Origin of the sequence: Nitrosomonas sp. (assembly GCF_022842015.1) — a bacterium.
In the GTDB taxonomy this organism is placed as follows: Bacteria; Pseudomonadota; Gammaproteobacteria; order Burkholderiales; family Nitrosomonadaceae; genus Nitrosomonas.
The window spans coordinates 1-47,820 of the sequence record NZ_JALHQJ010000013.1 but is presented as its reverse complement, the minus strand read 5'-3'; the positions used below and the strand labels follow the sequence as shown (position 1 = coordinate 47,820).

General features: G+C 46.1%; 47 protein-coding genes. 27 read left to right on the top strand and 20 right to left on the bottom strand.

The annotated features are described in order from the left end of the window. The 14 genes from Q0C11_RS03905 to hslU form a co-directional block, all read left to right on the top strand. The coding region (locus tag Q0C11_RS03905; protein WP_293005924.1) for a calcium-binding protein at nucleotides 1–1,044 on the top strand (1,044 nt) is incomplete at its 5' end. 141 nt (nucleotides 1,045–1,185) lie between these two features. After that, nucleotides 1,186–3,021, top strand: coding sequence for a multicopper oxidase family protein (locus tag Q0C11_RS03900; protein WP_293005922.1), 1,836 nt, complete (start codon nucleotides 1,186–1,188; stop codon nucleotides 3,019–3,021). A gap of 23 nt (nucleotides 3,022–3,044) precedes the next feature. Next, the gene (locus Q0C11_RS03895; protein WP_293005920.1) at nucleotides 3,045–3,731 is read left to right on the top strand and encodes an SCO family protein; all 687 of its coding nucleotides are present in this window, start codon (nucleotides 3,045–3,047) and stop codon (nucleotides 3,729–3,731) included. A gap of 482 nt (nucleotides 3,732–4,213) precedes the next feature. Continuing rightward, nucleotides 4,214–6,058 carry a multicopper oxidase family protein gene (locus tag Q0C11_RS03890; protein WP_293005918.1) on the top strand — a complete coding sequence of 615 codons (1,845 nt, stop codon included), beginning with the start codon at nucleotides 4,214–4,216 and terminating at the stop codon, nucleotides 6,056–6,058. 34 nt (nucleotides 6,059–6,092) lie between these two features. Further along, entirely contained in the window at nucleotides 6,093–6,602 is a 510-nt protein-coding gene (locus tag Q0C11_RS03885) for an SCO family protein (RefSeq protein WP_293005926.1), read from the top strand. A 754-nt stretch (nucleotides 6,603–7,356) separates the two neighbouring features. After that, nucleotides 7,357–9,198, top strand: coding sequence for a multicopper oxidase family protein (locus Q0C11_RS03880; RefSeq protein WP_293005916.1), 1,842 nt, complete (start codon nucleotides 7,357–7,359; stop codon nucleotides 9,196–9,198). Nucleotides 9,199–9,221: 23 nt separating this feature from the next. Then, nucleotides 9,222–9,923: an SCO family protein gene (locus tag Q0C11_RS03875; RefSeq protein ID WP_293005914.1), complete on the top strand. Its 702-nt coding sequence runs from the start codon at nucleotides 9,222–9,224 to the stop codon at nucleotides 9,921–9,923. 89 nt (nucleotides 9,924–10,012) lie between these two features. Further along, entirely contained in the window at nucleotides 10,013–11,383 is a 1,371-nt protein-coding gene (locus tag Q0C11_RS03870; protein ID WP_293005913.1) for a hypothetical protein, read from the top strand. 392 nt (nucleotides 11,384–11,775) lie between these two features. Next, a complete protein-coding gene (locus Q0C11_RS03865; RefSeq protein ID WP_293005912.1) occupies nucleotides 11,776–11,928 on the top strand; it encodes a hypothetical protein in 153 nt (50 codons plus the stop codon). Nucleotides 11,929–11,931: 3 nt separating this feature from the next. Next, complete coding sequence (gene dapF, locus Q0C11_RS03860) at nucleotides 11,932–12,759, top strand: diaminopimelate epimerase (protein ID WP_293005911.1); 828 nt, start codon at nucleotides 11,932–11,934, stop codon at nucleotides 12,757–12,759. 14 nt (nucleotides 12,760–12,773) lie between these two features. Beyond that, nucleotides 12,774–13,484 carry a DUF484 family protein gene (locus tag Q0C11_RS03855; RefSeq protein ID WP_293005909.1) on the top strand — a complete coding sequence of 237 codons (711 nt, stop codon included), beginning with the start codon at nucleotides 12,774–12,776 and terminating at the stop codon, nucleotides 13,482–13,484. Continuing rightward, complete coding sequence (xerC, locus tag Q0C11_RS03850) at nucleotides 13,468–14,361, top strand: tyrosine recombinase XerC (protein ID WP_293005907.1); 894 nt, start codon at nucleotides 13,468–13,470, stop codon at nucleotides 14,359–14,361. Before Q0C11_RS03855 ends, xerC begins: the two co-directional genes overlap by 17 nt. A gap of 137 nt (nucleotides 14,362–14,498) precedes the next feature. Beyond that, entirely contained in the window at nucleotides 14,499–15,020 is a 522-nt protein-coding gene (hslV, locus tag Q0C11_RS03845; RefSeq protein ID WP_293005905.1) for an ATP-dependent protease subunit HslV, read from the top strand. Nucleotides 15,021–15,077: 57 nt separating this feature from the next. Next, complete coding sequence (gene hslU / locus Q0C11_RS03840) at nucleotides 15,078–16,409, top strand: ATP-dependent protease ATPase subunit HslU (RefSeq protein WP_293005903.1); 1,332 nt, start codon at nucleotides 15,078–15,080, stop codon at nucleotides 16,407–16,409. Nucleotides 16,410–16,481: 72 nt separating this feature from the next. Here hslU and dapE read toward each other — a convergent pair whose 3' ends face one another. The 4 genes from dapE to Q0C11_RS03820 form a co-directional block, all read right to left on the bottom strand. Beyond that, nucleotides 16,482–17,684 carry a succinyl-diaminopimelate desuccinylase gene (gene dapE, locus Q0C11_RS03835; RefSeq protein WP_293005901.1) on the bottom strand — a complete coding sequence of 401 codons (1,203 nt, stop codon included), beginning with the start codon at nucleotides 17,682–17,684 and terminating at the stop codon, nucleotides 16,482–16,484. Nucleotides 17,685–17,862: 178 nt separating this feature from the next. Continuing rightward, entirely contained in the window at nucleotides 17,863–19,041 is a 1,179-nt protein-coding gene (locus tag Q0C11_RS03830; protein WP_293005899.1) for a MalY/PatB family protein, read from the bottom strand. Then, nucleotides 19,038–21,152 (bottom strand): 5-histidylcysteine sulfoxide synthase, encoded by a 2,115-nt coding sequence (ovoA, locus tag Q0C11_RS03825; protein WP_293005897.1) that lies wholly within the window; start codon nucleotides 21,150–21,152, stop codon nucleotides 19,038–19,040. Before ovoA ends, Q0C11_RS03830 begins: the two co-directional genes overlap by 4 nt. A 323-nt stretch (nucleotides 21,153–21,475) precedes the next feature. Then, nucleotides 21,476–22,423, bottom strand: coding sequence for a calcium-binding protein (locus Q0C11_RS03820; protein ID WP_293005896.1), 948 nt, complete (start codon nucleotides 22,421–22,423; stop codon nucleotides 21,476–21,478). Between the two features lie 403 nt (nucleotides 22,424–22,826). Here Q0C11_RS03820 and Q0C11_RS03815 point away from each other — a divergent pair, with 403 nt between their 5' ends. The 3 genes from Q0C11_RS03815 to lspA are packed head-to-tail and all read left to right on the top strand — an operon-like array spanning nucleotide 22,827 to nucleotide 27,138. Next, nucleotides 22,827–23,798, top strand: coding sequence for a bifunctional riboflavin kinase/FAD synthetase (locus Q0C11_RS03815; RefSeq protein ID WP_293005894.1), 972 nt, complete (start codon nucleotides 22,827–22,829; stop codon nucleotides 23,796–23,798). Between the two features lie 19 nt (nucleotides 23,799–23,817). Next, complete coding sequence (gene ileS, locus Q0C11_RS03810) at nucleotides 23,818–26,616, top strand: isoleucine--tRNA ligase (protein WP_293005892.1); 2,799 nt, start codon at nucleotides 23,818–23,820, stop codon at nucleotides 26,614–26,616. 30 nt (nucleotides 26,617–26,646) lie between these two features. Further along, nucleotides 26,647–27,138, top strand: coding sequence for a signal peptidase II (gene lspA, locus Q0C11_RS03805; protein WP_293005890.1), 492 nt, complete (start codon nucleotides 26,647–26,649; stop codon nucleotides 27,136–27,138). Nucleotides 27,139–27,141: 3 nt separating this feature from the next. Here lspA and Q0C11_RS03800 read toward each other — a convergent pair whose 3' ends face one another. Then, nucleotides 27,142–27,318, bottom strand: a complete 177-nt coding sequence (locus Q0C11_RS03800; protein WP_293005888.1) for a hypothetical protein — start codon at nucleotides 27,316–27,318, stop codon at nucleotides 27,142–27,144. 457 nt (nucleotides 27,319–27,775) lie between these two features. On the opposite strand from Q0C11_RS03800, the gene Q0C11_RS03795 reads away from it, so the two are divergent. The 3 genes from Q0C11_RS03795 (at nucleotide 27,776) to Q0C11_RS03785 (ending at nucleotide 29,044) form a co-directional block, all read left to right on the top strand. Further along, on the top strand, nucleotides 27,776–28,216 hold the full coding sequence (locus Q0C11_RS03795; protein ID WP_293005886.1) for a hypothetical protein: 441 nt from the start codon (nucleotides 27,776–27,778) through the stop codon (nucleotides 28,214–28,216). A 23-nt stretch (nucleotides 28,217–28,239) separates the two neighbouring features. After that, nucleotides 28,240–28,785 (top strand): YMGG-like glycine zipper-containing protein, encoded by a 546-nt coding sequence (locus tag Q0C11_RS03790; protein ID WP_293005885.1) that lies wholly within the window; start codon nucleotides 28,240–28,242, stop codon nucleotides 28,783–28,785. 73 nt (nucleotides 28,786–28,858) lie between these two features. Continuing rightward, a complete protein-coding gene (locus Q0C11_RS03785; RefSeq protein ID WP_293005883.1) occupies nucleotides 28,859–29,044 on the top strand; it encodes a DUF3330 domain-containing protein in 186 nt (61 codons plus the stop codon). A gap of 158 nt (nucleotides 29,045–29,202) precedes the next feature. On the opposite strand, the gene Q0C11_RS03780 is transcribed toward Q0C11_RS03785, so the two are convergent. From Q0C11_RS03780 to Q0C11_RS03770, 3 genes are all read right to left on the bottom strand, one after another. Then, the gene (locus Q0C11_RS03780; protein ID WP_293005881.1) at nucleotides 29,203–29,586 is read right to left on the bottom strand and encodes a VOC family protein; all 384 of its coding nucleotides are present in this window, start codon (nucleotides 29,584–29,586) and stop codon (nucleotides 29,203–29,205) included. 36 nt (nucleotides 29,587–29,622) lie between these two features. Then, nucleotides 29,623–31,104 (bottom strand): YdiU family protein, encoded by a 1,482-nt coding sequence (locus tag Q0C11_RS03775; protein WP_293005879.1) that lies wholly within the window; start codon nucleotides 31,102–31,104, stop codon nucleotides 29,623–29,625. A gap of 85 nt (nucleotides 31,105–31,189) precedes the next feature. Further along, on the bottom strand, nucleotides 31,190–32,485 hold the full coding sequence (locus Q0C11_RS03770) for an NAD(P)-binding domain-containing protein (protein WP_293005877.1): 1,296 nt from the start codon (nucleotides 32,483–32,485) through the stop codon (nucleotides 31,190–31,192). Between the two features lie 242 nt (nucleotides 32,486–32,727). On the opposite strand from Q0C11_RS03770, the gene Q0C11_RS03765 reads away from it, so the two are divergent. Then, complete coding sequence (locus Q0C11_RS03765; RefSeq protein WP_367273729.1) at nucleotides 32,728–33,519, top strand: NYN domain-containing protein; 792 nt, start codon at nucleotides 32,728–32,730, stop codon at nucleotides 33,517–33,519. 318 nt (nucleotides 33,520–33,837) lie between these two features. Here the strand turns inward: Q0C11_RS03765 and Q0C11_RS03760 are convergent, their stop codons facing one another. From Q0C11_RS03760 to Q0C11_RS03705, 12 genes are all read right to left on the bottom strand, one after another. Then, complete coding sequence (locus tag Q0C11_RS03760; RefSeq protein ID WP_293005873.1) at nucleotides 33,838–35,019, bottom strand: FAD-dependent oxidoreductase; 1,182 nt, start codon at nucleotides 35,017–35,019, stop codon at nucleotides 33,838–33,840. A gap of 977 nt (nucleotides 35,020–35,996) precedes the next feature. Continuing rightward, nucleotides 35,997–37,148, bottom strand: coding sequence for a DUF3596 domain-containing protein (locus Q0C11_RS03755; RefSeq protein WP_293005871.1), 1,152 nt, complete (start codon nucleotides 37,146–37,148; stop codon nucleotides 35,997–35,999). A gap of 302 nt (nucleotides 37,149–37,450) precedes the next feature. Then, nucleotides 37,451–37,639, bottom strand: a complete 189-nt coding sequence (locus Q0C11_RS03750; protein WP_293005870.1) for a hypothetical protein — start codon at nucleotides 37,637–37,639, stop codon at nucleotides 37,451–37,453. A gap of 295 nt (nucleotides 37,640–37,934) precedes the next feature. Beyond that, on the bottom strand, nucleotides 37,935–39,671 hold the full coding sequence (locus Q0C11_RS03745; RefSeq protein WP_293005868.1) for an AAA family ATPase: 1,737 nt from the start codon (nucleotides 39,669–39,671) through the stop codon (nucleotides 37,935–37,937). 1 nt (nucleotide 39,672) lies between these two features. Further along, nucleotides 39,673–40,365, bottom strand: coding sequence for a ribosome modulation factor (locus tag Q0C11_RS03740; protein ID WP_293005867.1), 693 nt, complete (start codon nucleotides 40,363–40,365; stop codon nucleotides 39,673–39,675). Nucleotides 40,366–40,410: 45 nt separating this feature from the next. Next, the gene (locus Q0C11_RS03735) at nucleotides 40,411–40,935 is read right to left on the bottom strand and encodes a hypothetical protein (RefSeq protein WP_293005866.1); all 525 of its coding nucleotides are present in this window, start codon (nucleotides 40,933–40,935) and stop codon (nucleotides 40,411–40,413) included. Then, complete coding sequence (locus Q0C11_RS03730) at nucleotides 40,928–41,122, bottom strand: hypothetical protein (protein WP_293005865.1); 195 nt, start codon at nucleotides 41,120–41,122, stop codon at nucleotides 40,928–40,930. The genes Q0C11_RS03735 and Q0C11_RS03730 overlap by 8 nt, the downstream gene beginning before the upstream one ends. A gap of 20 nt (nucleotides 41,123–41,142) precedes the next feature. Further along, the gene (locus Q0C11_RS03725) at nucleotides 41,143–42,132 is read right to left on the bottom strand and encodes a hypothetical protein (protein WP_293005863.1); all 990 of its coding nucleotides are present in this window, start codon (nucleotides 42,130–42,132) and stop codon (nucleotides 41,143–41,145) included. Nucleotides 42,133–42,134: 2 nt separating this feature from the next. After that, on the bottom strand, nucleotides 42,135–42,950 hold the full coding sequence (locus Q0C11_RS03720; protein ID WP_293005861.1) for a PD-(D/E)XK nuclease family protein: 816 nt from the start codon (nucleotides 42,948–42,950) through the stop codon (nucleotides 42,135–42,137). A 7-nt stretch (nucleotides 42,951–42,957) separates the two neighbouring features. Further along, entirely contained in the window at nucleotides 42,958–43,410 is a 453-nt protein-coding gene (locus tag Q0C11_RS03715) for a hypothetical protein (protein ID WP_293005859.1), read from the bottom strand. 136 nt (nucleotides 43,411–43,546) lie between these two features. After that, the gene (locus tag Q0C11_RS03710) at nucleotides 43,547–43,729 is read right to left on the bottom strand and encodes a hypothetical protein (RefSeq protein ID WP_293005857.1); all 183 of its coding nucleotides are present in this window, start codon (nucleotides 43,727–43,729) and stop codon (nucleotides 43,547–43,549) included. 377 nt (nucleotides 43,730–44,106) lie between these two features. Beyond that, nucleotides 44,107–44,553, bottom strand: a complete 447-nt coding sequence (locus tag Q0C11_RS03705; protein WP_293005855.1) for a hypothetical protein — start codon at nucleotides 44,551–44,553, stop codon at nucleotides 44,107–44,109. Between the two features lie 76 nt (nucleotides 44,554–44,629). Here Q0C11_RS03705 and Q0C11_RS03700 point away from each other — a divergent pair, with 76 nt between their 5' ends. From Q0C11_RS03700 to Q0C11_RS03680, 6 genes are all read left to right on the top strand, one after another. Beyond that, nucleotides 44,630–44,899 carry a helix-turn-helix domain-containing protein gene (locus Q0C11_RS03700; protein ID WP_293005853.1) on the top strand — a complete coding sequence of 90 codons (270 nt, stop codon included), beginning with the start codon at nucleotides 44,630–44,632 and terminating at the stop codon, nucleotides 44,897–44,899. A gap of 69 nt (nucleotides 44,900–44,968) precedes the next feature. Next, complete coding sequence (locus Q0C11_RS03695) at nucleotides 44,969–45,442, top strand: phage regulatory CII family protein (RefSeq protein WP_293005851.1); 474 nt, start codon at nucleotides 44,969–44,971, stop codon at nucleotides 45,440–45,442. A gap of 176 nt (nucleotides 45,443–45,618) precedes the next feature. Beyond that, nucleotides 45,619–45,978, top strand: a complete 360-nt coding sequence (locus tag Q0C11_RS14670; protein ID WP_367273728.1) for an HNH endonuclease — start codon at nucleotides 45,619–45,621, stop codon at nucleotides 45,976–45,978. Then, nucleotides 45,978–46,796: a YdaU family protein gene (locus Q0C11_RS03690; protein ID WP_293005849.1), complete on the top strand. Its 819-nt coding sequence runs from the start codon at nucleotides 45,978–45,980 to the stop codon at nucleotides 46,794–46,796. Before Q0C11_RS14670 ends, Q0C11_RS03690 begins: the two co-directional genes overlap by 1 nt. Continuing rightward, nucleotides 46,765–47,409 (top strand): hypothetical protein, encoded by a 645-nt coding sequence (locus Q0C11_RS03685; protein ID WP_293005847.1) that lies wholly within the window; start codon nucleotides 46,765–46,767, stop codon nucleotides 47,407–47,409. The genes Q0C11_RS03690 and Q0C11_RS03685 overlap by 32 nt, the downstream gene beginning before the upstream one ends. Before the next feature lie 2 nt (nucleotides 47,410–47,411). After that, the gene (locus tag Q0C11_RS03680) at nucleotides 47,412–47,651 is read left to right on the top strand and encodes a hypothetical protein (protein ID WP_293005845.1); all 240 of its coding nucleotides are present in this window, start codon (nucleotides 47,412–47,414) and stop codon (nucleotides 47,649–47,651) included. The last annotated feature ends 169 nt before the right edge of the window (nucleotides 47,652–47,820 follow it).

Genomic DNA, 47,820 nt, shown 5'->3' with positions numbered 1-47,820 from the left:
AGGGTTCGTAACGTCGAGCGGCTGCAGTTTGCGGACAGGGTTGCTATTGTCGGCACTAACGGCGACGATAATCTAGTGGGTACAGCGGGCAATGATGTTCTGTTGGCCTTGCCTGGCAATGACACGCTGAATGGCTTGGGCGGTGTGGATGTGTTAAATGGCGGCTCGGGTAACGATACCTATATCGTTGATACCACGACCGATACGATTACCGAACTTGCTGGCGGCGGTACTGATACGGTCGAAAGCTCGGTGACCTACACATTGGGTCTGAACCTGGAGAACCTGACGCTGACAGGAACTGCACCCAACGGCACGGGTAATACTCTGGACAACGTGTTAACCGGCAACGCCAGCAACAACATACTCACGGGCTTGGCAGGTAACGATACACTGATTTCAGGGGGTGGTACCGATACGCTCAGGGGTGGTTTGGATAACGACACCTATGTGATTGGTAGTCTGCCGGTCACGATTACCGAGTTAGCGAATCAAGGCATCGACACGGTCGAAAGCGCGGTGACATACACGCTTCTTGCCAATGTCGAGAATCTCACACTGACCGGGGGCAATGCGATCAATGGTACCGGCAATGGTTTGGCCAATATTATTATCGGTAACAGCGCCAACAACACGCTCAATGGCGGAGCCGGAATCGATACGCTCAATGGCGGTGATGGCAACGATACGCTGATTGGTGGTGCAGCGGTCGATATTTTAACCGGCGGAGCGGGTGCAGATACCTTTAGTTATCTGGCAGCAGTGGCCCATTCCAATCCTGCAAATAGAGACACCATCACCGACTTTGTGAGCGGGACCGATACGATAGACCTGAGTGCGATCGATGGTAATACAACCGCGGCGTTTCCAGGTAATCAAGCATTTATCTTTGTCGGAGCTAATGCTTTCAGCGGTAGGAGTCAGCTACGTTATGACCCGTTAACGGGTGTGCTGGAAGGTAACACGGCTGGAGATAGTGCTCCTGAATTCCAGATTCTGTTGGCGGGAACACCAACGCTTGTTGTGGGAGATCTGGTGTTGTAAACACCGGAAAAGGGGATGACATCCATCAACAGCTACTTTAGTTGATGGGTGTCAATAATTTTTTTTCAGGGCCTATACATAATCAAGATGCACGCAAAGTGCGACTTAATTTAGAAAATTAACTTTGGGGAGGGTATTTTTATGAAAAGCGGAGAATATGAATCTAATTTAGGCAACGTTACTGACTCGGACTCTCCACCGAATGAATCACGGCGTGCGTTTTTTAAAACGACAGGGGCCACGATTCTGGCCGCGCCAGCTATTCTAACCTCGCGCAAAAGCGTAGCGCAGGAGGTTATTCCGGATGAACCGCTGCCACCCAGCCCACCAACCACACCTTGGCTGAGGGAGTTGCCCGAAGCAATTGAACCGCTGGAGCAAACTGATCTGGCGAGTGGCGCCTTGTCTCCGCAGGGTACTCCTAATCTTACAAATGGAGAATGCGGGCGTGGAAATCATCAACGCTGGCATGATTTCTTTGGTCAGCATCAGCTGCAACCGGGGCAAGCGGATACCTACGTGTTACGGGTTAAACCGATAGAAGGCCATGAATTTCATCCGGATTATGCAAGACAACTGGTATGGCATTACGTAGGCGACGATGATACTTCAAATCCAACCATCCATGCACGTTATGGGCGCCCGGTCATTGTGCGTTTGTACAATGATTTACCGGCAGATCATAGTGGTTACGGCACGCCGGAGATCAGCCTGCATTTGCATAATTTGCATACACCTTCGGAGAGTGATGGTTTTCCAGGTGACTATTTCAGTAAAACAAAGGCCGGACCTACGATAAGTACCCCTGGAGATTTCTATGACCATTTTTACCCCAATGTGTATGCGGGGTTGGACGAATTTCCCAAAAGCCCGAGCAACCCAGTGGGCGGCGATAAGCGCGAAGCGTTAGGGACGCTGTGGTATCACGACCATTGCATGGATTTTACCGCGGCCAATGCTAACCGCGGGATGGCTGGTTTTTACCTGATCTACGATGAGCTGGATTCAGGCAATGAGCATGATCCTAATCCGAAAGCGTTGCGGTTGCCCAGCCATGAATATGATTATCCGTTGGCATTCCAGGATAAGCGCTTTGGTGCAGATACGATACAAGTGCACGATCAGTTTGATCCGGAAGGCACGTTGGGCGATAAGGTGACGGTCAATGGCTTGATCGAGCCGGTGCTGAGAGTGGCCAGCCGCAAGTATCGCCTGCGGCTGCTCAATGCCGGGCCTTCACGTTTTTATCAATTCCATTTAGTGACGGCTAACAATGTGCAGCAATCTTTCACCTATATCGCCAATGATGGCAATTTGCTGCCGAAGCCGCTGCTGAACTTGAAGAATATCCGCTTGAGTGTGGCCGAACGTGCGGATATCGTGGTGGATTTTTCTGCGTATCCAATTGGCACGGAGCTTTACCTGGTCAATCGCTGGGAACAAACCAGCTCGCGCGGGCCAAAAGGCGTCAAAGGACCCGGCATGCGGGTGCTCAAGATCATCGTTGATCGCGAGCCGGATGAGCCGGATGTCAGTCGAGTTCCGGCCACGCTGCGCCCGATTCGCAGACCGACCGCAGCAGAAATTGCGGCTGCTCCGGTGAGAACCTGGCGATTCGAGCGGAAAAATGGCATGTGGGCGATCAATGACAAATTCATGAACGTTCACTCAGCCGCTGCGAATATAGGACTGGGCAGTTCTGAGATTTGGGAATTGGATAATCCATCCGGTGGTTGGAGTCATCCGGTTCATATTCACTTCGAAGAAGGGCAGATCCTGAATCGTTACGTCAGTAATGCTGAAGTGCCGGTGCCGGGGTATGAAAAAGGCCGCAAGGATGTTTATCGGTTAGGCCCGAATGAGAAGGTAAGAATATTCATACGATTCCGGGATTTCCCAGGCAAGTATGTGATGCATTGCCACAATATGATCCATGAAGACCACGCCATGATGGTGCGTTGGGATATTCTGGGCTAAATGAAGAGAGAGAGGGCTATATCATGAAAAAAGAAAATGAACCGGTTAACTCGCGCAGAGAAATCCTGGCGGGCATGGGATTGGCGGCATTAGGTCTGGTCGGACTCAATTCAGTTTGGCAAAAACTGAGTTTTGATGACAACACATCCGCGCGCAATTCCAACATCAGCAAATACAAACCGGCGGGCGACGCCACGCCGTTTCCAAACGTCACGCTGTACACACATGATGGTGAAGCGGTGAAGTTTTATGACGACCTGATCCGCGATAAAGTGGTTGCGATCAACATGATGTATTCGCAATGTTCTGGCATTTGCCCGAAATCGACGGCGAATCTTCGGGAAGTGCGCAATATCCTGGGTGAACGTGCGGGGCGTGATGTTTTTATGTATTCGATCACGCTGGATCCTGAGCGCGATACGCCAAGGTTGCTCAAGCAATACGCTGAACGTTACGGCATTAAAGACGGTTGGAAATTTCTGACGGGCGCACCGGAAGATATCGAACTGGTTCGCTACCGGTTGGGTTTCTACGATCGCGAAGAGGACATTGATAATATCAAGGAAAATCATACCGGCATGGTGCGTATCGGTAACGCAGAACGTAACCGCTGGAGCATGGCGCCTACTTTGGCTGATCCAATGCAAATCATGGCAACCATTAACCATCTTGATCCCAAGGCGGTGCATACCGGTATGCACGCTGCCTAGAATCAGGGTGGCCGTTTCTATCAGCTAAACCTTTAGCAATCTCCCGGAAGATTCGGGAGATTGCTTGATTTTATTTACTGGATTGCTTCACTTCCTGCTTTCTTTTGAGTAGTTGCTTAATTCTCATTTGTCACAGTCATTACTGTAAACCCGCCTCTGAAATAGATTGAGTTTCCTTCATATAGGTTGTATGAAGGAAAAATCCTACATAAAGAGGGGCATAAACAGGATATAACTACTAAAAAATTGGTACAGCCTATCACTTACCATACGAAGTGTTTGGGAATACTATCTAATTATTTTAAGGACGGATCGCCTAAGATATCAGCGTGATCAGTTAAAGAATAAAGAAGGATGATATCCATCACATATATTGCTTTAGTTGATGGTTGCCAAATTAAATTTTTTAGAGCTATAACCTAATAAAAATGCACACAGTGCGAGCTTTAGAAAAATAATATGACCTAAGAGAGGGGAAAATTATGAAATCCAACGAACATGAATCGAGTCAGGGCAACGCCACTGATTCGGATTCTCCATCGAATGAATCACGGCGTGCGTTCTTTAAAACGACGGGTGCCACGATTCTGGCCGCACCGGCCATTTTAACCTCGCGCAAAAGTGCAGCGCAGGAGGTAATGCCTGATGAATCGTTACCACCCAGTCCGCCAACAAGACCCTGGTTGAGAGAATTGCCAGAAGCAATTGAACCGCTGGAGCAGACTGATCTGGCCAATCATGTTTATCCTCCGAATTGTGATCCCAATATCCAAAATGGAGAATGCGGACGCGACAGTCATCAGCGCTGGGAAGAATTTTTTGGGGTTCAGGACCGGCCAATTCAGCCCGGTCAAGCGGATACCTATGACTTACGTGCGACAGCGATAGAAGACCATGAATTTCATCCGGATTATGCCAAACAACTGGTATGGCATTACGTCGGCGAAGATGAGCATGATGTCAATCCAACCATCCATGCGCGCTATGGGCGTCCGGTCATTTTGCGTTTGCATAATGAGTTGCCCGCAAATCATAGCGGGTTCGGCACGCCGGAAATCAGCCTGCATTTGCATAATTTGCATACACCTTCGGAGAGTGACGGTTTTCCAGGTGATTATTTCAGTCCAACCAAAACAGGGCCAACACTGACTGCACTAGGGCACTGGAAGGACCATTTTTATCCCAATGTATATGCGGGGTACGATGAATTTCCCAAAAGCGCGAAGAACCCGGTAGGTGGCGATTACCGTGAAGCATTAGGAACCCTGTGGTATCACGATCATTGCTTGGATTTTACCGCAGCCAACGCAACTCGTGGTTTGGCAGGCTTTTACCTGCTCTACGATGAGCTGGATTCAGGCAACGAGCATGACCCAAATCCCAAGGCGCTGCGGCTGCCCAGTCATAAATATGATTATACGATGGCATTCCAGGATAAGCGTTTTGGTGCAGATACGATACAAATACACGATCAATTTGACCCGGAAGGCACGTTGGGCGATAAGGTGACCGTCAATGGCATTATCGAGCCGGTGCTGAAAGTAGCCAGCCGCAAGTATCGCCTGCGGTTACTCAATGCCGGACCCTCACGCTTCTATCAGTTCCATTTAGTGACGCCTAACAATGTGCAGCAGCCTTTCACCTACATCGCCAATGATGGCAATCTGCTGCCAAGGTCGTTGCTGAACCGGAAAAATGTCCGGTTGGGTGTGGCTGAACGTGCGGATATCGTGGTGGATTTTTCTGCGTATCCACTCGGCACGGAGCTTTACCTGGTCAATCGCGCGGAACAAAACAGCACGCGCGGACCCAAGGGCGTCAAAGGCCCAGGAATGCGGGTGCTCAAGATCATCGTTGATCGCGAGCCGGATGAACCGGATGTGAGCCAAGTTCCAACCAAATTGCGCCCGATTCGCAGACCGACCGCGGCAGAGCTTGCGGCTGCTCCGGTCAGATACTGGCGATTCGAGCGAAAGAATGGCATGTGGGCGATCAATGCCAAGTTCATGAACGTTCATTCTGCAGGCGCGAATATGGGGCTGGGTAGCTTTGAAATTTGGGAGTTAGATAATCGATCCGGTGGTTGGACTCATCCGGTTCATATTCACTTCGAAGAAGGGCTGATCCTGAAGCGTTATGTCAGTGATGTTGAAGTGCCGGTTCCGGGATATGAAAAAGGCCGCAAGGATGTTTATCGATTGGGGCATAATGAAAAAGTGAGATTATTCATGCGCTTCCGGGATTTCCCAGGCAAGTATGTGATGCATTGCCACAATATGATCCATGAAGACCACGCCATGATGGTGCGTTGGGATATTCTGGGCTAAATGAAGTGATTCGCGCAGAGAAATCCTGGTGGGCATGGGATTGGCGGCATTGGGTCTGGTTGGATTGAATTCAGTTTGGCAAAAGCTGAGTTTTGATGACAACACATCCACGCGCAATTCCAACATCAGCAAATACAAACCGGCGGGTGACGCCACGCCGTTTCCAAACGTCACGCTGTACACGCATGATGGTGAAGCGGTGAAGTTTTATGACGACCTGATCCGCGATAAAGTGGTTGCGATTAACATGATGTATTCGCAATGTTCTGGCATTTGCCCGAAATCGACGGCGAATCTTCGGGAAGTGCGCAATATCCTGGGTGAACGTGCGGGGCGTGATGTTTTTATGTATTCGATCACGCTGGATCCTGAGCGCGATACGCCAAGGTTGCTCAAGCAATACGCTGAACGTAACCGTTGGAGCATGGCGCCTACTTTGGCTGATCCAATGCAAATCATGGCAACCATTAACCATCTTGATTCCAGGCGGTGCATACCGGTATGCACGCTGTCTAGAATCAGGGTGGCCGTTTCTATCAGCTAAACCTTTAGCAATCTCCCGGAAGATTCGGGAGATTGCTTGATTTTATTTACTGGATTGCTTCACTTCCTGCTTTCTTTCTTTTGAGTAGTTGCTTAATTCTCATTTGTCACAGTCATTACTGTAAACCCGCCTCTGAAATAGATTGAATTTCCCTCATATAGGTTGTATGTCTGAAAGATAAATCTTACATAAAATGGGACATAAATAGGCGGTGGATACTAAATAATTGGTGCAACCTGTCACTTACCGTGTGGAGTCTTTAGGAATACTATTTTACTGCGGACAAACAAAAGTACGATGAAAAAGCTAAGAATAATAAGAAAAGAGTATTCGCTAGAGGGTAAAGGGTTCTGGGCATAAATTGGCTTTTGGAACATTACAAATAACAAGTAGATAAAGATACTGGTTTTTTGGTAATTGACTGAGAAGAGCAAATTGAAATCAATGACTGCATTTACTATAGCTGTAGCGATACCATTTTCTTATAGCCGATAGGCTATCTCCCAGATGCAACAGTGAGAGATTCTTAACTGTGTGACATTTCATCCTGCTGATATAAAACATAATAATTATTTTAAGGACGGATTGCGCAAGATATCTGCGTGATCAGTTAAAGAGTAAAAAAGGATGACATCCATAACATATATTGCTTCAGTTGATGCCTGCCAAATTAAATTTCTTAGAGCTATCACTTAATAAAAATGCACACAGTGCGAGCTTTAGAAAATAACGTTACCCAAGAGAGGGGAAAATTATGAAATTAGACGAATATGAATCGAGTCAGGGCCACGCCACTGACTCGGATTCTCCATCGAATGAATCACGGCGTGCGTTTTTTAAAACGACAGGGGCCACGATTCTGGCCGCGCCGGCCATTTTAACTTCGCGTAAAAGTGCAGCGCAGGTCATTCCTGATGAATCGCTGCCACCTAGCCCGCCAACCACACCTTGGCTGAGAGAATTACCCGAAGCAATGGAGCCGCTGGAACAAACTGATCTGGCCAGTGGTCCTTTGGCTCCGAATTGTGATCCCAATCTTGCAAATGGAGAATGCGGGCGTGACAGTCACCAGCTTTGGGAAGAAATTTTTGGAGTTAATGACAGGCCACTTTTGCCTGGTCAAGCGGATACCTATATATTGCGGGTTAAAGCGATAGACGACCATGAATTTCATCCGGATTATGCGAAACAACTGGTATGGAATTATGTCGGTGAGGATGAACACGATGTCAATCCAACCATCCATGCCCGCTATGGGCGCCCGGTCATTGTACGTTTATACAATGAGTTGCCGGCAAACCACAGCGGGTTCGGCACGCCGGAAATCAGCCTGCATTTGCATAATTTGCATACGCCTTCGGAGAGTGACGGTTTCCCGGGTGATTATTTCAGTAAAACAAAAGCCGGGCCCACGATCAGTGCCCCCGGGGAATTCTATGATCATGTTTATCCCAATGTGTATGCAGGGTTACGCGAATTTCCGAAGAGCGCTAAAAACCCGGTGGGCGGTGATTCTCGTGAAGCGTTAGGGACACTGTGGTATCACGACCATTGCTTGGATTTTACCGCGGCCAACGCTAACCGCGGCATGGCGGGTTTTTACCTGCTCTATGATGAGCTGGATTCAGGCAACGAGCATGATCCTAATCCGAAGGCGTTGCGGCTGCCCAGCTATCCTTATGATTATCAGCTCGCTTTCCAGGATAAGCGCTTTGGTGCAGATACGATACAAATACACGATCAGTTTGATCCGGAAGGCACATTGGGCGATAAGGTGACGGTCAATGGCTTGATCGAGCCGGTGCTGAGAGTGGCCAGCCGCAAGTATCGCCTGCGGCTGCTCAATGCCGGGCCTTCGCGCTTTTATCAGTTCCATTTAGTGACGGCTAACAATGTGCAGCAATCTTTCACCCATATCGCCAATGATGGCAATTTGCTGCCGAAGCCGCTGCTGAACCGTAAAAACGTCCGATTGAGCGTGGCCGAACGCGCAGATATCGTGGTGGATTTTTCTGCGTATCCACTGGGTACGGAGCTTTACCTGGTCAATCGCTGGGAACAAACCAGCTCGCGCGGACCAAAAGGTATCAAAGGACCCGGCATGCGGGTGCTCAAGATCATCGTTGATCGTGAGCCAGATGAGCCGGATGTCAGTCAAGTGCCGACCAAATTGCGCCCAATCCGCAGACCGACTGCAGCAGAAATTGCGGCTGCGCCGGTCAGAACCTGGCGATTCGAGCGGAAAAACGGAATGTGGGCGATCAATGCCAAGTTCATGAACGTTCATTCCGCCGCTGCGAATATGGCCGAAGGCAGTTCTGAGATTTGGGAATTGGATAATCCATCCGGTGGTTGGAGTCATCCGGTCCATATTCACTTCGAAGAAGGGCAGATCCTGAATCGTTACGTCAGTAGTACTGAGGTGCCGGTGCCAGGCTATGAAAAAGGCCGCAAGGATGTTTATCGGTTAGGCCCGAATGAGAAGGTAAGAATATTTATACGTTTCCGGGATTTCCCAGGCAAGTATGTGATGCATTGCCACAATATGATCCATGAAGACCACGCCATGATGGTGCGTTGGGATATTCTGGGCTAAATGAAGAGAGAGGGGGCTATATCATGAAAAAAGAAAATGAACCGGTTAACTCGCGCAGAGAAATCCTGGCGGGCATGGGATTGGCAGCATTGGGTCTGGTCGGACTCAATTCAGTTTGGCAAAAGCTGAGTTTTGATGACAACTCATCCACGCGCAATTCCAACATCAGCAAATACAAACCGGCGGGCGACGCCACGCCGTTTCCAAACGTCACGCTGTACACGCATGATGGTGAAGCGGTGAAGTTTTATGACGACCTGATCCGCGATAAAGTGGTTGCGATCAATATGATGTATTCGCAATGTTCTGGCATTTGCCCGAAATCGACGGCGAATCTTCGGGAAGTGCGCAATATCCTGGGTGAACGTGCGGGGCGTGATGTTTTTATGTATTCGATCACATTGGATCCTGAGCGCGATACGCCAAGATTGCTCAAGCAATACGCTGAACGTTACGGCATTAAAGACGGCTGGAAATTTCTGACGGGCGCACCGGAAGATGTCGAACTGGTTCGCTACCGGTTGGGTTTCTACGATCGCGAAGAAGACATTGATAATATCAAGGAAAATCATACCGGCATGGTGCGTATCGGTAACGCAGAACGTAACCGCTGGAGCATGGCGCCTACTTTGGCTGATCCAATGCAAATCATGGCAACCATTAACCATCTTGATCCCAAGGCGGTGCATACCGGTATGCATTCTTTCCAAGCTACGCATGCTTAAGTAATAGGGAGTCTCTGACTGAGTCTTTCGATAAAGTCAGAGCTTCATTAATTTTATAGAACTCTAGATCAACCGCAGGAGGATAGGTCATGAAACTCTTTAATTTAGAGGGAATTATAGGCATCAGCAAAAAAGTGAGTTTTGCTTTTGTCTTTGTAATAGCAGTAATGAGTTTGAATATACAGTCTGCCAATGCAGCATTGGCGGGTAAAGGTTTAATATCTCCGGTGAATCATTTTCCGACTTGGTTTTCCGATTCAAATGGCACTACTTTGCAATTGTGCCTGGATGGTGATGGCGTTAATGGCCTGTGTTTCTTCGACCCTGTGATCCCAGGCAACGCAACTTCTCAAGCGACTGGCTTTGGTGCAGAGGCGTTTTGGTGGTTGGGTGAGGCCACTCTAAATTTGGTTGGAGGACAACAAGCCATTTTAGTGCTGGCTTTAGAGGCCGCTTATGGCGCGGGAGATCCTGCACCGAACGATCAGTTCGCTTTTGGGCGTGTCCGTATTCGAGTCGATATACCGGTTGATGGTGAATATAAAATCTGGCATCCCTTTCTTAATGAAGACGATGGCTGCCAGCCGGAAGTTTATAATGCAACGGCCGGCAGGCGTGCAATTAACGTGACGCGCGACACGGGTGGTGCTGCACCGTTTGAAACCATGTTAAGCGGCGAGGTCGGCCCTTTCCTGATCTGGGATCCAGCGATTGCACCGACTGCCCCCGCGGGTTATGTGGGTGATCCCGGCATTCCACATGAAGTAATCGGTGGCCATTGCGGTATCAATTATTTCCGCATCGAAGGTCCGCTTGGCGTGGATCTGGACGGTAGTGGGCAGAGCTTTGTCGAAACCAATTTATTTGCAGTACAAGGCAAAATTTATGATGAGGCAAACAGTCCACCAGGAATTGAGCCTGTACGCACGACCTATTTCCGCTCCACAAATACTAGCAATGGTAATACGACGGCTCGCATCAATGCATGGGTGAAAGCGCCGATTACTGCCACTGTTGCACTCAGCGGCCTGCCGCAGGGTAATGGGGCAATGGCATTCGATGGTGGAAATACCTTTTTCAAACGTACCTTCTTAAATCCGGCCAATGGCCCTTCTGTTCCCGATCAAGTAACGATTACTGCCACAAGCGTAGGCGGCTTTGAAACCGTGCGAGATGTCAATGTCGTTGATGACGTGAGAATTAGCTTGGTAACCTGGACCGCAGCGACCGGCGCTATAAGGGTTGTGGCTTTTTCAAGCGACAAGATAGATCCAAGTGTGGGCACGATTCCTGAGCTTACGCTGCATATAGCGGGCGGTGAATTCCCAATGCCGCAGGTGGGTGCTCGTGGACGATATGAGGTAGTGGTGTCGGGGCCGGATGCGTTTCCGGTGCCGCCAGCACGAGTTACGGTAACCTCTTCACAAGGCGGTAGCGATACTGAAGGCGTGGCGGATTAGCCAACGCAAAACGGTAAGCCCTCGGTTATGCTGAGGAGCGCCAGTACTTAGCGATAAAAAACTCGGCCGCGCAAGCGGTCGGGTTTTAAAATAGAAATGATTGCTCAAACTTCCCTTTCCAATTCATCGCTCACCCGAGTTGGTTAAAATCTCCCTAATGAAGGTTAACTCAGCTATTCTGCTTGTTTGAGAGGGATAGTTGCTTGCAACAATCATTTCATTATTGCATACACACATTGTATTTGCTGTACGATACCGGAGTATGATTTATTTTATTTCATCCTTTGTGAGTACGCTGTATATCCATTGTGATTATCGTCGCTAAGGTTATGGTGCGATGCTGGTGGATGATGCAATGGATACCATGCGCAAAAATGATTTGCAATCTCTGTTTGATAGTCAATAAACATAGCCATAGCGCTATTGCAGCTTATCCGCAGTATGGATTTGAAGTTACAGGTGACAGTATTGTCGACATCGGGGGCGGTTTTGTAATGGATGATTTTTTGATGACCCTCACTCAACTGACCCGCTGGAATACTTGATCGATGAAACTAAAATTTACCAAAATGCAGGGTTTGGGAAATGATTTCGTAGTGTTGAATGGTATCAATCAAATCATCAATCTTGATCGGCAGCAGATTCGCCGACTGGCAGACCGACATTTCGGCATTGGTTGTGATCAAGTTTTGCTGGTTGAGAAGGCGCAAGGTCAGGCGGATTTTCGCTATCGCATTTTCAATGCCGATGGTGGTGAGGTTGAGCAATGCGGCAATGGAGCGCGGTGTTTTGTGCGCTATGTGCATGATCATGGTTTGACACAAAATAATGAGATTCGCATCGAAACTTTGAGTGGTGTGATATCGCCCAGAATGGAAAGCGATGGACATGTCACGGTGAATATGGGCAAGCCGATATTTGAACCGGAGCACATTCCCTTCATTGCTGACCAACGCGCATTGACTTACCAACTTGAATTACCGGATAAGCCGGTTACAATAAGCGCATTGTCGATGGGTAATCCGCATGCCGTGCGTGTGGTTGCGGATATCGCGCGCGCGCCGGTTGTGACTGAAGGTGAGTTGATTGAGCAACACGTGCGTTTTCCCAACAAGGTCAATGTTGGCTATTTGCAGGTTATCGATCGGAATCATATCAAGTTGCGCGTGTTTGAACGTGGTGCAGGTGAAACACTAGCTTGCGGAACGGGGGCTTGCGCTGCTGTCGTAACAGGTATCAATCTGGGGTTGCTGGATCGTCAGGTTGTCGTGAGTACACAAGGTGGTGAACTGACAATTAGCTGGCAAGGCTTTGATGAGCCGGTCTGGATGACCGGCCCGGCAGTTACGGTATTTGAAGGCGAAATCAATTTGTAATCAATTAAGGAACTATGATGAAACCGGATGAAGTTGCGCAGTATTTGCAGGAACACCCGCAGTTCTTCAATGAATATGCTGATTTGCTAGCGGATCTCCAGATTTCCCACCCGCAGGATGAGAAAGTAATCTCGCTCAATGAGAGACAAGTTATTTCATTGCGGGAAAGAAATCGCGTTTTGCAGGATAAATTATTGGAATTGATTAGTTTTGGTGAGGAGAACGACGCCATTGGAGAGAAAATGCATCGACTGGCGATCGCTTTACTTTCTGTTTCGAATATGGACGAACTGTTTCATGCGCTGTATTTCAGTTTGAAAGAAGATTTTGCCATTCCGCTGGTGGCCATGCGTGTCTGGAATGTGGCTAATTATGGTAAAACCAATGCTGAATTTATGGCCGTCAGCGAAGATGTGCAAACGATTGCCGAGAGCTTGCCGCAGCCTTATTGCGGTAGTCATATCGTAGATGAAATTAAGCAATGGTTTGGTGAAGGCGCTGAGCATCTTAATTCGTTTGCGATGATTCCTTTGAATACTACCCGAACCATCGGTTTGGTGGTTCTGGGCAGCCCTGATATCGAGCGGTTTTACCCTGAAATGGGAACGTTACATCTGAAACGGTTAGGGGAGCTGGTGTGCACGACGGTGACACGTTATGATCAAGCCGAAACCGTGGGTAATTTGGCTGATCAGCAGACAGTGATTGATGAACAACACTCCTGAATTGCTGGCTACTGCGTATATTGATCACTTAACTTATGAGCGCCGCTTGTCGCCGCTGACTTGTAAAAGCTATGCACGTGATATTTGCGCTCTGTTGCAACATCTAGGCGCAGACGATTTGAATCAAGTGCAAGCGCCCAATATTCGTCAAGCGATTGCGCAACTTCACAGTAAAGGGCTTGGCGGTAGAAGTCTAGCCAGAATGTTATCAGCCTGGCGGGGTTTTTATAATTTTTTAATTCGTAGGCATGGCTTGCAGCATAATCCTTGTCATACAGTACGCGTTCCCAAATCGCCGCAGAAATTGCCGCATGCGCTGTCACCCGATGAGGCTACACGACTGTTGGAATTTCCAGTTGATAACATTCTCACGGCGCGTGATCGTGCGATGTTTGAATTATTCTATTCCTCGGGTTTAAGGCTGGCGGAACTGACGCAACTCCGTCCTGTGGATGTCCATTTTGCGGAAGGAACAATCAGGGTTCTGGGCAAAGGTGGCAAAGCGCGCATTGTGCCGGTAGGAGAGTATGCGCTTCAGTCCTTAACTGCTTGGTTGAAGTTACGATTGCAGATTATCAAACCCAATGTTACGGCGCTTTTTTTATCGCAACGTGGTGATGCGATCAGTATGCGCGCTATTGCTTATCGATTGAAAAGCAGAGCGAGACAACAGGGCATGCATCAGAATGTACATCCGCATGTTTTGCGGCATTCGTTTGCTTCACATGTGTTGCAATCCAGTGGTGACTTGCGCGCGGTTCAGGAAATGCTCGGACACGCTCACATTACTTCCACTCAGGTATACACTCATCTCGACTTTCAGCACTTAACAAAGATTTACGATGCTGCACATCCGCGCGCAAAGAAAAAAAATTAACAGGTTGTTGAAGAACTCACTGCATTGGCTGTTCGAAAATGTTTTTCAACGCTTGTATACGTTGATAGGGTCTTTCTATCGGAATCGGCGATGTTTTATACGTTATAATCAGGTTTTGTGACGCATTAAGAAATTTCATGACAACAATTGTTTCAGTAAGGCGCGGCTCTCACGTTGCACTGGGTGGCGATGGCCAGGTAACGCTCGGCGCTGTAGTCGCCAAATCCAGTGCACGTAAAGTCCGCAGACTGTATCATGACAAAATTCTGGCTGGATTTGCCGGAGGAACCGCCGATGCTTTTACCTTGTTTGAACGCTTTGAAGGTAAGCTGGAAGCCCATCAGGGGCATATCATGCGTGCTGCGGTTGAGTTGGCTAAAGATTGGCGCACCGATCGTATTTTGCGCAGATTGGAAGCTATGCTGGTGGTAGCCAATGAAGAGGCAACGCTGATTGTTACCGGCGCCGGCGATATCATCGAGCCTGAATTGGGTATCGCCGCGATTGGCAGCGGCGGTTCCTACGCACTGGCCGCTGCGCGTGCATTATTGGAGAATACGGATTTTCCCCCTCAAGAAATTGTGAAAAAAGCGCTGACTATCGCGGGCGATATCTGTATTTATACCAATCAGGACCATATTATCGAAACTATCGATTAAATTTTTCGATAGCTTATAGCCGCTGTTTACATTACATCCAACATAGAATCTGAAACCATGTCACAAATGACTCCGCAGGAAATTGTTCACGAGCTGGACAAACATATTATTGGCCAGGACTCAGCCAAAAGGGCTGTTGCAATTGCGCTGAGAAATCGTTGGCGCCGCCAACAGGTTGCTGATCCTCTGCGCCAGGAGATCACGCCGAAGAACATCCTGATGATCGGGCCAACCGGCGTCGGTAAAACCGAAATTGCACGTCGTTTGGCCAAACTTGCAGATGCGCCTTTTATCAAGATTGAGGCGACTAAATTTACTGAGGTTGGCTATGTTGGACGCGATGTTGATTCAATTATTCGCGATCTGGCGGAAACGGCCGTGAAGGAATCACGAGAAAGAGAAACTCGCAAGAAGCAACCACTTGCCGAAGATCGTGCCGAGGATCGTATTCTCGATGCACTATTACCAGGTTCCAGGGACTTTGGGACACAAGTCAATGCGGATGATCACGATAATTTGACACGACAAAAGTTTCGTAAAAAACTGCGTGAAGGAGAGTTGGATGATAAGGAAATCGAAATTGAGATAGCGGCTCCTCGCGCCAGTATGGAAATTTTTGCGCCGCCAGGAATGGAAGACTTGACATCCCAAATTCAAGGCATGTTTCAGAATATGGGTGGCGAAAGAAAGAAAACCCGCAAATTGACGATACGTGAAGCAAAAAAAATATTGTTGGAAGAAGAAGCTGCAAAAATGGTCAATGATGAAGAATTGAAACTATTGGCGATCCAGAATGTGGAACAGAACGGTATTGTATTTTTGGATGAAATAGACAAAATTGCCAGCCGGGCCAGCAATGCCGGTGGGGATGTTTCACGGCAGGGTGTGCAACGCGATTTGCTGCCTTTGGTGGAAGGCACGACCGTTTCCACTAAATACGGCATGATCAAAACCGATCATATTCTGTTTGTCGCCAGTGGCGCGTTTCATATGTCCAAACCTTCCGATTTGATCCCGGAGCTGCAAGGACGTTTTCCTATTCGCGTTGAGCTGACCAGCCTGAGTGTTAGTGATTTTGAGCAGATACTGACTAATACCGACGCTTGTCTTACGCGCCAATATGAGGCACTGTTGGCTACCGAGGGCGTAACATTACAATTTAACGGCGATGCGATCAAACGTCTGGCTGAAATTGCGCACTCTGTTAACAGCAAAACTGAGAATATCGGTGCCAGACGCTTGCATACCGTCATAGAAAAGCTGCTCGAAGAAGTTTCCTATAATGCGCCTAAACATAGCGGCAAAACCTTGGTCATTGATGCAGCGTATGTTGATGAGCGTCTTAAGGATCTGTCACAAAGTGAGGATTTGGCAAGATATGTTTTGTAACAGCTACTGGTTGTAGTCTTAATCTAAAACCCAGCAACCCTGTGGTATTGCCACAAGATTGCTGGTTCGATTTCATTCAAAAGAGAAATATTTTTTTAATTTATTCCAGAAGCTATCTGAATTTTCCTGAGTTGCTCCATTTCTTGCAGATAGTAAATTTTCCATGGTAAACAGATAGACGCGTGATAATTGTTCAAGGTCATCGACCTCGACATACTCATTCAGTTTGTGAATAGTCGCATTACGCGGACCGAATTCGATTACCTGGGAGCAGATATCTGCGATAAACCGACCATCTGAAGTGCCCCCTGAGGTGGATAATTGCGGCTCGATAGCTGTAACTTTAGTAATGGCAGTGCTTATGGCGTTGGCTAGTTCGGCCTTAGGTGTAAGATACGGTTTTCCTGATAGTTCCCACTGCAATTCATAATCCAGCCCAAATTGATCGAGCGTTTCATGTACTTTTTTTGTGAGCGATTCAACCGTGCTAGCGGTAGAAAAGCGAAAATTGAATAATAAATTCAGCGTGCCGGGAATAACATTGGTGGCGCCTGTTCCAGCATTGATATTGGAAATATGCCAGGTTGTCGGTTGAAAAAATTCATCACCCTGATCCCATTCTGTATTTGCCAGTTCTGCAATCACCGGAGCAGCCAGATGAATTGGGTTCTTGGCCAAATGCGGATAGGCGATATGGCCTTGCATACCTTTGATGGTGAGGTTGCCAGATAAAGAGCCGCGTCGGCCATTCTTGATGGTATCGCCAAATTTGTCACTGCATGTTGGTTCACCCACAATGCAGTAGTCGAGCAATTCGCCGCGTGCTTTAAGTGTTTCGACCACTTTGGCAGTGCCATCGATCGCAACGCCTTCTTCATCTGAAGTGATCAGCAATGCGATGGATCCTTGATGATGGGCATGCTGTGCGAGAAATGCTTCAATAGCGGTGATAAAAGCTGCTAACGAGGATTTCATGTCGGCAGCTCCGCGCCCATATAAACGGCCATCGCGGATAGTTGGTGTGAATGGATCACTATTCCATTGTTCTAGCGGTCCAGGAGGAACAACATCGGTATGTCCGGCGAAGCAAAGCACTGGTGCAGTGCTGCCACGTCTAGCCCAAAGATTATCGACATTTCCGAAGCGCATTTTTTCAATATGGAAGCCGAGTTTCTCCAGATGGTCAATTAAGATTTGTTGACACCCATCATCGGCAGGCGTGAGTGATCGGCGAGCAATCAGTGTTTGTGCAAGTTCCAGTGTGTCATTGGGCATAATTGTTTTCCTAAGTTTAATGAATTAAATGATTTAGTTAAGTACTGGATTACTTCTGCTTCTGCTGCCTTTGCCTATTAAAATTGCCGAGTTGTTTGCGGATCAAAGCGAACGAATAGAGTCTGATATTTATAATGTATGCGCTCGAGACGGAATTTTAGCTGCAATACATCACCGGTTAATTATTTTTATTGTGCCAAGCTTGCTTAATTCTGTGCATGATCAATATAACCGTCTTTCTCGGTGCGCCAATATTCAGTCGCATAAACCCGCTGCCTTCCTTGCCGAATTGCGTGCCGGGATTCATGCCAACGCCCGCTTCATGGACGAAAAAATGTTTCAGCTGTGCGTCTGTCATGTTCATTGTCCGGCAGTCTAGCCACAGCAGATAAGTGCCTTCGGCTTGGATTACTTTGATTTCGGGTAAGTGCTCGGCCAAGAATGCTTCAACGCAATTGCGCGTGTCGCGCAAATAAATCAATAGCGCTTCCAGCCATGCTTCACCTTTGTGGTAGGCGGCTTCAAATGCAGCGATGCTGAACGGATTGGATGCGCTGACGTGAAAATTATTGAAAATTTGTGTCATGGTGCTGCGCGTGGAATGGTCTGGAATTATCAGTGCCGACAGATTTAATCCGGGAATGTTGAAGGTTTTGCTGGGAGCGACTGCCGTAATGATTTTAGCGTTATTTTTTGCAATTGCGGCGAGGGCGAGGTGTTGATTGCCGGGGTAAATCAAATCAGCATGGATTTCGTCAGAAAAAATGATTAAATCTCGTTTTTCAGCAACTTGTAGCAGATGTTCCAGCTCATTGGATTGCCAAACACGGCCAACTGGATTATGTGGTGAGCACAGCAGCAGCAATTTCGCTTGCTTGGTGCATTGCTCCAGATGATCACAATCAAGCGTGTAGCGGCCATTTTGCAGCAATAGCGGATTTTGAATCAGTATTCGATCAGTCTGTGTGACAGCTGAAAAAAAAGGAAAATATACCGGTGGTTGGATAATGACCGATTCACCGGGTTGTGTGAATGCCATCACGGCGGCGTTGATTGATGGCACCACGCCGGGGCAGAGGATAATCCAGTCGCGCTGAATGCTCCAGCCGTGCCGTCGTTTCATCCAATGGATCAGAGCATCATACGTGCTATCGGGGAAAAGCGTATAGCCGTATATCGGGTGCTGGGCGCGTGCTATCAATGCCTGGGTGACTGCAGGTGGCGCGGCGAAATCCATGTCGGCTACCCACGCTGGGATGACTTCGCTGCTGCCGAACATAGCTTGCCGAGCGTCATGCTTGACGCTGTGAGTTGCTGCGCGATTGATCTCGTGGTCAAAATTAAAACCACTGCTCAAGAAGTTTTCTCCCAGATCGTGACTTCAGACAATGTATGCTGGAATTTGCGCTTAGTTTCACGGATGACAAAAGGCACGGACTGCGGACCTTGTATCAGGCGGAAGTTTTTTCCCAAAATTTCTTTCAAGCCATCCAGTGTGGTGAAATTCTCGCCATCGCGCTTGAGGCCGCCAACCCAAGATTCTTTCTTGGTATGTTCAGTCAGCCAGGTGTAAGGTGATGCGATCATCAGCAAACCGCCCGCGTTGATGCGCGTATGAATGTTGCTGAGCAGTTTGTCTGGATCATACAACCGGTCGATTAAGTTGGCAGCAAGAATTAAGTCGTAACCGGTAAAAATTGACTTTAAATTACACGCATCGCCCTGATAAAATTCAACACGATCTTTGACCTGATCCAGTCCCAGATCGGATAGCGTGCGTTCTTTGTAAGAAACCAAATCGCCTTCTTCGGTCAAGGTGTAGCGTAGGGTGCCTTGTTGCACCAGTTGCACGCCCTGACCAATGAAGCGCGCGGAAAAATCGATACCGGTGACATGATCAAAGCCGCGCGCCAATTCAAAAGTGGAGCGGCCAGATGCACAGCCCAGATCCAGCGCAGTGTGCTTGGGTTTATCTCCCATTGCTTCGAGCGCAATTTCTGCCAGTGCCTTGGAGAAATTGGGCACGTCGAAATAGACGTCACCATAGTGAAATTCTGCATACTCCGAGAGCAGTTTGTCGGTTTCATAATTGGAAGCCGGCAGTGTCGTTGGCGCATCCGAAACCACATAGCGGAAGCCCGCATGCTGGAAGAAATGGCGACGAAAGGCATAACGCGCGCTGCGCAACGATTCGTTGCCACAAGCAATCCATGAACCTCCTTTGATCAAATTGTGCTGGCCATCAAATGTTGGTGTGGTGAAGTCGTCATAGTGCGGGTGCACGTCAAAGCCAGAAAACGGATAGGTGGGTGTTTCTGTCCATTGCCAGACGTTTCCGACGATATCGAAAAAATCGCCGTAGGCAAATTCAGTGACCGGACAACTCGATGCGTAATAATCCAGATGCAGATTGCCGCAAGCTTTCGTATCCATCGGCACTTCGGGTAATTGTGCGGCGTCATAGAGCCGATACCATTCATCTTCGGTTGGCAATCGCACAGGTTGTTTTGTCATAGCAGCTTTCCAGTTACAGAACGCCTTCGCTTCGTGATAATTGACCTCAACCGGCCAATCCCACGGCATCGGAATTTCCTCGGTCATCAGGCGCAGGTGCCATGTGCCGTCTCTTCTGATCCAGAATACCGGGTGTTCTGCTTGCGTGAATTTTTGCCAGGAGCGGCCTTCCTCCTGCCAATAATTTTCTGTTCGATAACCATTGGCTTCAACGAAAGGTAAGAATTCCTGATTGCTGACCAGAAACTTGCTTGCTTGAAAGGCTGGGATATCGGCTGTATGTGAACCATATTCATTATCCCAGCCGTAATGTTGATGGTCTGTTTTGTTCTTTTCGATTGTGACGGTGCCTACTTCAACGCGAATCAATTCATTTTCCGGCGCGGTTCCGGACTTGCGGCAGGGTTGCCAATCCGGATGTGGTTGCACAAAATGCAACGCGTGCTGACGGATCAGTACCGAGGAAGTTTCCAGATGGATGCGTTCGTGTTCAATGCCCATCAGTATCGGCCACCAGTTACTTTCCCAGGAAATTGGTAAAGTCAGCGGCATGGTGCTGATGAGTTCATCGACCATGGTGCGCATGGATTTTCGATAAGAGCGCACCTCTTCGACGCTGGGCCAATTGTAATGTGTGCTGTCCAGATCGTCCCAGCTCATTTCATCGACACCAACGGCAAAAATCGATTCCAGGCGGGGATCGATGCGCTCGGTGATTAGCCCGGCAAGAATAAGCTTGTTAACAAAAAATGTTGCGGTATGACCCAGATAGAAAATCAATGGGTGGCGCAATGCAATGGGTTTTTTATAGTACGCTTCGTCATTACGTAGCGTTTCAAATAGTTGTTCATAGCGATCCAGCGTGGTGTGGAAATAACTACGGATTTCCTCACGCTTTAGACTGATATCAGCGCCATCAAGCAGCGGTATTCTTTGGAATAGAGGTTGTGACATAACTTATTTTTAGCGGATTATTCAATTCTTTGGCGGGTATTATAACGCTTCATGCTTTTTAGTTCATATTCAATGAAGTTAATACCACAAGTTTCTAATTTGCGGATAGTTTGCGAAATAGCAACGAAATATACAGTGAAACTAAAAAATGCGGTAGCCATTAGATTAACAACTAAAGTAGAGAACTTCTGGTCGACCAGAAGTTCATTTGGAGAGAATCGAAGCTGAATGAATATTTCTATTGATGATATAAGCCAAACTCTATTACACAATAGAGTTTGGCTGGTGAAGAACCTGCTGCTAATGCTGGGTCTCTTGATTACTTATTGGACAATTAAGAAATCTGCTGCTGATAAGGGTGCAACTCCCGCTATAGTAGCAAATTGAACCGCAGCACCGAAGCCATTGCCATTGGCATCATAGGATAACGCGCCGGTAGAGGTGTCGTAAATCAAGAAATCGTCAGCGTCCATCGCGACAGCACCAGGGCCAATTTTGAGATTGCCCGCAGCAATGCCTCCTGGCGCCCCAAAACTGGTAAATATATCATTGTCTAAACGGATGGTATCGACGGGTGCGAAAAAACCGTTGATGGTATCCACGTTGGTCGCGCTATTCAACGGGGTGTTGAACAGATAGTGATCGGTGGCGCCGAGACCCGCAAAAAGGATATCATTTCCAAGCCCGCCAGCCAAAATATCATCGCCATTGTCGCCGCGCAAGATATCATTGCCTGATCCTCCCTGCAGAATATCATTGCCATCTCCACCGGCCATAGTGTCGTTACCTGATCCACCATTTAAGGTATCATTGCCTCCCAATCCGAAAAGACGATCATTGCCGTTTAACCCACTGATGATATTGTCGGCTGAGTTGCCATTGATTTTGTTGCCGTTCTCGTTACCCGTGCCGTTAATGATGGCGGCGCCTGTGAGATTGAGATTCTCGATACCAAATCCCAAAGTGTGTGTAACGGAGGAATTTACCAAATCAACGCCTCCTAAAGCATCATTGAAAACTTCTGCCGCTACATCGCTCAGATTGTCCACAAAGTAAATGTCATTCTGATCACCGCCATCCATATTATCGGCGCCAGCGCCACCGTCTAATACATCGTTTCCATTGAGACCACGGAGAATGTCGGTGCCATTGAAACCGGAAATAGTGTCATTGCCATTGGTTCCATCTAATTGTGGAAAGAATTGAAAGAAAACACCATTAAATTGAAATGTGTTGTTGTCATTAAAGTTTGTGCCGTTAACGATTGCCATTTTATCACCTCATGCGGTTAGAAATTTAAATGAGCAGCCCAATCGGTGAGCATTGTATGGATTAAGCGCTATGCCAAAGCCAGTAGGAATGTATTTATCTCCGGCTGTGCTACTCAGTGAATATAACCAAAATCCATAACATATCGATTATTTGATTATTTAATAACCTAATGTTATTAATACGTAATATATCATTCTGAAAGGAAGATTTAGGTTACGCCGCTATAATAATCTCTTGAAGCTGGATTATTTGTGAGAAAAACCACATCGGAATAAAAGTTGATTGCTCCCTGCCAAATGCCCCAATAGCCGTACCGAATCAAGACTTAAATTGACTCAACGTTAACTAGACCTGGTTGCCTGAAACACGTTAGAATCACTAATTTTTTGGTCCCTGCTTATCATGCACACTTGGCGCAAGGTATCGGCACACGCTAAGACACCGGTTGCACTTACCATAGGTAATTTTGATGGCGTTCATTTAGGCCATCAAGCGATACTTACTCGCTTAAAAGATGTTGCCAATCAACTTGGACTTCCTGCTTGTGTGATGACCTTTGAACCGCACCCGCGCGAATTTTTCGCGCCGGATCAAGCCCCAGCGCGTTTGACCAGTTTGCGGGAAAAATTGAATCGCTTGATCAAGGCCGAAATCGATTGCATTCATATCTGTCGTTTTAATTACGACTTTGCCAGGATCAATCCGGAACAATTCATTTCACAGATTCTGAATCAAGATTTGCGTGTTTGCTGGTTATTGGTGGGTGATGATTTTCGTTTTGGCGCACGTCGTGCTGGAGACATTGCAATGCTACAAGCGCTCTCCGCGGAGAATAACTATACGCTGGAAGTTATGCCGAGTATTGCCATTGACAATCAACGTGTTTCCAGCACTGCCATCCGGCAGGCGCTGACTAATGGTGACTTGGATACGGCCGCAAAACTGTTGGGTAGACCCTACAGTATCAGTGGTCGCGTCATCGATGGTGACAAATTAGGCAAGCAAATAGGGTTCCCGACAGCGAATATTCAATTGAAGCATAACCAGCCACCGCTTTCCGGTATTTTTGTTGTATCAGTCTATGGCGCCAATTCTTCATCATTGGAGACTCCACTACCGGGTGTAGCCAGCTTGGGTGTACGTCCAACAATCTATGAGAACGGTAGACCTGTATTAGAGGTTCATTTGCTCGACTTTGATGATGAAATTTATGGACGGTACTTGCGCGTTGATTTTCTGCACAAACTACGTAACGAAGAAAAATATGCAGATATCAGTACGCTTATCCTGCAGATCGAAAAAGATGTTGCACAAGCCAAGGAATTTTTTATGACCACGCCAATTCAATATAATCGCTTGTGCCGCGCCCTTTAACTTATTCATTGTAACTTTCATGATTGATTATAAGAAAACCCTCAATTTGCTCGATACGCCTTTTCCGATGCGCGGCAATCTTGCCAGCCGTGAGCCCGGCATGTTGAAAGCCTGGCAAGAAAAAAATCTATACCAAAAAATTCGTTCTGTTAGCAAAGGCCGCCCGAAATTCATACTGCACGATGGCCCTCCGTATGCTAATGGCGATATTCATATTGGTCATGCGGTCAATAAAATTCTTAAGGATGTCATCGTCAAAAGTAAAACATTGTCCGGCTTTGATGCGCCCTATGTTCCTGGCTGGGATTGCCATGGTTTGCCGATTGAGCATCAGATCGAGAAAAAATATGGCAAGCACTTAGCCGCCGATAAAGTGCGCGAACTCTGCCGTGCTTTTGCTAATGAACAGGTTGAGCGCCAGAAAGCCGATTTCATTCGCTTGGGCGTGTTGGGTGATTGGGAACATCCATACCTGACAATGAATTTCAAAACAGAGGCTGGCATTATTCGCGCACTGGGGAAAATTTATCAGAGTGGCTACCTGTATCAAGGTCAGAAACCTGTAAACTGGTGTATAGATTGCGGTTCCGCATTGGCTGAAGCGGAGGTGGAGTATGAAGATAAAAGCTCACCTGCGATTGATGTGGGTTTTGCAATTCCGTCCGCGCATCAATTGCTCGGCAATGTTTTTGGTGTCTCTGTTCCAGAAAATATCCAAAGCTATGCCATCATCTGGACCACTACGCCATGGACATTGCCTGCTAATCAAGCCGTCTGTGTTCACCCCGAATTTGACTATGCGCTAGTACAAACAACGCGAGGCTTATTGATACTTGCCAGTGAATTGCAACAAGCCTGTCTCGAGCGATACGACTTGACCGGCGAAACACTGGCTACATGCAAAGGCCAGGCGTTGGAGCACTTGCCACTGCAACATCCGTTTGAAGCGCGTGCGGTAAAAATCATTTGCGGCAAGCATGTCACATTGGAAGCGGGTACAGGGCTTGTACACACGGCGCCCGCACATGGTCTAGACGATTATTTTGTTGGGCAAAATTACAACTTGCCGAGTGAGAGTCCAGTGGATGGCGATGGTAAATTTATTGCTCATATCCCTTTGGTTGGCGGACTCTCTGTATGGAAGGCCAACGATGTTGTGATTGATACACTTAAAACCAATGAGCACCTGTTTTGCCTAAAAAAGATAGATCATAGCTACCCACATTGCTGGCGTCATAAAACCCCCATTATTTTTCGCGCCACGCCGCAATGGTTTATCGGCATGAATTTGCATAAGACAGATGCTGCATCTACGCAGGATAAAACGCTGCGTGAACTGGCTATGCAAGCGGTCGATACCACGGCATTTTATCCGACATGGGGCAGAGCACGTCTGGAAGCGATGATTAAGAACCGTCCGGATTGGTGCGTATCACGCCAACGTAATTGGGGTGTTCCGATGACATTTTTTGTGCATAAAGACACCCATGTGCTACATCCACACTCACTTGAATTGCTCGAGGAAATAGCGCAAAAGGTGGAACAGCAAGGTATCGAAGCGTGGTTTGCGTTGGAAGCATCCGAATTGCTCGGTGGAGAAGCCAAGGATTATAAAAAACTAACCGACACTCTGGATGTCTGGTTTGATTCCGGCACCACGCACGACACGGTTGTTAAAGCAGAGGCACAGCTTACATTCCCAGTTGATTTGTACTTGGAGGGCTCCGATCAGCATCGTGGCTGGTTCCAATCTGCGCTGCTAACTGGCTGCGCTATTGACGGTCGTGCGCCATACAAAGCGCTGCTCACGCACGGCTTTGTGGTGGATGGGAATGGTCATAAAATGAGCAAGTCGAAAGGGAACGTGATTGCGCCGCAAAAAGTGATAAATACTTCCGGTGCCGATATTTTGCGCTTGTGGGTTGCGTCTACCGATTATTCCGGCGAGCTTTCCATTTCCGAAGAAATTCTAAAGCGGGTGATTGAAAGTTACCGCCGTATTCGTAATACGCTGCGCTTTTTATTGGCCAATCTGATGGATTTTGATCCGCAAACTGATTTAATCGAGGTTGCGAATTGTTTGGAAATTGATCGTTATATGCTGGCGCTAACAGAAACATTTCAAGACGATCTGACACAATGTTATGACCGCTATGAATTTCATCAAGCGGTGCATAAACTACATAATTTTTGTTCTGAGGATTTGGGCGGCTTCTATCTGGATATTCTCAAGGATCGTCTGTACACGGCAGCAACAACAGGCCTGCCTCGCCGTTCTGCACAAACTGTGCTGTATCATATTGCACATTGCTTGGTGCGACTGTTTGCGCCGATTCTGAGTTTTACTTCGGAGGAAGTCTGGGAGCATCTGACGGATGATAGCCAAGATAGCGTGTTGTTGCATAATTGGCATATCTTTCCGGCGCAGCCTGATGCCGAGCTGTTGCAACACCGCTGGGCGAAAATACGTACATTACGCTCACAAGTACTGAAAAAACTGGAAGATTCCCGTATTCAGGGAGAAATAGGCTCTTCACTAGCGGCGACAGTTGAAATCCGCGCTCGCCCCGAGGATTTTGCCTTGCTCAGCTCGCTGGGTCATGATTTGCGTTTTGTATTGATTGTCTCTGCAGTCGACTTGATTCAAATCAATGCCGCTCAGCAGGAAAGTATCGTTGTGACGTCCAGCACACACACAAAATGTGAACGATGCTGGCATTATCGCCAGGATGTCGGGCATCACGCGGATCACCCAACTTTATGTGAACGTTGTGTTTCCAATCTTTATGGCAGCGGTGAAGCACGTAACTATGCCTAGAACTTAATGATCATTTAACGGATACCTCTCATGAAGCTTCACATCAGTTTGGCCATCGCTTTAATTATTTTAGTGCTGGATCTCGTAAGTAAATACTGGGTAGAGTCTACCTTGGAATTCGGTCAAGTTATTCCACTGACTGGTTTTTTTAATCTGGTACTCACCTATAATCCCGGCGCTGCATTCAGTTTTCTGAGTGACCAATCGGGCTGGCAGCGTTGGTTTCTGAGTGGTGTTGCAGGCAGTGCGGCGCTTTTGATTATCTATTTACTCAATCGATACCAGCATGAAAAATTATTCTGCTTGTCATTGAGTCTGATTCTTGGTGGTGCGCTAGGCAATTTGTATGATCGCATTACACTGGGTCATGTGGTTGATTTCCTGGATTTTTACGTCGGCACTTATCACTGGCCTGCTTTCAATGTCGCCGATTCGGCGATCTGTATCGGCGCGGCATTGATGATCTACGAAAGCTTCAGAAAAGATAAGGCAGAAAATACTCAGAAGAAAATCAAGCAATAAGTCTTACTTTCTCGATTTTCTCTCTTTGGTAATAGGGCTCTGCAAAGTATAGCCTTTTTCTTTCATTTTATATCCTCCGTAAGCGCCAGCCCCAACAGCGGCAATTGTCCAGCAGCCGGATAACAGTGATAATGCTGCTGATAAAGAGATTATCCTCAGTATCCACTTATTTTTCTGCATCTTATATCCCTAAACAAGAATTCAGTATCCATAACCATCGCCTAACGATGATTTATTGTATCAATGCTGATGGTGCCAAGGTGTGAATCCTGTGATCCGATACTTAACCCCCACTCCCTAGTTCACCTTCGCGACAATGGTAACCCCCAACAACGACTTCTTTGCTGACAATGATTCACCAACTGCTTTTCAGTTATTCGATAATACCGGCGAATTTGCAATTCACGCAAATAAATCAGACAGCAAATCAAATATGCGATGCCAACTTAAGCCAATGATTACAAGTAGCAATAATATTTAATATAGCTGTTAGATCCCGGCATAGCAGAGCGTTAGCTGATGAAACAGCTAGAACTGTCCATGCGGGTATCTGTCAAGGAACTTAATCAATGGAATTCTCAGGTAATGTGTCAGTCTAATTTTTAGTCTGACACTACAAATGTTCAATGGAGCTTTTATGCGGGGCGCTCAATGGATCTATCTGACAATCGTGCTATTGGCAATCGCTGTAAGCAGTTCTGCATGGGCGCATGGATTTCGACATAGTCATAATCATTTAAGTATTGGGTTAGGTTACTACGGCCCAGGATTTTATGGTGGTTACGGGTATGGTGGTTACGGGTATGGAGGTTATGGTTTTGGTCGTTATGGATTTGGTGGGTATGGGTATGGTTACCCTTCTTATTACTTTCCGCCCGTATACGCTTATCCTCCGCCAGTGATTGTTCCGGCTACGCCACCTGTTTATATTGAGCAACAAGCGCAGCAACCAATGCAGCCTGCACAACCACAAACCAATTACTGGTACTATTGTCAGGATCCTGATGGTTACTATCCTTATGTCAGGAAATGTCCTGGTGGCTGGCTGCAAGTTGCGCCGCAGCCGCCAAGACAATAACAATAACATGAGAGGCTAAGTATATGCTTACTTTGAGAAGATTATCCACACTGCTGGCGATGGGCTTGGTAACTGCTTGTGTCAATATGCCGACTGGTCCGAGCGTTATGGCGTTGCCAGGCACAGGGAAAAGCTTTGAGCAGTTTCGTTATGATGATTTTGAATGCAGGGGTTATGCCCATCAGCAAATTGGCGGTAAAACGCCGCGACAGGCTTCTCAGTCCAGTGGTATAGAAAGCGCGGCGATTGGAGCTGGGCTTGGCGCCGCTGCAGGTGCTGCTATAGGTGGAGGGCAGGGTGCTGCCATTGGTGCAGGTACGGGGCTGTTAGCGGGCGGTGTTGTTGGTTCTGGTACGGCTGATACTTCCGGGTATATGAGTCAACGGCAATACGACATGAGCTATATTCAATGCATGTATGCAAAAGGCCATCGCGTCCCGGTTTCGGGGAGAATTACGGGTAACCAGCCTGCGAGCAGCAACACGGGGCCAAGAGTTACAAATCCATCAGAGAATTTTACGCCACCACCGCCACCAGCAGGAAATCCACCACCTCCGCCACCGCAATAAATGCAGGGTGATTTTGTGGCGCAGCGGGATGATTAAGAAGCAAAATTGATCCCCAACGACAGGAGGTTCAGAAATGATTGAACAGGAAAAAATTGTAGTGCCGGAAGTAGTGTCCTGCGATGTATGTTTTAAAGAAATACCGTTATCTGAGGCTACGAGCGTCAAATCGACTGATTACATCGTGTATTACTGCGGTCTTGAGTGTTACGACAAATGGAAGAAACAGGAAGAAGGCTCGGGATCTTTAATGGACAATTGAGTCCGAAAACTAGGGTTAATATCCATTAAACAGATCGTGTCCTTCGATCTGAATTCGCCAGAGATTTGATTGCGGCAGAGGATAGGATTAGGAAGAAACACGTAAGCTATGATTTTTGCTCGCGCTGATCACATTTTTATTCAGTATTCAGAAGAAAATCATTGTGGTGGTATCACGTAATCCACTGTCAACATCTCCAACAGATGCCCGTTAGGGTCGTGAAAATAAACACCGCGGCCGCCATAGTTGTGATTGATCGTCATATCATCCGCATTACCTGGGCCGCTGCCATAGGTAATTTGCTCAACCTGCAGTCGCGCAAATATTTCATCAAATTCCTGTTCGGATACTTTGAACGCATAGTGAATCGATAAAAACTGTTCCTTGTTATCGAAATCCAGACTTAAGGTGTTGTTGACACGCACCACGATGAAATGAGAAAACGCACCGACATATTCAAAGCCAAACACACAACTATAAAATTTCGCCGACTCGACTTTATCGAAGCAGGGCACGATGGTGTGATTAAGGGTGATTGCCATTGTTGTTCTCCTTTTGTATTTCCTCTTAGCAACAATTCACGTTCCGCAAAACGTTTGATACACGCGTTCCGACGGCGCGGGTGGTGTGCGATAATCATAGTGCTCCGGCGCATCGGTATATGGATTTTGTAGTGCCGCAAGCAACTGCTGCATCAACGTGTAATCACCCTGTTCGGAAGCAGCAGATAGCGCTTCCTCGACGCGATGATTGCGCGGAATGATTGCAGGGTTATTGGCTTGCATCAAACGCACCGATAATTCCTTAGTTTCGGATTGGCGCGCCAATCGTGCCTGCCAGCGAGCATGCCACGCCTCAAAATCGGCATCTTGAAACGTGTTATCTATAGGTAAGGTTCCTGCGGACAGCGCGCGGAAGGTGTTGGTGTAATCAGCTTGATGTTGATACATCCAGGTGAGTAGGCTGGCAATTAATTCAGAATCTTCGGTTTCTTCTGTCATTAATCCTAATTTCTTGCGCATTCCTGCTAGCCACTCGGCTTGATATTTCGCCGGAAAAGCATGAATGGCTTCTTCCGCCAATGTTACGGCTTTTTCTTGCGCCGTATCAATCAATGGCAGCAAGGTTTCAGCTAAACGCGCGAGATTCCATTGTGCCATCTGCGGCTGATAGCTATAACGATAGCGACCGTTCTGATCGATCGAACTGAATACCGTGTTGGGATTATAAGCATCCATGAATGCACACGGGCCATAGTCGATCGTTTCACCGCTGATGCTCATGTTATCCGTATTCATGACACCATGAATGAAACCCGACAGCAGCCATTTTGCGATCAACGCGGCTTGACGTTCAATTATCCGGTTTAGCAGCGACAGATAAGGATTTTCGGCATCATTCAGATCAGGGTAATGACGCCAAATCGCATAATCCGACAGGATTTTAATCGCATCAACACCACCTTGTCCGGCGGCATATTCAAACGTTCCGACGCGAATATGACTGGCTGATATTCGAGTAAGAATTGCACCGGGAAGCTGAGTTTCCCGCATCACTTGCTCTCCGGTGGTGACCACGGCAAGGCTGCGCGTCGAGGGAATGCCCAGTCCATACATCGCTTCACTGATGATGTATTCGCGCAGCATCGGTGCTAAAGCTGCGCGGCCATCACCGCGCCGGGAAAACGGAGTCTGGCCGGAGCCCTTGAGCTGAATGTCGAATCGCTTACCGCTTGGCGTGAGATGCTCTCCCACTAAAATCGCCCGCCCATCGCCCAGCATCGTGAAATGACCAAACTGATGGCCAGCGTAGGCTTGCGCGATCGGTTGCGCCCCTTGCGGCAACACATTTCCGGAAAACAGCAAGGCAACTTCTTCGGCAGACAACACGCCGAGATCCAATCCCAACGATTCTGCAAGTGCATGATTTACTATTACGGTCTGAGGAGCGTTTACCGGAACAGGGGGTAGTTGGGCGTAAAAATAATCGGGTAAGCGTGCATAACTATTATCGAAGCGCCAGCCCACACGATCACTGGTTTGTTTTTTTTGAGATTTCATAGTTCTTTTTCACATTATTTGAATCGGATATTGCTGCACAATATACGGTATTGTATGGGACGTAGCGTGCAACCACCTGATTCATTTATGACCGCTTTAAAAATGATTGGTTTGTGTCCTTGATTTTCTGACGGAGAGATTTTAGATAGGGATAGTAGTGCACTTCCAGTGCATGACGGGGGCGGGCAATAAATTGATGTGCCCAATATTCGCCTTCACGCAAAGCTTGTTCGCGCCAATCGGAGGGCAGTTGAGTCGTTTTGCTCAACCATTGCCCGACTAGCCGGGATTGTGCCTCCGCGAGTGTCCAAATGCAGCCCTGAGGCTGTATTAATCCGATGAAAAACAAGCTGGGATGATCGGGATGAAAGATACGCAAGTAAAGCGGAATATGCGCGGCATCTTCCCAGTTAATAAATTTTGCGTCAAAAAAAGGAAAACTGATTTTATAACCGGTGGCGGCAATGATGACATCATACTTCTGCGAAGAGCCATCGCTAAAATGCACGGTTTGTCCCGAGATGTCCTGAATGCCTGGACGAGGGCATATTTTGCCATGCCGAATTTTATTGAAGATTTCTGAATTGATAGTGGGGTGTGCCTGCGTGGGTGAAAAATCAGGCTCGGGTAATCCATAGTCACGATAACGCCCGATCTGGATTCGCAGGGAAATTTTTTGCAGCCAGCTTTGCATGCTCTGCGGTAACCACTGCAACGAAGCCGCAAAAGTATCAGTGGGTTTTCCCATAATGAGCTTGGGAATAATATACTGCGCAGAGCGCAAGCTCATGTCGACGCAAGCGGCATCACGGCTCGCTTCAACCGCGCAATCACAGCCCGAGTTTCCGGCACCAACCACGAGTACCCGCTGGTTTTCTAAGCCCTGATTAGTTTTGTAGTCATGTGCATGCAGATATTTTCCGGAAAAATTATCTTTCCAATCAGGGTGGCATGGAATTGCAAGATGGCCATTGGCAATCACCAGATAATCACATTCTGATTGCGTGCCATCACTCAGAGACAAACGCCACCGTTCATTTTCTATTTTTTTAATATGTTGGATGGCAACATTGAACCGGATATATTTTTCCAACTGAAAATGCCGGGCATACGCCTGGAAATAGGCTAGTATCTGTTGGTGACTGGGGTAATCTGGATAGTCATCCGGCATCGGAAAGTCACTGAACTGCGACATGGATTTGCTGGAAATCGTATGCGTTACCCTGCAGACACTGCTATCGCTGGGTGTCGATGTATACACCCAGTTACCACCGATCTGGTTGCTTTTCTCATAACAAACGATATCTTTCAAGTCTGCTTCCACCAGATGCTTGATTGCGGTGAGACCGGAACAACCGGCACCGATGATTGCAATGCGCATTTTTATTGTAACTCGGTGAGTATCACGTTATCGATAATGAATCATTCTATCGCACTTAATGCAGTGTCGAATAAATGGTCGGATGAATGTGGCGTAGCAAACGCGGTAATTAGACAACGCTATGGTTTTATATCCGTAACCAAATGAATATTATGCTTGGTGGTATGGCTGTTGCCCGTATACACTAATCCCATTTATATTTTTCTACTATGGGAGTAATTTTGGCCTCTCCACGACAAATTGTGAAAAATGAACTTGAAGAACCAACCTTGCGATTGGCCGTGTTGATTGATGCAGATAATGCTCAGGCCGCCGTTATAGAAGCGTTGCTTGCTGAAATTGCGCGTTTCGGGGAAGCAACGGTCAAGCGTATTTATGGTGATTTCACATCGCCAGCCAGCGCATCCTGGAAAAAAGTGCTGCAAAAGTATGCAATCAAGCCGGTTCAACAATTTGCCTATACCACCGGAAAGAATGCGACCGATAGCGCATTGATTATTGATGCGATGGATCTTCTCTATACAAATAAATTTGATGGGTTTTGTCTGATCACTAGCGACAGTGATTTTACCGGGCTTGCCATGCGGTTGCGCGAAGAGGGGCTTACGGTACTTGGGTTTGGCGAAAAGAAAACACCGGATGCCTTTCGCAATGCGTGTAACAAGTTTGTATTCACCGAAATTCTGCGTTCCAGCCGAGTCACTGAATCTGACCCATTGCCACCCGAAGTGAAGACGAAAAAGAAATCAACCAAAGCCAAAGCCACCACTAAAGCAGTAGAGCAAAAACCGCAATTTCCCGAACAATTTGTTTTGACCGCACTGGAGCAGTCCGTTGATGATACGGGTTGGGCTAACCTGAGCGTGTTTGGAAGCTATTTGACCAAGCTGCAGCCCGATTTTGATTCGAGACTGTATGGCTACAAAAAACTCTCGGATCTCGTCAAAGACAAAAAGGATCTTTTTGAAATCGAAGAACGGCAAACAGCGGCATCAAACAGGACAACCCTTTACCTGCGTACTAAAATGCAATAAATTCACCTGCAATCAGGCAAACATATTTATCAGCGTATTGCTCGGCATCGAGGAAGATTTCCTGAAACTCTCCCGGTCAGTAAAACGCGTTGCGTAATGAATGTTTTTTTCGTGTGGCTGGCAGTAGCATACTTATCTGACCCATCATTTGATTAAGCTATTTTAAAATACAGCAAATACTTAATTAATAATTCCAAAAAACTATCGGATGAGCCGAGCATAAAAAATTCAACAGCGCATAACCTAATTGTTCAGGCAGGATTCCAAGATTTTACTTTCACAAAGCCATTTTACGCGATTGAAAAACCGAAACGGGGATTAGTCCGTTATTCTTCCTTCTAGCGTTGCGCGGGAGTGAGCGGCTTTTTCTTCAATTAACTGAGTAGCGGCATCAACCTGTCCCCAGGTGTTCCAGAGTAGGACGCCGCGCACCTGATTATCGCGTAAATAATAAATGATGCCTTTGCGGAATGGTTCCTTCCAGTCTTCGATAATGTCGAGACTTGCATCCAGCTCTCCCACTGCTTCGTAACTCAGATCAAACAAGTCAGAATAAAAGAAAGGCTGATGACGATAGCTATCCGATTGTCCGGCCATGTTTCGACCTGCCATCTCCCCCATGACGTTCGAATTGTCTTCGTGTTCCACGCGCATGCGCTTATCCAGCACTGTGCTATGGAAGTTTGCCACATCGCCTGCTGCGTAGATGTCGGGATTGCTCGTGCGCAGTTGTTCGTCCACGATAATGCCGTTGTCTACTGTAAGTCCGGCTTGTGCGGCTAATTCGGTATTAGGCTGAATGCCCAGCCCGGCCACAATTCCATCTGCGGAAATTTCCGTACCGTTTTCCGTGGTCACAATGGTCTTGCCGCCAGCAGTAGCACGCACTGATTTGATGGTTTCAGACGCGAGTATGGTCACTCCCTTCTCGCGATAATAGGAATTTATGAACTCAGCCAGAGGTCGTGGATAAACCCGTGCACCGATACCGCTTTCCGGAAAAATCATCGTGACCCGCTTGTTGTTCATGGCAAGTGCCGCGCTGATTTCGGAACCGATAAAGCCTCCCCCGATCACTACAAAATCCGAACCTTGTGCACTCAATTCACGCAGCTTGCAATAGTCATCGGCGGTTCTAAAGTAGATTATGTTCGTGTCTAAATCCGGCAAGCGCCGCACGGAACCTCCTGTGGCTAGTAACAGTTTTTCATAGGTGTACACGTTGCCAGCATCATCTGTCGCGGTTTTCTTGGATGAATCAAGTGCCACAATTTTTTTGCCCACATGTGCTGCGACATTGAGTCCTTCGGCATTACGCCAAATGGATTCATACGGCGCATCCTTCCATAACGATTTAGAAAGAGGCGGACGATCATAAGGCAGATGCCGCTCCTCGCAAATCATGGCAATGGCACCTTGCTGGTCAATTTTACGGATACCGCGAACAGCGGAGTCGGCAGCCATGCCGCCGCCAACGATGAGGTATTTATGGTGTTTCATGACAGGATTCTCCTTTATGAAAAAGCATCAAGCGCATACTTAGAGTTGTATAAATTATAACGTGATCTGACTGGCGGGCGTTATGTTTATGCCTTGTCTATTGGTGCTTGCAACAATGTATGGATGATCGCTTATGCCTTTGAGTGATTTTTGGTTTTGATGAAATAGGGGCTTAAAGAATTGCTGATATTATCCGGCGGCTATCGTGAATCGAAGGGCAGTTGAACAGAATTATTAGTGGATTTGAATCAACAGGTCCCAAAGGAAGCGCCCAAGCTGGCTATCATTGACGACATTAAACAAATCGAGGAGCCAAAAATAAGCCGCCGCAGATTCTCCATACACCGGATTTGATCAGAGCTCGGATTAATTATTATTCGATACCCTTTTAGGGCCTACTAGATAGTCGTCCCTGAAAAATTCTCGCTAATTGCCATCTTGGAACAGCAGCTTCAAAAGGTAGTTGTCCATAACAGAGCTTAACAACCTGTCCAGTTTTGCGGTACCACTTCAAATTTCATCTTGGGTACTTCATGTAAGCAGGAATCTTCTTTTTAGGCTTTGGTGGCGTACGATGGATATCAGATATAGCCATAAACTACTTTAAAACAGTTCTGGGTGTTGGTTTCAGCTATTTGTGATGCTCCTGATCGTTGGTATCGGTAGTGACCTGTTATCCAGTTTTTACGCCAAAATGGGTAAAAATGTTCTGAATTATGAAGATCTGGCGGTTATGCTGATTTTTTTGATTGCGTTGCAGCTAGAACATATGCTCGCTGGATTAACAATAATGAGCAACATGGGGCAAAGGCAGCCGAGATGTACGGGCAGCATTTGGGCAAAATTGATAAATAGACTATTGATTTTATGTTAAATAATGGCGGAGAAGGCGGGATTCGAACCAGCCTTATTGATCTATAAGTGATTGTTTTATAGAGGTTGCGTTTTTGATGTTGACTAAATGTTGACCAAGCAACTTACGTTTCAGATAAATGCTTGCCGAACATTTCCAGGGCTTTGCTGCCCTGGTGATCGTCATTTGAAATCCATTTTGCATAGGTTTGAGCGGTGATCAGTATGCTTGAATGACCCATTTGTGAAGATACCCATGCCAGCGGCTCTCCAGCAGACAGCATCATTGATGCATAGGTGTGCCTGGTTTGGTATGGATTTCTATATCTCACGCCTGCGCGTTTGAGTAGCGGTAGCCATAATGATTTTCTGATTACCTGGTCGCCTGACCACGGCTTTCCTGTATTCGGGTTGTTGAATATTTTCCCAGCTTTGAGCAGCGTGTACTGCTTTTGATCCAGTAATGCTTGTTCCACTGGTTGGAGCATGTCTATTTCACGTACTCCGCGCGCTGTTTTAGTTGTCTCATCAACCTTTGATGCTTCGGTGAACGCCTTATTTATCCTGATTTTCTTTCTGCTCCAGTCGATATCTGCCCACTCAAGAGCAACCAACTCGCTCGTTCTCATACCGGTCCAAAAAAAAACAGTGCATTGATTCCTGATCTGGCCGGTTGATGTGTCGAAAATTTTCTGCTGTTCTTCCTGCGTGAACGGGTCAATATGTTTTTTGGGTGTTGGCGGTTCGTTGCGTCTATATGTCCAGCCGTATAGTGGATTGGATGCAATCAGATCATCGTGGTGCGCGTCATGTAGCGCGGCTCTCAGCGGACTTAGTATGTTTGAAATTCTTTTGTTGGAACATTCTAACCTGGCTGCCCAGGTGCGGACATCATTTCGACTTAAAGCGTGCAACAATTTGTGGCCGAATTGTGGTGTTATCAGGTTCCTGATGGTCTTGCTGTAATCTCTGTGCGTACTCGCTTTGATAGTTGGCTTCTTATTTTCCAGCCATTCACTGAGATAGGTTCGTACTGTGTATTGTGTTGGTGCGAATTTATTGGAATTCTTAGACTCAGGAAAAGTGAATGCGTAATCAAATGTTCCGGAATCGATTGCGGACAGAATTGCTGCGCGATGATTGGACGCTTTTTTTAAGTTAGCGGGAGTGGGCTCAAGTTTGAGCCGCTCTTTGCATCGTTTGTTTTGATAGTAGAAATCGATCTCGATAGATGTGCTACTGGCTGCCCTGACGCCCGGATACTTGTTTCCACCCATGCTTCATACCCCGATAAATTAATCAATATCCTGCCATCTGGAGCTTTCACAAATTCTTTACCCTGCGACCAATCCCCGCGGCTAATTTTAGACCTGACAGCATCAGGAGTATAGCCTGATTCAGAGCAAAATTTATCTATCGTGATGTATTGGGTGACTGGCATGGCTTTTTGATAGGACTGTTTATTAAATAGGCATCACGAGACAGAATGCTAGGAAGCAATATAAAGTTATCTGGTTATTGCCCATCTTGATCTTCTTTATAAATATTTATGATTTTTTTGTCGTTGCGGCAATTCCTGTCACGGACGATCTGGTGAATCAACTTTCTGTTCGGTCTCATCCATTGCTTCATTAAATTTTTTAAGTTTTATCCCTAAATCTTTACTGTGTTTTGTGATGGTTGGGTATGTTTTTAGAAAAAATATTCCAGAAAATATAAGATATACAGTTGGTATTGCTACTAAGATAGCCAGTAATAATTCGATCATAATTGCACCTTTGCCGTTAGTTATTGCCAATGATTGGATTCGATTCTTGTTAAACTAAAGATTCTCAATTCATGGCCGTTAAATAAATTGCATAGTATCTCCGTGGCCGCCAAGACGTAGAAACCCTTGGTGGCCACATCTGTTTATTTCGCTATAACCTCAAATTCGATAACCCAGACGTGCTTCTATTTGAATGTCTTTTCCATTACTGAGCGATGTACTTAATCCACTCAATCAGTAGAATTGCAGAGATTCCAAACGCAATAATTTTTAATGTTTCAAGGATGAAATTCATTTACGCAGCTTCAGCCTTTCTATCCTGAACCACGCCGTTTTCAATCCAGAATGATGAGATCGTCGATGGTAATCCTGTCGGTTGCATCTTGAGAGTCCCGAATAAAATTACAGAATCAATTTCATTGTTTTCGGATAAATCAATCAACCAGTTAAGATACGTACTGCGGCTAGGCATATCAAGAAGATCCCACTCATCGATCATAAAAAACTTGATTCCTGAAACGTAACTGATAGCTTCCGCAATCATCGAATCAATCAGAAGCTTTGTGGCTTTTGAACTGAATGAATATAGCTTCCCGTTATCTTCCATGATCGTCATATCGTTTTCTATTCGCACTTTGCCAGGGAAATTCAGCGCTTGAATACTACACGCGATCCGGGCATTTACCGGGTCCAGTGCTGCAGAGAGCATTTCGCTCGGAATTCCCTCGGGCGATAGGGCGTTTGCAATCAAATCCCATGCTTTTGCTTCCTCGTGATATCGAGCGGCCTGTTTGGTTTTTTTGTCAGCTTCGTTGGCGGCGTTGATGTTTTGATTCAGAACATTCAATTCATCTTGCAACTGTTTGCGCGTTGCTTTCAGAGATTCAATTTTGGTTTTGATCTCAATTAGCGCATCTTCATTTGGCGCTTGACCGTTCTGCTTTTCAAGCACTGCCAATTGATCTCTCGCAGTGATTGCAGCCTGTAGATCACGCTCTCCGTTTGCAACAGCATTTCTTAACATCGTTAAGGTTTTTTCATATTCCGGAAGTTTTACCGCTGCTTCATCATCGCCATGCAAATCGCCGTTACGTTTGAGCAATTCTTTGCCATTAAATACTAACTCAGCATCGCACTCAGGGCATTTGCAAGCCGTGCTTCCAGGTGCTGATCCGGTGGCGAATAAACGAGCTTCATTCACTTTGCCGATCCAGACAATAACTTCCTGCTGGTCTTTCTTCAATTTTTCTTCGATTCTGCCGGTCTTTTCAGCGATATCGCGCAGTCTGATAACCTCAGAATTTCTTGCTTTCACTCCGTTGACTTCGGCTTGAATTGCACCCAGTTTTTGAACTTGATCTTCAATTTCGTCGTCAATATTAACTATTCGGTTTCTCCGAACAGTTGCCGCTTCATTATCAATTTCTGGTTTTTGAGCTTTCCAGCCCTCCGCTTTCTTGTCTCCATAAACCTCACCGGCAGTAGCTTTCCAGTTTGCGCGTGCTTCTTTGATCTTGTTCATTGCGTGCTTATTTGCATTGTCAAAACTTGATTTCAAAAAAGGCAATACTTCATCAACATCGCCCTCAGAGCACCCGCGCTGCAGCAGTTTTTCTCTTACTTCTGCGCCATCACTTCTGAGATTGCCAAGATTAAATAGAAATTGACGGCGTTCGTCGGTTGTGCTTGCAGCGAACAGTGAAGGGTTCAGCAAATAAGGCAGAGCAAACGGCAGTTGTTCTGTCAGTTCGTGCGTGCCGTTCGGTAGGGTGATGCATGCTCTTTGGTTGTCGTTATAATCTACGAACGTGTAACCAACATTATTGTCATCGGCGCGATTGATTAACAGGCCGTAATTCTTTTTCAACGGCTCACAAGGGTTCACGCCGGTGAATGCATGGCGTATGCCGTTGTATAGGCTTGATTTCCCCGCGCGATTGGCACCGCAAACCAAGGTTATTGGAGAGTTAATTTCAATATCAACTTCATTGATTGCTACGGTGCCGCGTGATGATATTTTGTCGATTCTCATTTTAGGCTGCGTCCTTGTCGTCGTTTTCGTCGTTTTGTTCTTCGTGCCAGTCTTTGAAGCCATTTACCCATTCAATAACAAGTTCTGCGGCAACTATCGGGCAATCTGCTTGTGTCTTACCTTCTTCGGCGGCCTTATATCCCTGCAGGTAAGCAGCATCCAATTCTTCCTGGGTAATAACACTTTCAGGCAATCCAAGTACCTCCCCAGTGTCAGGATTAACCTCTAACGCCCCATCCATACCGCCACCATCGTTTTGGTTATATTCATGGCCAAGGTCCATGGCGCGCTGATCATCCTCGCCGGCCACTTGATTTATTCCCTGGGTAAACTCCCCCGCATCTGCAACAACCACTAAAACAGACTTACTTTCGCTGGCCGCTTCATATAGCCCACCCAAGTTCTCCGAGTGCGATCCAAATTTGATAACAGCCTTCACGCCATCTTTGATCGTTATTTGATCGATACTTCCAGCAACTACCGTGCGGTCTCTTGATGCTATGGTGTAAACAGCCATGCGCACATTATCTTCAACACGGCTGCGCAGTCGGTCGATAACATCATCCTGCTTTTTTTTCGACATTTTTGGCCATACGTCAGGAAGCAACTTGATTTCCGTTACCAGCGCGCCAAGCAAGTCTTTGCCAACCGTATCTGCTGTCATTTGTCTGAAATCGCTTGATTTATTGGTCATGCTTATTCTCCATGTTGATTTTTAAGAGTTGATTTGAGGGTGTTGCTAGTAAACTTTTGTCGTTCTTTTCTTTATCTTTCCAGCTATAATCAGAGTGTTGTAAACGTGACTGTGATTGCAATCCAGCAGCTTGGCGATTGCCTTTTCAGAGAATCCATCATTAAATTTCCCTAAGATTTTCTCTTTCAATCCGGTTCTTCTGATCGATGGCAATCCAAGTTCCAATCTCACTTTAAGCGCATGGTTTGCGAATGATCTCAATCCGACTATCTTTCCTGGCCAACACTCAAGATCCAATCCAGCTTCTTTGGCTATCCGATACAAATCTTTGTAATCGCTTGACTCATAACCCACATCAAGCAAGTATTTTTTAATCCAGCGCCTAATTTCCCTCCACTTGATATCCGGCTCACGCATCGACAGTGTTCGCCTTTCAACAGGCTTTCTCTTTGCCTTTCCCTGTCCGCTTTGTTCTGGCTCTGCATGCTCTTTCGTAACCGGCGGAGAATAATGGCCAAGTGAGATCATCAACGATTTTTGATGGTTGGATAATTGCATTTCTTCACTCATCACTGGCTATCCTCTCAAGATGGCATTGCTGTGGTTCTGAAAGAAACATGCGTCGACCAAATTCAGCGTATTTGCTGCTTAAATCTGATACGAAATTTTCTTCCCAATCATTGGCCGCATTCATGCGAGCATCTTCGAGCAAACCATCAAACTCGTCATCTTCGTAAATGTCTTGTATTTGGCTCACGATCGACATCTCCCCATTACCTATTCCAAATTGAAATTGGCTCTTTTGGCCGATTGTCTAGGACGCTGATTTTCCTGATTAGCCTCGTCAATTAATTGCTGCTTGATGCGAGCCTGTTCTTCGGGTGTAGGCTCTTCGCTCTTTGCTTCTGGCTCAGGTTCCTTTTCTGGTTCAGGTTCTGATTCTTTGTCTAATATCTCGCCGGTTTCATTGTCTATATCAGCATTGATTTCTTTCTCTTGCGATTCTTTGCCTGATGTTTTTAGCGCATCAATATCTACCGAATAACCGCCATATCCGTCCGGTGACGCATCTATCACTCTTGAATCCTGCATTTCTTCCACGGATTGCAATCCCATAAGCAATTCTGGCGCGTACAGCTTTCCGAAGAAACTGGCTGTGCGGTATCTGAGCATAACTTCGTCCATCGTTTTCCATTTGCTGCCGTTTTTGCTGTACCAGCCTTCTTTCACAGCCATTTCAATGGATACCGGTGGGGATTCAATTCTTTCTCCAGTTTCTTTCTCTTTTGCCCAGGCAATACAAACCTTGTCTCTGATCTTTTCTGTCAGGATTTTTGTTTTCTTTTCCCTGCCTTCCCAATATGTAGCGGTATATTCAACGCTCTTTTCGCCCAAGTCTTTTATCTCGAAACGTAGCGGCGAAAATCTTCCGCAGCCATTGACGGCGGCGATAATCCATTGCGACGACCAGCTTGGTCTACCCTCTACAACATAGAGGTTTTGCATTACCATCAGAGGATCAGCACCCATCCGTTGAGACATATTCAGAGCTACAACGCAATTTGCTAGAGCATTAGGATTGGGGCCTTTTTTCTCGTCGTTTGCGCGGTAAGCAGCTGGTACTAATGTGCTTGTGATAAGCAACTTTGCCGCTCTTTGCATCAACTCGAATGATTGAAGTGATCCAAAACCCGGCGTTATCTCGGGTAACCGTGACTCGTTCGATTGAGGATTCTTTAATTCTCTTAATGTCGCTGTTTGATTCATTTTTAATCTCCCTTAAATGTGCATGATTTGTAACGTGGGCAGTATTTTTCCCCACATAACATTGATTTAGGATTTGGATAAAACCGTCCTGTTCTGAACATATCCGCAGCGAATTCAATTAATCCTGGGTTATCTTGATCACCAACCATGATTCTCTTTGCATTGCTTATGGTTCCTGTGGCTATCTCAGGCTTTCCTTTTGTTTTTAATCCGATAACCTCAGCGTCTGCGGTGATTTGTTCTCCCGTTGTGTGTTCGTACAAAAGTTCATACGTTCCAATTTGCGCGCCATGCCCTTTAGTTACAGCAATCCCTTTCTGGACCGAGCTTGCCCCGCTTTTTAAGTCAGAAATACCGATTCCATTGGATGATTTGTTGATTCTTGCCCGGTCCATGGTTCCGGTGAGCCTTATCACTATTCCGTTTCCGCAATCGATATCCATTGGCTTTGTTTCCATTTCCACGGCGATAAAGTCATGCTGCGGTGAGAACTCATTGCAGTATTTTGTAAGCAGAGAAATTCCAACGTTTTCCGCTTCCTGCATTGTTATGTCGTCCTTCATTGGATCAAACTCATTCTCAGGATCACGCAACTTGTCAACCAGGACACCTGCAGCATCGTTTGCTGTTACTGTATCGCCGCTTAATCTTGCTTGATCAAACACCGCTGATCCGGCATGGATTGCGGTGCCAAGCGCCGCACGCAACCCGACTGTGTTTTTCATGTTTAACAAATGGATGCCCTCCCATCTGTAGGCGCAATCAAACAAACCAGCCCACGAACTGGCCCTTATTTTTAATGATGTATGTGCTTCCATTTTTACCTCAAGAAAAAAGCTCTTCACGTTTCACGCGCTTGATTTTCGGCGGCGTGTATTTGAGTTCAGCAAAAGTAACGCTTGCATCCTCATCGTGATTAAAAGAACATCTAAGAACCAACAAGGCGCTGTCGATATAACACATTGTTCTGATATTTCTCTCAAACCTTCCGCTTAACTCCGGATCGTTGAAAATATCGTTCATGCAGAAAGGCTTACCATCTCTCTCAAAAACCCAATCTCGCAGGATATTTATTACTTCCTGCTGCTGCGAACAAGGATTTACTGGTTCTGAATTTATTTGTACCGCTTCGCTCAGATGTTCACGAACCGCTTGTTTCAGCTCGGAATCGCAAAACCAAATCGGGTTCGTTTCGGACATTCCAAACTTTTCTGCCATCGTCAGAAATATTTTGTTGATGAAACTTGTTGGACTATGTTGTTGAATTTGCGCGTTCATATCGTCACCCTTATTTTTACTTCTTCCGTGAATTTTTCGCCAAGCAATGCTTGCGTGTAGTTCCAGGCTTCCCAATAACAAACAAATGTTCGTTTAGGTGTGAAACTGCAATAGCCGGGGATTGTTATTCGATATCTCATCGGTTATTACCCATTCCGCAAAGATAAACGCTCTGTTCTTCTTCCATGCACTGCTTAATATCAGAGGTGCTTGTGTAAGCCACCGCCACAAAAATAAGTGCGCAAAGCAAAAAAGTTGAAATCCGTAAAACATGAGCTCCCTCCGGTTCTTCATAAAACTTCCAGTCTCTGCTTTTCATAATCCGACTCCATTGGTTTAGAGGTCTCAACTAACCTACGCTTACGATTTATGGTAGTTGATGTAAAACATATTAGGATACACCTAACCTATTGTCAATAGGTAATCCCTAAAATCTTATATTTATTTTTCTGGACTTGATAGGCAGTACAAAATAAGTTTGGAGCGACTAGAAAAACCGGAGTGTTACAGGCAATAAAAAACCCGCCTAAGCGGGTTTACTTGTAAGGAAGTGAAGTTTAATCTTGTTTCTTTCGTGCTGAATAACTGGTTAAATCTAACCCCATCAAGCAGCAATTATTTTTTCTTAACCTTTGTTATCTGGCGCTCTACATTGTTTATTATTTACAACGACAGCGGATATCTTCACACCAACTACTAATCGACAGGATCTTTTTTCCCTTCTCCCTCCCTTTTTCTTCTTGGAGCAGCTTTCTTATTAAGTATCCTTTTGGCTTCCTCTTTGCTTTCTCTCCCAGATCTTTTATAAAGTCTTATAAACTCTATAAAATCAAGGTCAATATCGCTCTTATCCAGTCCTAGGATTTCCAGCAATTCAACCTCCTCTTGAACTTGCTGAGGGTACGGAAATGAAGGGTTTTCACTCAACCCCCAATGTTCCGGTCCAACCACGTCCGAGAAATAAGCCCAAAGTTTGGGAAGCTTGTCTTTCGATATCGTTCCCTTGTTGATCCAGTCATGCAAGGAAGGTGGCCGCATTCCGAAGTAATCCGCGATTTCTTTTTTTGATGCGACAGCCCCCGAAGCGATTTTTAGATCAATCGCCTCCTTTATAGCAACCCCTAGTTCTTTACCTGTAAGCATAGCCTAATACTATATTAAAATCATGTTTCGGCAATTCCTATTGACAAAAGATTAGGAGTGCCCTAATAATATCGGTATGGACAATATAAAACAAAACCCACACCTATTAAAAGCATGCTCAATCGTTGGCGGAAAAAGTGCATTAGCCCGTTTACTCGGAGTTAAACCCCCCACCGTCAGCGAATGGCTGTCGGAAGGAAGACCCGTACCTCCTAAGCGTTGCGTGGAAATAGAGAAGCTAGTTAAAGCGCAGGTTATATGTGAGGACCTTAACAATGAAATCGACTGGTCATACTTGCGCGGCACTAAGCGTGTACTTCGTAACAATTCCAGGAAAACCGCATGATTTTTCATAATCTGATTATGAGGGGTATTTTTAATAAATACCACGGCCAAAGTAGGGGAAATCGACCATATGAGCATTAACAATCTTATTTTCCGGATTGCCAAGAAATATGGAATAACAGCTCTTAGCGAAGATCTTGGAATCAATACAAACACATTCAAGAATAAGGTCAATCCAAACATAGACACGCATCATGTCTATGCGCATGAACTTGATCTGATAGCAACCATCGCTGACACGGATGAAATTGCGCAGTATTTCGCTGAAGAACGCGGATTAATGTGCATCAAGAAACCCAATTACGAAGGCTTATCCGATAAGGAAATTCTGGACCTGTTTCTTGATGTTCAGGCCAAACAGGGTGACTGGGCTAGATCAGTCAGCAAGGCACTCGAGCACGGCTCTATCAACTGGGATGAGTTACGGTCAATCAAAAGTGATTACACAAAGTTTGTAGTAGCTGCAGCAGAAGCCATGAGCCGACTAGAGTGCTACATGGCCGTAACCGAAGAAAGAAAAACACTTCGGTCGATCAGAAAATGAGAACAACAATTCTACCTTTCTTCCTTGTAGGGTGCACACAGCAGCGGCCAGCGCGTAATCCCCCGCGTAGCCTGATGGTCGCATCAATACTTCTGGTGGGCAATTTTGATAATGGTGCTTATAACTCAATCCGTGAGCCTGGTAATTCAGGTTCGCGATTTTTTTGGGGTTAGTTAATGAGTGCATGCCCGGTTAAGGTAGCAATTAGATACTCAGTATACGAACGTGATAAATACACATGTCAATACTGTGGACTGAGTTATGGCAGGGATGGCGCTATTAACTTAACAGTTGATCATATTGTTTCAAAATCAACTTTCGGACCAAGCCAAGCAGACAATTTAAGGACTGCGTGCAAACAATGCAATTCTCGTAAAGGCACAAAGAGCATTGAAGAGTTCAGATACTTAATGCGTATGTACAGAGCCGGAATTGGTGGAGTTGTTTCTATGAGGCAATCCGAAGAATTAATAAAAAGAGGTATTAACCTTAAATTGCCTAACGATCATGGTTTTCATTTTGAGGTAGATATCTAGTGCACTACTACCAACATAACATCGGCGATTACAGAAGAGATACTGTTCATTTATCACTTTTGGAGCATGGTGTTTATCGTCAATTAATGGATATGTATTACTTATCAGAGTCACCAATACCCAAAGAAACCCAGCAGGTTTTTCGTAGGTTATCTGCAAGAACCCAAGACGAGCAAAATGCGGTTGAAATCATACTAAATGAGTTCTTTTCTCTCACAAATGATGGTTGGATACATAAAAGATGCGACCAAGAGATCATTGAATACCAAAGAAAAGCCAACACTTCCAGAAACAATGGAAAGAAAGGTGGGCGTCCAAAGTCAATACCAGAGCCAGAGAAAACCCAGCAGGTTATTTTAGGAAACCCAAGTAATAACCAAACCGAACCTGAACGCATTAACTCATTAACCAATAAACCTATTAAAAACATAAAAGAAAAAATAATAAAAAAAGAAATTGATCATGAGTTAAAAAAATTACTTCACGACGTGGATGATCAGGTCATAAAAGACTTTTCGATTCTTAGAAAACAAAAGAAAGCCCCTATTACAGACTCAGCGGTAGCCGGTCTTAGATCCGAAGCAAACAAAGCAGGTGTTTCCCTGGAAATCGCATTGATTGAATGCTGCAAAAACGGCTGGCAAGGATTCAAAGCAGAGTGGTATCACAAAGCACAAGCCCCACCTGCTTATCAAAACAGGCAGCAGCTGGCATCAGTAGCAGCCAGATCTTTTTTTGAAAACGAAAATAAACAAGAAAAATGTATCAACGGAGAAGTAATTGATCATGAACCCATTGCCAAGCAGCTGGATCGATGAAATTTTCAAAAGATTTCATGGGCGTTTTGGAAATCGTTTTTTTGCTGAGTATTCGCTTGGCCGTGTTGGTGCTGATGGTCAGGATCAGGGAATTACGAATGCCAAAAATGTTTGGGCTGATGAGCTTGCCGGTTTTACTCCGGAAGAAATTAAACGAGGATTATCTGCACAGTATGAATTTTTACCTGATTGCGACAAATTCAAGCTGGCATGTAGACCAACAATCGATCTGGAACAGGCGTTTTGTGAAGCTGTTGATCAAATGCACAGGCGTAAAGAGGGGAAAGATGAATGGTCAAGTCCTTTGATTTATTGGGCTGCTGTTGAGCTTGGGAATGATTTGAATAATTACCCTTATCAGTCAATAAAAGGTCGCTGGAAATCAGCATACGAGAAGGTTAAGGGGAAAATTTCTGAGGGTAAATTGCCAAATGAAGTTCCGAAAAAACTTACTTCGATATCTCCTCCTGGAAAGACAACCATATCCAGGGAAGAGGCGGCAAAGAGAATGGCAGAAGTTCGTGAAATATTGAATAAAAAAGTAATCAACGGAAGCCTGGAAGTGAATGAGGCTGACTGTTCAATAAAGACAAACGAATCAAAAAAAGCTTAACCATGCGAAATATAACCGTTCCAGGCTGGTTAAAAAGTTTACCCGGTGATTCTTCACTCAACAATCGGGATATAGCCAGCCTGTTCGGTTATTCAGTTAAAACCAGTACAAACCAATTGATCAAGGATGGTTTGTTACCAAAGCCAAGCTGGAATCAAAAAGGTTTGTCATGCAGCAAGAAGCATCAATGGTATGTGAAAGATGTAATTAAGTTTATTAACCAAAAAGGAGTTTCAAAATGAAATCATTATTTTCAGTTTTTTCTGTTTTAGTTTTGTTGTGCGCATCTTTATTTGTCTCGTTTACGGCTTCAGCTGCAGGTCCTTTTTATCAGTTCACTGTGGCTAAGAACGGTCATGTTTATGCGACGGTGGAGCCTAGTAGCGCCTCTTACGAAAACCATATGTACGC

Excerpts from the sequence above, each read along its gene's own strand:
- Q0C11_RS03900 (WP_293005922.1), top strand. The coding sequence starts at position 1,186 with ATGAAAAGCGGAGAATATGAATCTAATTTAGGCAACGTTACTGACTCG.
- Q0C11_RS03895 (WP_293005920.1), top strand. The coding sequence starts at position 3,045 with ATGAAAAAAGAAAATGAACCGGTTAACTCGCGCAGAGAAATCCTGGCG.
- Q0C11_RS03890 (WP_293005918.1), top strand. The coding sequence starts at position 4,214 with ATGAAATCCAACGAACATGAATCGAGTCAGGGCAACGCCACTGATTCG.
- Q0C11_RS03885 (WP_293005926.1), top strand. The coding sequence starts at position 6,093 with ATGGGATTGGCGGCATTGGGTCTGGTTGGATTGAATTCAGTTTGGCAA.
- Q0C11_RS03880 (WP_293005916.1), top strand. The coding sequence starts at position 7,357 with ATGAAATTAGACGAATATGAATCGAGTCAGGGCCACGCCACTGACTCG.
- Q0C11_RS03875 (WP_293005914.1), top strand. The coding sequence starts at position 9,222 with ATGAAAAAAGAAAATGAACCGGTTAACTCGCGCAGAGAAATCCTGGCG.
- Q0C11_RS03870 (WP_293005913.1), top strand. The coding sequence starts at position 10,013 with ATGAAACTCTTTAATTTAGAGGGAATTATAGGCATCAGCAAAAAAGTG.
- dapF (WP_293005911.1), top strand. The coding sequence starts at position 11,932 with ATGAAACTAAAATTTACCAAAATGCAGGGTTTGGGAAATGATTTCGTA.
- Q0C11_RS03855 (WP_293005909.1), top strand. The coding sequence starts at position 12,774 with ATGATGAAACCGGATGAAGTTGCGCAGTATTTGCAGGAACACCCGCAG.
- xerC (WP_293005907.1), top strand. The coding sequence starts at position 13,468 with ATGAACAACACTCCTGAATTGCTGGCTACTGCGTATATTGATCACTTA.
- hslV (WP_293005905.1), top strand. The coding sequence starts at position 14,499 with ATGACAACAATTGTTTCAGTAAGGCGCGGCTCTCACGTTGCACTGGGT.
- hslU (WP_293005903.1), top strand. The coding sequence starts at position 15,078 with ATGTCACAAATGACTCCGCAGGAAATTGTTCACGAGCTGGACAAACAT.
- dapE (WP_293005901.1), bottom strand. The coding sequence starts at position 17,684 with ATGCCCAATGACACACTGGAACTTGCACAAACACTGATTGCTCGCCGA.
- ovoA (WP_293005897.1), bottom strand. The coding sequence starts at position 21,152 with ATGTCACAACCTCTATTCCAAAGAATACCGCTGCTTGATGGCGCTGAT.
- Q0C11_RS03820 (WP_293005896.1), bottom strand. The coding sequence starts at position 22,423 with ATGGCAATCGTTAACGGCACAAACTTTAATGACAACAACACATTTCAA.
- Q0C11_RS03815 (WP_293005894.1), top strand. The coding sequence starts at position 22,827 with ATGCACACTTGGCGCAAGGTATCGGCACACGCTAAGACACCGGTTGCA.
- ileS (WP_293005892.1), top strand. The coding sequence starts at position 23,818 with ATGATTGATTATAAGAAAACCCTCAATTTGCTCGATACGCCTTTTCCG.
- lspA (WP_293005890.1), top strand. The coding sequence starts at position 26,647 with ATGAAGCTTCACATCAGTTTGGCCATCGCTTTAATTATTTTAGTGCTG.
- Q0C11_RS03800 (WP_293005888.1), bottom strand. The coding sequence starts at position 27,318 with ATGCAGAAAAATAAGTGGATACTGAGGATAATCTCTTTATCAGCAGCA.
- Q0C11_RS03795 (WP_293005886.1), top strand. The coding sequence starts at position 27,776 with ATGCGGGGCGCTCAATGGATCTATCTGACAATCGTGCTATTGGCAATC.
- Q0C11_RS03790 (WP_293005885.1), top strand. The coding sequence starts at position 28,240 with ATGCTTACTTTGAGAAGATTATCCACACTGCTGGCGATGGGCTTGGTA.
- Q0C11_RS03785 (WP_293005883.1), top strand. The coding sequence starts at position 28,859 with ATGATTGAACAGGAAAAAATTGTAGTGCCGGAAGTAGTGTCCTGCGAT.
- Q0C11_RS03780 (WP_293005881.1), bottom strand. The coding sequence starts at position 29,586 with ATGGCAATCACCCTTAATCACACCATCGTGCCCTGCTTCGATAAAGTC.
- Q0C11_RS03775 (WP_293005879.1), bottom strand. The coding sequence starts at position 31,104 with ATGAAATCTCAAAAAAAACAAACCAGTGATCGTGTGGGCTGGCGCTTC.
- Q0C11_RS03770 (WP_293005877.1), bottom strand. The coding sequence starts at position 32,485 with ATGCGCATTGCAATCATCGGTGCCGGTTGTTCCGGTCTCACCGCAATC.
- Q0C11_RS03760 (WP_293005873.1), bottom strand. The coding sequence starts at position 35,019 with ATGAAACACCATAAATACCTCATCGTTGGCGGCGGCATGGCTGCCGAC.
- Q0C11_RS03755 (WP_293005871.1), bottom strand. The coding sequence starts at position 37,148 with ATGGGTGGAAACAAGTATCCGGGCGTCAGGGCAGCCAGTAGCACATCT.
- Q0C11_RS03750 (WP_293005870.1), bottom strand. The coding sequence starts at position 37,639 with ATGATCGAATTATTACTGGCTATCTTAGTAGCAATACCAACTGTATAT.
- Q0C11_RS03745 (WP_293005868.1), bottom strand. The coding sequence starts at position 39,671 with ATGAGAATCGACAAAATATCATCACGCGGCACCGTAGCAATCAATGAA.
- Q0C11_RS03740 (WP_293005867.1), bottom strand. The coding sequence starts at position 40,365 with ATGACCAATAAATCAAGCGATTTCAGACAAATGACAGCAGATACGGTT.
- Q0C11_RS03735 (WP_293005866.1), bottom strand. The coding sequence starts at position 40,935 with ATGAGTGAAGAAATGCAATTATCCAACCATCAAAAATCGTTGATGATC.
- Q0C11_RS03725 (WP_293005863.1), bottom strand. The coding sequence starts at position 42,132 with ATGAATCAAACAGCGACATTAAGAGAATTAAAGAATCCTCAATCGAAC.
- Q0C11_RS03720 (WP_293005861.1), bottom strand. The coding sequence starts at position 42,950 with ATGGAAGCACATACATCATTAAAAATAAGGGCCAGTTCGTGGGCTGGT.
- Q0C11_RS03715 (WP_293005859.1), bottom strand. The coding sequence starts at position 43,410 with ATGAACGCGCAAATTCAACAACATAGTCCAACAAGTTTCATCAACAAA.
- Q0C11_RS03710 (WP_293005857.1), bottom strand. The coding sequence starts at position 43,729 with ATGAAAAGCAGAGACTGGAAGTTTTATGAAGAACCGGAGGGAGCTCAT.
- Q0C11_RS03705 (WP_293005855.1), bottom strand. The coding sequence starts at position 44,553 with ATGCTTACAGGTAAAGAACTAGGGGTTGCTATAAAGGAGGCGATTGAT.
- Q0C11_RS03700 (WP_293005853.1), top strand. The coding sequence starts at position 44,630 with ATGGACAATATAAAACAAAACCCACACCTATTAAAAGCATGCTCAATC.
- Q0C11_RS03695 (WP_293005851.1), top strand. The coding sequence starts at position 44,969 with ATGAGCATTAACAATCTTATTTTCCGGATTGCCAAGAAATATGGAATA.
- Q0C11_RS14670 (WP_367273728.1), top strand. The coding sequence starts at position 45,619 with ATGAGTGCATGCCCGGTTAAGGTAGCAATTAGATACTCAGTATACGAA.
- Q0C11_RS03685 (WP_293005847.1), top strand. The coding sequence starts at position 46,765 with ATGAACCCATTGCCAAGCAGCTGGATCGATGAAATTTTCAAAAGATTT.
- Q0C11_RS03680 (WP_293005845.1), top strand. The coding sequence starts at position 47,412 with ATGCGAAATATAACCGTTCCAGGCTGGTTAAAAAGTTTACCCGGTGAT.